Annotated in this window: 36 protein-coding genes and 2 pseudogenes (1 of these 38 running past the window's edge); 14 read left to right on the top strand and 24 right to left on the bottom strand. The window is 71.2% G+C overall.

Going from position 1 to position 57,671, the window contains the following annotated elements:
* A protein-coding gene (locus G3I60_RS11600; RefSeq protein WP_203672729.1) for a helix-turn-helix transcriptional regulator crosses the window boundary here: on the top strand, positions 1-913 show its 3' portion. Its footprint begins 140 nt before the window's first position; 913 of the gene's 1,053 nt are visible here — the last part of the coding sequence; its start codon lies beyond the left edge, outside the window; its stop codon occupies positions 911-913.
* Between the two features lie 125 nt (positions 914-1,038).
* Positions 1,039-1,470 (top strand): hypothetical protein, encoded by a 432-nt coding sequence (locus tag G3I60_RS11595; RefSeq protein WP_164293234.1) that lies wholly within the window; start codon positions 1,039-1,041, stop codon positions 1,468-1,470.
* A gap of 205 nt (positions 1,471-1,675) precedes the next feature.
* Here the strand turns inward: G3I60_RS11595 and G3I60_RS11590 are convergent, their stop codons facing one another.
* The 4 genes from G3I60_RS11590 to G3I60_RS11575 form a co-directional block, all read right to left on the bottom strand.
* Positions 1,676-2,404 carry a class F sortase gene (locus G3I60_RS11590; protein ID WP_343240882.1) on the bottom strand — a complete coding sequence of 243 codons (729 nt, stop codon included), beginning with the start codon at positions 2,402-2,404 and terminating at the stop codon, positions 1,676-1,678.
* Positions 2,401-3,222 (bottom strand): hypothetical protein, encoded by an 822-nt coding sequence (locus G3I60_RS11585; RefSeq protein ID WP_164293233.1) that lies wholly within the window; start codon positions 3,220-3,222, stop codon positions 2,401-2,403. The genes G3I60_RS11590 and G3I60_RS11585 overlap by 4 nt, the downstream gene beginning before the upstream one ends.
* A 303-nt stretch (positions 3,223-3,525) precedes the next feature.
* Positions 3,526-4,218: a metal-dependent transcriptional regulator gene (locus G3I60_RS11580; RefSeq protein ID WP_164293232.1), complete on the bottom strand. Its 693-nt coding sequence runs from the start codon at positions 4,216-4,218 to the stop codon at positions 3,526-3,528.
* Positions 4,219-4,226: 8 nt separating this feature from the next.
* A complete protein-coding gene (locus G3I60_RS11575) occupies positions 4,227-4,763 on the bottom strand; it encodes a YbhB/YbcL family Raf kinase inhibitor-like protein (RefSeq protein ID WP_164293231.1) in 537 nt (178 codons plus the stop codon).
* Positions 4,764-4,928: 165 nt separating this feature from the next.
* Between G3I60_RS11575 and G3I60_RS11570 the strand changes: the two genes are divergently transcribed.
* Positions 4,929-5,633 (top strand): GntR family transcriptional regulator, encoded by a 705-nt coding sequence (locus G3I60_RS11570; RefSeq protein ID WP_164293230.1) that lies wholly within the window; start codon positions 4,929-4,931, stop codon positions 5,631-5,633.
* Positions 5,634-5,810: 177 nt separating this feature from the next.
* Here the strand turns inward: G3I60_RS11570 and G3I60_RS11565 are convergent, their stop codons facing one another.
* Positions 5,811-6,359 carry a TetR/AcrR family transcriptional regulator gene (locus tag G3I60_RS11565; protein WP_239069735.1) on the bottom strand — a complete coding sequence of 183 codons (549 nt, stop codon included), beginning with the start codon at positions 6,357-6,359 and terminating at the stop codon, positions 5,811-5,813.
* Here G3I60_RS11565 and G3I60_RS45345 point away from each other — a divergent pair.
* Positions 6,349-6,585, top strand: a complete 237-nt coding sequence (locus G3I60_RS45345) for a hypothetical protein (protein ID WP_239069734.1) — start codon at positions 6,349-6,351, stop codon at positions 6,583-6,585. The genes G3I60_RS11565 and G3I60_RS45345 overlap by 11 nt on opposite strands.
* A gap of 44 nt (positions 6,586-6,629) precedes the next feature.
* Here G3I60_RS45345 and G3I60_RS11555 read toward each other — a convergent pair whose 3' ends face one another.
* The 6 genes from G3I60_RS11555 to G3I60_RS11525 form a co-directional block, all read right to left on the bottom strand.
* Positions 6,630-7,691, bottom strand: a complete 1,062-nt coding sequence (locus G3I60_RS11555) for a low specificity L-threonine aldolase (protein ID WP_164293229.1) — start codon at positions 7,689-7,691, stop codon at positions 6,630-6,632.
* Between the two features lie 135 nt (positions 7,692-7,826).
* Positions 7,827-8,402, bottom strand: a complete 576-nt coding sequence (locus G3I60_RS11550; RefSeq protein WP_164293228.1) for a helix-turn-helix domain-containing protein — start codon at positions 8,400-8,402, stop codon at positions 7,827-7,829.
* Positions 8,403-8,726: 324 nt separating this feature from the next.
* On the bottom strand, positions 8,727-10,589 hold the full coding sequence (locus G3I60_RS11545) for a serine/threonine-protein kinase (RefSeq protein ID WP_164293227.1): 1,863 nt from the start codon (positions 10,587-10,589) through the stop codon (positions 8,727-8,729).
* A 100-nt stretch (positions 10,590-10,689) separates the two neighbouring features.
* Positions 10,690-11,280: a vitamin K epoxide reductase family protein gene (locus G3I60_RS11540; protein WP_164293226.1), complete on the bottom strand. Its 591-nt coding sequence runs from the start codon at positions 11,278-11,280 to the stop codon at positions 10,690-10,692.
* Positions 11,281-11,744: 464 nt separating this feature from the next.
* The gene (locus G3I60_RS11530) at positions 11,745-13,685 is read right to left on the bottom strand and encodes an RICIN domain-containing protein (protein WP_164293225.1); all 1,941 of its coding nucleotides are present in this window, start codon (positions 13,683-13,685) and stop codon (positions 11,745-11,747) included.
* Positions 13,686-14,362: 677 nt separating this feature from the next.
* Positions 14,363-15,202, bottom strand: coding sequence for an SDR family oxidoreductase (locus G3I60_RS11525; RefSeq protein ID WP_164293224.1), 840 nt, complete (start codon positions 15,200-15,202; stop codon positions 14,363-14,365).
* A gap of 92 nt (positions 15,203-15,294) precedes the next feature.
* Between G3I60_RS11525 and G3I60_RS11520 the strand changes: the two genes are divergently transcribed.
* Both G3I60_RS11520 and G3I60_RS11515 read left to right on the top strand, forming a co-directional pair.
* Positions 15,295-15,666 (top strand): helix-turn-helix domain-containing protein, encoded by a 372-nt coding sequence (locus tag G3I60_RS11520; RefSeq protein ID WP_164293223.1) that lies wholly within the window; start codon positions 15,295-15,297, stop codon positions 15,664-15,666.
* A gap of 762 nt (positions 15,667-16,428) precedes the next feature.
* Positions 16,429-17,118 carry a M24 family metallopeptidase gene (locus G3I60_RS11515; RefSeq protein ID WP_164293222.1) on the top strand — a complete coding sequence of 230 codons (690 nt, stop codon included), beginning with the start codon at positions 16,429-16,431 and terminating at the stop codon, positions 17,116-17,118.
* Between the two features lie 140 nt (positions 17,119-17,258).
* Here the strand turns inward: G3I60_RS11515 and G3I60_RS11510 are convergent, their stop codons facing one another.
* Positions 17,259-17,609, bottom strand: coding sequence for a hypothetical protein (locus G3I60_RS11510; protein ID WP_164293221.1), 351 nt, complete (start codon positions 17,607-17,609; stop codon positions 17,259-17,261).
* Positions 17,610-17,790: 181 nt separating this feature from the next.
* Here G3I60_RS11510 and G3I60_RS11505 point away from each other — a divergent pair.
* The 6 genes and pseudogenes from G3I60_RS11505 to G3I60_RS11480 all read left to right on the top strand — a co-directional run.
* A pseudogene (locus G3I60_RS11505) lies at positions 17,791-17,913 on the top strand (tRNA (adenosine(37)-N6)-threonylcarbamoyltransferase complex transferase subunit TsaD); the annotation flags it as partial.
* Between the two features lie 122 nt (positions 17,914-18,035).
* Positions 18,036-18,313: pseudogene (locus G3I60_RS44540) on the top strand (isochorismatase family protein); the annotation flags it as partial.
* Between the two features lie 42 nt (positions 18,314-18,355).
* A complete protein-coding gene (gene argC, locus G3I60_RS11495) occupies positions 18,356-19,396 on the top strand; it encodes an N-acetyl-gamma-glutamyl-phosphate reductase (protein ID WP_164293220.1) in 1,041 nt (346 codons plus the stop codon).
* On the top strand, positions 19,393-20,544 hold the full coding sequence (argJ, locus tag G3I60_RS11490) for a bifunctional glutamate N-acetyltransferase/amino-acid acetyltransferase ArgJ (protein ID WP_164293219.1): 1,152 nt from the start codon (positions 19,393-19,395) through the stop codon (positions 20,542-20,544). Before argC ends, argJ begins: the two co-directional genes overlap by 4 nt.
* A 17-nt stretch (positions 20,545-20,561) precedes the next feature.
* Positions 20,562-21,473 (top strand): acetylglutamate kinase, encoded by a 912-nt coding sequence (gene argB, locus G3I60_RS11485; RefSeq protein ID WP_164293218.1) that lies wholly within the window; start codon positions 20,562-20,564, stop codon positions 21,471-21,473.
* 154 nt (positions 21,474-21,627) lie between these two features.
* Complete coding sequence (locus G3I60_RS11480; protein WP_164293217.1) at positions 21,628-21,780, top strand: hypothetical protein; 153 nt, start codon at positions 21,628-21,630, stop codon at positions 21,778-21,780.
* 100 nt (positions 21,781-21,880) lie between these two features.
* On the opposite strand, the gene G3I60_RS11475 is transcribed toward G3I60_RS11480, so the two are convergent.
* Positions 21,881-22,339 carry a GNAT family N-acetyltransferase gene (locus G3I60_RS11475; RefSeq protein ID WP_138351944.1) on the bottom strand — a complete coding sequence of 153 codons (459 nt, stop codon included), beginning with the start codon at positions 22,337-22,339 and terminating at the stop codon, positions 21,881-21,883.
* 278 nt (positions 22,340-22,617) lie between these two features.
* Complete coding sequence (locus tag G3I60_RS11470; protein ID WP_164293216.1) at positions 22,618-23,970, bottom strand: lysine N(6)-hydroxylase/L-ornithine N(5)-oxygenase family protein; 1,353 nt, start codon at positions 23,968-23,970, stop codon at positions 22,618-22,620.
* 246 nt (positions 23,971-24,216) lie between these two features.
* Between G3I60_RS11470 and G3I60_RS11465 the strand changes: the two genes are divergently transcribed.
* Entirely contained in the window at positions 24,217-25,164 is a 948-nt protein-coding gene (locus G3I60_RS11465) for a methionyl-tRNA formyltransferase (protein ID WP_164293215.1), read from the top strand.
* Between the two features lie 108 nt (positions 25,165-25,272).
* Here the strand turns inward: G3I60_RS11465 and G3I60_RS11460 are convergent, their stop codons facing one another.
* The 3 genes from G3I60_RS11460 to G3I60_RS45340 all read right to left on the bottom strand — a co-directional run bounded on the left by G3I60_RS11460 (position 25,273) and on the right by G3I60_RS45340 (position 26,844).
* Positions 25,273-26,061, bottom strand: coding sequence for a (2Fe-2S)-binding protein (locus G3I60_RS11460; protein ID WP_164607077.1), 789 nt, complete (start codon positions 26,059-26,061; stop codon positions 25,273-25,275).
* 36 nt (positions 26,062-26,097) lie between these two features.
* A complete protein-coding gene (gene panD / locus G3I60_RS11455; protein WP_164607075.1) occupies positions 26,098-26,520 on the bottom strand; it encodes an aspartate 1-decarboxylase in 423 nt (140 codons plus the stop codon).
* 126 nt (positions 26,521-26,646) lie between these two features.
* Positions 26,647-26,844 carry a hypothetical protein gene (locus G3I60_RS45340; protein ID WP_232486086.1) on the bottom strand — a complete coding sequence of 66 codons (198 nt, stop codon included), beginning with the start codon at positions 26,842-26,844 and terminating at the stop codon, positions 26,647-26,649.
* Between G3I60_RS45340 and G3I60_RS11450 the strand changes: the two genes are divergently transcribed.
* Positions 26,837-27,706: an ABC transporter substrate-binding protein gene (locus G3I60_RS11450; RefSeq protein ID WP_343240878.1), complete on the top strand. Its 870-nt coding sequence runs from the start codon at positions 26,837-26,839 to the stop codon at positions 27,704-27,706. The two genes, G3I60_RS45340 and G3I60_RS11450, sit on opposite strands and share 8 nt — an antisense overlap.
* Before the next feature lie 66 nt (positions 27,707-27,772).
* Here the strand turns inward: G3I60_RS11450 and G3I60_RS11445 are convergent, their stop codons facing one another.
* The 7 genes from G3I60_RS11445 to G3I60_RS11415 all read right to left on the bottom strand — a co-directional run bounded on the left by G3I60_RS11445 (position 27,773) and on the right by G3I60_RS11415 (position 57,619).
* Positions 27,773-50,620, bottom strand: a complete 22,848-nt coding sequence (locus tag G3I60_RS11445) for a non-ribosomal peptide synthase/polyketide synthase (RefSeq protein ID WP_164607073.1) — start codon at positions 50,618-50,620, stop codon at positions 27,773-27,775.
* Between the two features lie 41 nt (positions 50,621-50,661).
* Positions 50,662-52,530, bottom strand: a complete 1,869-nt coding sequence (locus G3I60_RS11440) for an ABC transporter ATP-binding protein (RefSeq protein ID WP_164293210.1) — start codon at positions 52,528-52,530, stop codon at positions 50,662-50,664.
* Positions 52,527-54,263 carry an ABC transporter ATP-binding protein gene (locus tag G3I60_RS11435; protein WP_164607071.1) on the bottom strand — a complete coding sequence of 579 codons (1,737 nt, stop codon included), beginning with the start codon at positions 54,261-54,263 and terminating at the stop codon, positions 52,527-52,529. Before G3I60_RS11435 ends, G3I60_RS11440 begins: the two co-directional genes overlap by 4 nt.
* A 2-nt stretch (positions 54,264-54,265) precedes the next feature.
* Positions 54,266-54,508 carry an MbtH family protein gene (locus tag G3I60_RS11430; RefSeq protein ID WP_164293208.1) on the bottom strand — a complete coding sequence of 81 codons (243 nt, stop codon included), beginning with the start codon at positions 54,506-54,508 and terminating at the stop codon, positions 54,266-54,268.
* A gap of 92 nt (positions 54,509-54,600) precedes the next feature.
* Positions 54,601-55,506, bottom strand: coding sequence for an ABC transporter ATP-binding protein (locus G3I60_RS11425; protein WP_164293207.1), 906 nt, complete (start codon positions 55,504-55,506; stop codon positions 54,601-54,603).
* On the bottom strand, positions 55,503-56,585 hold the full coding sequence (locus tag G3I60_RS11420; RefSeq protein WP_343240877.1) for an iron chelate uptake ABC transporter family permease subunit: 1,083 nt from the start codon (positions 56,583-56,585) through the stop codon (positions 55,503-55,505). Before G3I60_RS11420 ends, G3I60_RS11425 begins: the two co-directional genes overlap by 4 nt.
* Positions 56,582-57,619 (bottom strand): iron chelate uptake ABC transporter family permease subunit, encoded by a 1,038-nt coding sequence (locus G3I60_RS11415; protein WP_244809711.1) that lies wholly within the window; start codon positions 57,617-57,619, stop codon positions 56,582-56,584. Before G3I60_RS11415 ends, G3I60_RS11420 begins: the two co-directional genes overlap by 4 nt.
* Positions 57,620-57,671: the final 52 nt, after the last annotated feature.

The raw sequence follows: 57,671 nt of genomic DNA, 5'->3' as shown, positions 1-57,671 counted from the left end.
GGAATTGCTGAGGGAGAACCGGGACCTTCCTCACTTCCGCTCGTGGCGTTCGGCGGTCGCGGGCCGGCTGGGCGGGGACACGCGCCCGCTGACGTCCTTGATTCCGGTGCGCGGTCCCGGGCTCGACCTGCTGGCCCTGATGGGTGATACGCCGTCCCTGGAACACTCCTTGGACAACCTGCTGCACGCCCCCGTGTCGCGGCTGCGACGCGAGTTCGAGGGGCTCAACTTCCATCCCGGACACTTGTCATGGGCCAGGCGGGTGTCGGAAGGGGACCGCGAAGCGCGCCGGGAGCTCGCCGACGCCGTGCGCGCCTGCCATCGGCTGACGGTGGAGCCGTACTGGCAACGAGGACGGTCGGAACTGGTCGCGCTGTCCACCCGCTCCGCGAACCTGGTGCTCGAGGGAGGCATCGATCTGCTGCTGCGCTCGATCTGCGCACCACTGGTCCGCTGGCGTCCTCCCGTTCTCGAAGCTCCCTACCCCCGCCGGGTCGAGGTGCGCCTCCAGGGCAGGGGGCTGATCATCACGCCCACGGTCTTCTCGACACGGCCTGTGAGCTTTCTGTGGGACCCGCTCGACACCGCCCAGCCACCCCGGCTGACGGTACCGGCCCTCCGTCGGCCGCTGACCGGTGCTGGACCGGCCGAACCGGACAACTCGCCCGTGCGGAACCTGGAGTCTCTCCTCGGCCGAACGCGAGCCGCTGCCTTGCAGGTGACAGCGGAAGGCTGCACGACGACCGAACTGGCACGCCGCCTCAACGTCTCCGCTGCAGCCGCCAGTCAGCACGCGACGGTGCTGCGGGACACCGATCTCATCACCACCAGCCGCCGAGGCGGTTCCGTGCTGCACCTCATCACCCCGCTGGGGCTCGCCCTGTTGAGGACCGGCACCATGACGGAGTCGTGAGCCACGGGGTCGCCGAGGTATCGGCCGTCGCGTCCCCCTTTTAAGCCGTGACTTAAGAGCTGGTCCGCAGATGGATGGCTCGCGCAGGATGTGAGGCCGCAACCGGCTCACATCCTGGAGATCGCATGCGCACTCATCTCGCAGCTGCCCTCGGCACCGTCGTGCTGACCGCGGGCACCTTGCTGGGCGCTCCCGCCGCCGGCGCTCACACCGCCGCCTACCCCTCCACCGATTTCGAAGTCACTGTCGGGAACACATGGACGAAGGGGACTGTGACGTGGCTGAACCGGTCGGTCGTGGTGACGGGGACACACAAGTCGGTGAGCTCGGCCGGCCTGGCGTACTGCCGGCTCACCTGGGCGTACACCTACAACGCCGCCGACACCGTGCAGCTGGGCTCGAACGACTCCAAGCCCGTCGATACGGCGTGCGGTACGTCCAAGAACTTCACCTTCACCGTGCCGGCCAATGTCGTCGGCGGAGCCGGGCTCGTGCGGGTCTGCCTCGATGACGGCAATTACAAGGACCTGCTCTGCCACCCGTACCGGCGGCCCTGACCCTTCCGACCGGTCGGACGGTTACGTCGTCGCAACAACCCCATGCCGGGATCTGCTGCCTCGGTGAGCAGGCTCGGCCGCGGTCATGCTGATGCCGCCTCAGGCTCCGGCTCCAACGTGCTGTCCCGTGTTGTGCCGCCGGCCGGGCGGCACAACACGGGACGCGCGGAAGCTCAGCTCGCAGCACGCTGCTTCGCCCTCTTCGCTACGCGGCAGCCGTCATGCGGGCGAATACCACGACATTGCTGTCGTAGTACCTCTTCTTCGGGTCGAACTCACCGCCGCAGGTGACCAGGCGGAGTCCCGCGTAGTCGAGATTCTTGTAGACCTCGAGCGTGGGGAACTTGGCCTTCGGATACTCGGCGACCCGGTCGACCGTGAACGTGGCCTTTCTGCCGTCCTGCCGGGTCACCTCGATGGTGTCACCGGCCTTCATGGTCTTCAGTTTCGCGAACACCGCCGCCGCACCGTTCCAGGTGACATGGCCGGCGATCACGGCCGGTCCCACGGAGCCGGGTGTCGGACCGGGTTCGTACCAGCCCGCGAGATCGGGGTCCTTGGGGGCCTTCATGACTCCGTCCTTGTCCTGGCGCAGCGTCTCCAGGTTGCTGGAGACGCCGAGGGACGGGATGGTGATCGTCTGCGGCGCCGATCGGGCCAGGGCGGGCGCGGCGTTTCCCGTATTCGATCCGCCCTGCGCTCCGGCCTCCGGCGACGCGCTCTGGGAGCCGCCGGCGGGCGCCTGGCCCTGTACGGCTTTCTGAGCCTGGCGCGCCGGGGGCGCAGCGGCGTCCTGGCCCCCGCACCCGGTCAGCGTCAGTGCGGCGAGGGTGAGGACGGCGGCCAGGCCGGTGACTCCGCGGCCGCGGGGTCGCGCGGTAGCGGCGTCGGGCGCAGGAGGCGCGGTCGGTACGGAGAGGTGAGCGGGCTTCACGCGGCGCTCCTCAAGGACTCCGTCCGGACGCCGGCGAGCGCACGCCGACGCCTCACGACGACCGCCGCGCCGACCGCCGCCACGGACACGGCTGCCGCGCTGCCGGCCAACGCCGTCGGCACCATCGCGCTCTGCGGGTCACCGCCCCCGGTTTCGATACCGCCCACCGGAATGGACCCCACGGACGCGCCCATGACCATTCCGCAGTTGGTCGGAGCCGTGGCCTCCTGAGGGAGCTTCGGGTCGAGCTCGCTCACCCCGGCCCCTTCGAAGTCGTACTTGTCGTTCTTGTTGCGGTCGATGCCGTGCTGCACGATGTGCAGGTCCTTGATGTGGTCGACCACTTCCTTGGAGACGGTGAGCGTCCGCTTGTAGGAGAGCTTGCCCTGCTTGTCGGCGACGGGCATGCGGTCCACGGCGAGACCGCTGGTCGCCAGGGTGTCCCCGGACGTGGTGAGCGAGATGTTGATGTTGCCGTAGTCCACGGTGGCCTCGGTGTTGCTGAGGACCCCGTCGGCGTTGGTGTCGTCGCTGGCGTCCGGGCAGTGGAAGTCATGGCCATTGGTCGAGCCGTGCAGATGCTGGGCCGAGGGCTGTCCGGGCACCATGCCCTCGGACTCGATCTGCACAGTGAGTTTGTTGCCCTTGATGCTGAGCATGGCGGTACCCCGGGAACCGGAGTTGTTCAGCTGCGCCAGGTCGATCTGATAGGCGTTGCCGCCCTCCGCGAGAGCTGGCGAGGAGAGTCCCACGGTCAGGAACATGGCGGCAGGCAGGGCGGCGAGTACCACGAGGCGACCGGTGCGCTTGGCTATCACATTCGCTCCTGTTCCGCGGCCCCCGAGGGAGGAACCGCAGATCGTACGGGGGTGACGCGAGATCCCGGGGAGGGTCTCTCTGCTTCTTCGGAGCCCCAACGCCGTTGGATTGGTGGTTCTTTGAAAAACTTCTGAACGGGCCGTCGGGCAGGGCGCAACCTGCCCGGTGATCCCACTGCGGGGTCCCGCAGCCATCTGCCGTGACGTGTCAGGAGACCGTCGGGGGCCTCGGCCACGCTCGTGGTCGAGGCCCCCGACGGTCTGCGCCGGCCACGACAGCGGGCGCGCGTGCCGCAGTTGAGCTCAGCGCTCGGCCACCAGGACGTAGGCGGCCGTCTGCACGGAGAGTTCGACCGCCTCCGCGCCGCTGCCGACCGTCACGCCGCCGGGCGAGGACATCACGTTCACGACAGCGCCGGGCCGGATCCCGGCGTACCGCAGGGTGTGCATCAGGTGGGGGTCGGTCTGGATCGTCTCCCCGATGCGCCGTACGACGGCACTCGTTCCGTTCGGCCCGAGCTCAAGGTCGCTGATGCTGACCATTCTCTCGTCGGGGAAGGGATCCATGGTGCTCGTCCGGCCGAGTTCCTCCAGACCCGGGATCGGGATGCCATAGGGCGATTTCGTCGGGTACTGGAGCAGTTCCAGGATGCGGCGCTCGGCGGCTTCGCTCATCACGTGTTCCCAACGGCAGGCTTCGGCGTGGACCTGCTCCCATTCCAGCCCGATCACGTCGACGAGAAGGCACTCCGCGAGGCGGTGCTTACGCACCACGCGCATCGCCAGCCGCCGGCCGTGCTCGGTCAGTTCCAGGTGTCGGTCGGCGGCGACATGCAGCAGGTCGTTGCGCTCCATGCGGGCCACGGTCTGGCTGACGGTGGGGCCGCTCTGGTGCAGCCGCTCGGCGATACGGGCGCGCAGGGGGACCAGGCCGTCCTCCTCGAGCTCCAGGATGGTGCGGAGATACTTCTCGGTGGTGTCGATGAGGTGGGTCATGCCGTTGGTCAGGCGGGGGTTTCGGCGGTGGCGGTCAGCACCGCGCGGCCGAGGATGTGGCCGGCCATGGTGAAGCCGAGGACGGCCGGGGTGGCGTCGGCCGCGACGCCGATGGACTCGACGTCGAGGGCGTGCACCACGACGAAGTAGCGGTGCGGGCCGTGTCCGGCCGGCGGTGCGGCGCCGATGAAGCGTGCTGCGCGGGCGTCGTTGGGCAGTTGGAAGGCGCCTTCGGGCAGGCCCGATCCGGCGTCGCTGCCGACGCCCTCGGGCAGTTCGGTGACGGTTGCGGGGATGTCGGCGACCGCCCAGTGCCAGAACCCGGAGCCGGTGGGGGCGTCGGGGTCGTAGACGGTTACGGCGTAGCTCTTGGTGCCGTTCGGGGCGCCGTTCCAGGACAGCTGCGGGGAGACATCCTTCCCACCGGGGACGCCGGCGGAGAACTGCTCGGGCGACCAGGCGCCGCCGTCGGTGACGGCGGTGCTGGCAACAGTGAAGGAGGCCGCCTCAGGGAGGCGGGCGAAGGGGTTGTTGGCGGTTGTCACGTCGTTCCTTTCGGGCCGTTCGGGCCGTGCTGCGGAGTGGCGGCGATGCGGTGTCGACGGAGGGACGGCGGTGCCGCGCAGGAGCACTGCCGTCGGCTCTCATCGCCGATGAATCGACGATAACACTAATAATCGATTATTGAAGGGATCGTCTATGATGAGGCCATGACGCAGACGGCCCACACCTCGACTTCGCCGGGCAAGCAGATGCTCTCCGAGCAGGTCTACACACACCTGCGGGACTCGATCATGCGCGGGGATTACGCCCCGGGTGACGCCCTCAAACCGCAGAGCCTCGCCAAGGAACAGGGCGTCAGCCTGGCCGTCGTACGCGAGTCACTGGTGAGGGTGGTCGGCGAGGGCCTCGCCGACCGGCTGCCGAACCGCGGCTTCGCCGTCCCGGCCTTCTCCGACCGCCGCTGGCAGGAGATCGCGGAAGCCCGCCGGACCATCGAACCGGTCATGTTGCGCATGTCCATCGAGCGCGGCGATGTCGACTGGGAGGCTCGCGTACGAGCGGCCCACCACCGCCTGGCCCGCACCCCGGCATACGTGCCAGGAGAAGGCGAGTACTACAGCGACGCATGGGCCGCGGCCCACCGCGACTTCCACCGCACCCTCCTGGAGGGATGCGGCAACCCGGTCCTGTTGGAGACCTTCGACCGGATGTGGATTGCGAGCGAGCTGGCACGCCGCTGGTCGGCGCACCGTCGACCCGAGCGTGACGGAGCTCCCGAGCATCGCCGGTTGGAGGAGACCGCGCTGGCCCGCGACGCCGACGCCGCAGCCGAGGTACTGACCCAGCACCTCACCATGACGGCGGTCGCACTGACCGACTGCCCCCACCACGAACCCTCGGTTGACGCCTGATGTACTCGCCCACCCGCCGGACGCTCGCAGCCTACGAGCGCTGCTGGAAGAGGCTCGAACATTTCGACTCCGGCCAGTTCGTCGTGCCAGGGGGAACGTCTAGCGGGACGGGACAACCGCACCGTCACACGTAGATCACAGCCGCGTGGGACACACCCTCCGTCCTGTCCCCAGCTGTCATCTACGGACCAGGCAGCGGTACTCGCCCGCGCGGCCGTTGGCCCTGAGCCCGTTCATACGGCAGGGCCGGCCTGGGTCGTCACGCCGAGGAAGGTCGGGTGCGCAGGCCGTCGATGACGAGATCGAGGATGCGTGCGGCGCGTGCCTGGCTCTCCGGCCCCGGGGGATGCGCCACAGCACGCTGAGTTGCAGGAGCACGTCCTCCGGATCGGTTCCGGGTTTCAGGGTGCCGTCGGCGACGCCGGCGGCCAGCAGGACGGCGATGGCACCGAGGAAGGGCTCGTAGTTCTCGTCGTCGAGGCCGCCGTTGGTCGCGGCGTGGATCACTTCTGCCACGCCGTATTTGAGCTCTCCGTAGCGGGCGACTTCGTTGAACCAGCGCCGCAGGGCATCCAGCGGTGGGAGCGAGGCCGCAAGGGTGTGCGCCAGGTCGATGACCTTCTGGATCTCCTGGTGGTAGAGCTCGACGATGAGCGCCTCCCGGGTGGGGAAGTGCCGGTAGAGCGTGCCGACGCCGACGCCGGCCTGCTTGGCGATGGCGGTCATCGAAGCGCTGGACGACGCGGCGAACGCCTCGCCCGCGGCAGCGAGGATCCGCGCCCGGTTGGTGACGCGTCCGTACGAGCGGCTCGGGGTGGCGTTGGGTTCACGGGGCCGCCGAAACCGCCACAACACCGACAAGGCCCACCGGATGACGGGCTGGCAGCCCCGGCCCGCCCAGGAGACCGTACTGGACTGTGCCCGCAGCCTTCTGGCCCACGACGCCCTCTGACAGATACGCACCGTCGGCCTTGTGCGCAGCACCTGGGCCGTCGGTCAGCGGGTGTGGCGGCGGACTGCGTCGAGGAGTTGGTCGACGTCGTCGGCGCTGTGGGAGAAAGCGGTGACGAACCGGACGATTCCCGGTTCCCAGCGGTCGTGATAGAAGGCGTAGCCCTCGGCGAGGAGTCCTTCGGTGACCTGCTGGGGCAGACGGCAGAAGAGGATGTTGGCCTGCGGCGTGGCCAGCAGGCCGGTGCCGGGAATGGCTTTGAGGCCGTCGCCGAGCCGGGTGGCCATCGCGTTGGCCTGGCGGGCGTTGTGCAGCCAGAGGCCATCGGTGAGGTAGGCGTCGATCTGGGCCGCATGGAAGCGCATCTTGGAGGCGAGCTGGCCGGCCCGCTTGGCGCGGAAGGCGAGCTCGGCGGCGAGCGCGGGGTCGAAGCAGACGATGGCATCGGCCGTCATCGCACCGTTCTTCGTGGCGCCGAACGACAGGACGTCGATGCCGGCCTTCCACGTCATCTCGGCCGGGCCGACGCCGAGATGGTCCAGGGCGTTGGCGAAGCGCGCGCCGTCCATGTGGACGCGCAGTCCCGCGTCCTTGGCGATGGCGGACAGGCGGCGGATCTCCTCCACGGTATAGACGCTGCCGCTCTCGGTGGCCTGACTGATGCTCACCACGGACGGCTGCACGCTGTGCACGTCACCGGCCCGCCGGCCCACCGCCGCCCGCAGCGCTTCCGGGTCGATCTTGCTGTCAATGCCTGGGACACCGACGAGCTTGGCGCCGTTGGTGAAGAACTCCGGAGCGCCGCATTCGTCGGTGTTGATGTGGCTGCCGGGATGGGAGAGCACGCTGCCCCACGGTGGTGTGAGGGCGGCCAGGCTCAGGCCGTTGGCGGCGGACCCGGTGGAAACCGGGAAGACATCGACGTCCCGCTCGAAGATCTCGCCGAGCCTGCGGCGGGCGTTGTCGGTGAAGGGGTCGTTGCCGTACGGCAGGACCTGCCCGACGGCCGCGCCGGCGACGGCCCGGACTATCTGCTCGGATGCCCCGGCCATGTTGTCGCTGATGAACGCACGGCTGGAGGGCGTGATGGCGATGGTGGTGCTCATGAGGGGTGTTCCTTGCTCTCAGGCACTGATGGGGGGCGTCTTGGAATCAGGCCCTGATGGGGGGTGCGTCTTGGTATCAGGCGCTGATGGGGGGTGCGTCTTGGTATCAGGCGCTGATGGGGGGTGTGCCTGGTATCAGGTGCTGATGGGCGAGGCGAAGACGACGGTGATGTCTACTTCCTCGGCGCCAGTGCGGTAGAAGTGCGGTGCGTCCCCGGCGAAGGCGAGCATGTCGCCGGGACCCAGATCCTGCGGGGCGTCGACAGGGCCGGCGGTCACGTGCCCGGTGGCAACGAGCAGGTGCTCGATCGTGCCGGTGGCGTGCGGGACACCGGGCAGCTCCCTCTCGGGTGGAATGCGCAGCCGCCAGATCTCCAGGCTGTTGCCACTGCTGATGCGGCGCAGCAGTTCCCGGGAGACCTCGCCGGGCTCGGTGTCCGTGCCCGGCCGGAAGACCGGCCCGGTGTCGGCGTCACGTGCCAGCAGGTCGGCGATCGGGATACGCAGGGCGATCGCGATCGCGTCCAGGGTGTCGATCGTCGGATTGCCGTTGCCGGACTCCAGCTGCGACAGCGTGGCCTTGCTCAGCCCGGCGCGCCGGGCCATCTCCGCGGCGCTCATCCCACGCTGCTGGCGGCGCAGGCGGATCTTCGCGCCGACTGCGGCTGCGGTACTGCTCACCGGCTGGCGGCCGGCCGGCGGGGGTGTCATCAGCGGCTCCGTTGCGGTGCGGTGCAGGACACGCGGACGGTGCCATCGAGGTGGGCGCGGACCTGTGCGCCGACCCGAATGGCCTCGATTGAATGAACCATGCGTTCACTATACCGAACACTCGACGCAGTATTTAACCCATCGTTCGTTTTAGTGAACGCCCCTCACTGCGGGGAGCCGATCGTCCGGTCCGACGAATGGCGAACGCCGCGCGCCGCGGTACCAGCGGCGAGGCCGGCGCGCGCAGCCGGTGGCCGGCGCGACGTCACGGTAAAGGTTGTCGAAGCGGTGGTGCGCCTCCGGCCAGGCGCCGACGGCCCCCCGCTACGAGGACTTCCGCACGTACTCTCCCGGTTCGGCGTCCGCGTCCATGCTGTACAGCAGCAGATGGCCGTCGCGACCGACCATGAAGAAGATCGCGGAGGGCTCACGGCAGCCCTTGCCCGACTTCGCCGCGTAGGTCGGCGGGCTCAGCGCCAGCACCGGGGACACCGCGCCGATGGCGAGAGTGCTGTCGCAGAACTGCTCCGTGCCGTCCTCCATGCCCGCCATGCCCGAGATCCGCACCAGTCGGCCACCGACCGGGCCCTGCGTGATCGAGATCAACTCCTTCTCCCGATAGGCCGGGTTGGCCGGCACCCAGACGCCGACGTACTGGTCCGGCACCGCGGTCCCTCCGCCGGCCGACCGGTAGAAATCGGCCGTCAGGCCGCCGGACGTCCACACCAGCACGTCTCGCGACCGCACCTTGAGGGTCTGCTGGGACAGCGGCTTGCAGCGTCCCTGCGGAACTCCCGCGGTCACCTGGCCCGCGGCGACGACCACGGTGTCGGCATCGGTCGACACCAGCTTGCTCCGCCCTGTGCACTGCACATTCCGGTCGGTGTCGATGTACGCGGCGACCTTGTCGCCCGGCCGGCCCGGTGAGATCTCCAGCCGCAGTACCCGCTTCGGCAAATCGGAACTGCCCTCGACCACGCCTTCCCAGGCGCCGACGAACTCATTCGGAACTCCCGGCCCGGCGCTCGGTGATGCCGAATTCGACGCCGGCGCGGTCGCCGAGTGTGTGCTGCCCGCCGCGGGGTCCTTGTCACCACCGTCACGCAGGATCAGCGCCACGCCCGCGGCCACCGCGGCGAGCGTCACCACTGCGGCCAGCACCGGCCGCCACCGCCGCGTGAACCGCGTCGGCGCCGTCGAGCCCTGCGACGGTGTCTGAGCGGCGAGTACCAGCGGCGGTGCGTCCGCGGCGATTACCCTCGGCAATGCCTCCACAGGGGGTATCTGCGGCGGTGTCTCCGCGGTGAGGATCCGGGCGGCGAGCCGGCCGAGCTCAGTCAGCAGCTCCGCGGGCAGCCACGGCCCGTCCGCGTCGGCGTGGGTGCCCGCGGCGAGCTGTTCGGCTGTGGGCCGCCGCTGCGGGTCCTTGTCGAGACAGGCCGTCACCAGACCGGTCAGCGCCTGCGGCACCCCGGTGAGGTCCGGTTCCTCCTCGGCGGCACGGAACATCAGCGCGTGCGGCCCCAACTCGGCCGAGCCGAACGGCAGCCGCCCCGTCGCCGCGTACACCAGCACGGAGCCGAGGCTGAACACGTCCGCGGCAGCCGTCACCGGCTGTCCGCGCACCTGCTCCGGCGACATGAAGCCCGGCGAGCCGAGCACGACCCCGGTCGAGGTCCGCACGCTGCCCGCCGCGGTGTCGAGCGCCCGGGCGATACCGAAATCGATGATGCGCGGGCCGTCGACCGTCAGCAGGATGTTCGACGGTTTGAGATCGCGGTGCACCAGACCCGCGCCGTGGATCGCGCACAGCGCACGGGCCAGCCGCCCCGCCAAAGCATGCAGTGTCGCCTCGGGCAACGGCCCGTAGCCCGACCCGACGACCTGGTCCAGTGCCGGCCCCGGCACGTACTCGGTGGCCACCCACGGGGCCGCGGCCTCGGTATCGGCGCCCAGAACCGGCGCCGTCCCCTCACCGCCCACCCTGTGCAGCGCGGCAACCTCCTGACGGAACCTGGCCCGGAACTCCGGAACCTCCGCCAGCGCCGCCTTGACCACCTTCACCGCCACGGCCCGACCGCCCGCGGAACGCCCCAGGAACACCTGGCCCATACCGCCGGCACCCAGCCTGCCGACCAGCGTGAACTCCCCTATCCGCGGCGGATCCCCCGGCTCCAGGACGTGCATCCGTGCCCCACTCTCCCCCGTGTACGTCAACCCGCTCCGCGCAGCGGCGACACTACCGGCCCGAACAAGAACCCGCCCGCAGTGCCTGCACCCCAAGAGATCAGCTTCGTGGCGATGCCGTATCGGAGCGCAGGAACCATCCGGTCGCCAGGACGGCGGTGCGCATCCTTGCCGGGACCCGGATGAGGCCACGCTCGATGTTGTGCACACTCATGTACCAGAAGAGGGTGATGGAGACGGTCCACGTCAGACAGCACCACAGGCACAGGGAGTCGGCATTGCGGAGCGACTGGTACAGGAGCCAGGTCGCGAACCCGGCACCGAACAGGGAGCCTGCCTGCGCTCCGAGCCAGAACCAGCTCCTATGGCGGGCGCCCGCGAGCAGACTCATACCGATACAGACCACGATCGGATACGCGATCATGCCGATCATCGAGGTCGGGAAGCCGAACTCCTGCGCCTGTGAGCCCTGTGAGCTCTTGATGATGGTGCCGCAGGGGGTGACCCAGTTCTGACCGCAGCCCAGGTCCTCAAGAACGGTGAAGTCGTGCAGGGTCATCACGGATGCCGCGAGCGTCCCGAGCGCGCCGCAGATCACCAGCAGCCAGCCGAAGCGCCGTCCTGTTCCGATAGTGCCCGTGGTGGTCGCGCGGTCGCCATCGGTGATCCGATCGAGCGGGGACGTCGTCATATCGCCCTTCCATAGATCCGCAACCATTCAGAGCAACCTATAATCCGCCCGGGCCGTCATGTGCACGATCGTGGGCGGAATACCGACCCCACACGAGCAGGGCCGGCCGGGAGTTGGTCTCGGTGGTCCAGGCACGGAAGCGCTGGGCGTGGTCCAGATCCCAGGTCTGGCGCTGGGTATGGGTGAGGCTGCGGCGCGGCCGGCCGGCCGGCCGCGAAGCGGGGATCAGTTCGGCGAGGACCTCGGCGATGGAGGCCGCCCACTGCGCCAGGCTGATCCGTGTCGCGGCCGCCCGGCTCCCGACCGGTGCCCAGCGTGGAGAGCGACTTTCGTGCACCGGTCGCGCGACTTTCGTCGATGGCACCGGATGAGTTGGGGAGTGGGACCGCCGCACGCTGCGGCGGCCCCCCTCGTGCCGGAGCAGATGCCGGGTCGAGCGTGTGCTCGGACCCGGTCCCGGCGGACTACCCGATGGTCCAGTGCTGGAGCGCGGAGTTGGTGTCGGCTTGTTGTGTCAGCAGCGCGCCGTCGGCTGTGGAGGCCGTGGTCAGCAGCAGTCCGCTCTTGACCGACTTGACGGTGTAGCCGCCGCCCGCCAGTGGGGTCACGGTCCACTCCTGGTTCGTGGTGCCGGAGCAGGTCCACTGGATGATCTTGGCTCCGGCGGCCGTCGAGCCGCCGTTCACGTCGGCGCAGAGTCCCGAGGTGCCGTTGACGAGGGTGTAGGAGCCGTCGGACTGCTGTGTGAACGTCCACTGCTGGTTCGCGCCGCCGTGCAGGGCCCAGGTGATGAGCTGCGTGCCGGTGGTGGTCGAGCCGCCCGGGTCGTCGAGCGCCTTGCCGCCGGTGGTGAGCGTGTGCACGCCGTTGAGGTTGCCGGTGCCGGAGCCGGGCCAGAGCGGGTTGCGGCCGACGGCGTCCATGGTCGGGACGAAGGCGGCGTAGGTGGCGGCGAGTTTGGGGGTGCCCCAGGTCATCTGCGCCAGATCCCGCATGGGGTACTTGATCCCGGCCGCGGTCTGGTCCTGCGTCTCGGCGCTGGGGTTGTCGCACCAGACGTGGAGCAGGGAGCCCAGGTTCTTCGAAGCGCTGTTGATGGTGTTGCCGCCCTGGAACAGGTCCGGGTTCCAGGTCTCGTACATCCACGTCGTGTTCGGCTTCGAGCCGCCGTAGACGTAGTAGGTCGGGTCCCAGGACTCGTTGGCGACAGTGTGCCCGGCGTTGATCAACTGCTGCGGTGTGAGGCCGTAGTTGTACCAATACTCGACGACGATGTCGGCGTTCGGGGAGATGGTCCCGTCGCCGGCCTTGATGCCGTCGTTCCACATGCGGGTGGTCTTGGCTCCGGTCTTGACCAGGCTGTCGGCCCAGTTGATGAAGCCGTAGTAGGTGTCCTTGGCCGTGGCACTGGCACCGTAGTTGGCGCGGGCGTAGGTGAGCAGTTGTGGGTAGGCACTGTAGTTGGTCACGTACTCGTCCGCGCCGATGTGCCAATAGCGCGAGGAGGCGAACAACGGCAGGTACTCGTTGACCAGATCACTGATCAGGGTCCGCGCGCCGGGGATGGACAGGTCGATGAAGGCGCTGCTGACGCCTCCCGAGCTGTCCTTGAGCCGGTAGTCGTGCCCGATGTTGAGCTCGCCGGTGAGGATCGCGTCCATGTGCCCCGGCATGTCGATCTCCGGCACGATCGTGACGTGGTACTTGTTGCCGACCGCGATGATGTCGGCGATGTCCTGCTTGGAGTAGTGCTGGGTCGACGTGACCTCGGGGTGTGTACTGCTCTCCAGCCGGAACCCGAACGTGTCCGACAGGTGCAGGTGGAGGTAGTTCATCTTCAGGTAGGCCATGTCGCGGATCTGGTTCTCGACGAACGGCACGTCGAAGAACCGGCGCCCGGTGTCGATCATCAGGCCGCGCTCGGCCTTGGTCGGCGAGTCGGTCGCCGTGCCGGCGGTGATCGTCGAGCCTTGGTGCAGCATCTGCAGCACGGTCCGGGTGCCCCAGAACTCGCCGGTCGTGGTGGCGCCCTGGACGCTGATGCTGCTGCCGACGGTCATGGCGTAGCCCTCGGCGGGAAGCCCGTTGCCGCCGAGCGTGAGGGCGATGTCGCCGACGCCCGCGGCACCCTGCACGACGGCGACCGTACGGCCTTCGAGGGCGGAAAGGTCGGCGGCGAAGGTGTTCGCGTCTGCGGTGAGCTGTGCGGCATAGGCGGGGTCGACGACGACGCGGCTGGCGGAGGTGAAGCTGAACGAGCCGGTGCCGGCGGTCCAGGAGCGCAGGGACGGGACTGTCGTCGGGGTGCCAGTGGCGGCGTGGGTCGCCGGCGCCGCGGCGAGCAGGTAGACGGGGACGAGGCTGGCGGCGAGGGCGGCCGCGGCCAGGGTTCTGAGGGGTCGCATCGGGTGTCCGGTCTGTCGGAGGGACGGTGCGGCACGGTGCGGGGTTGTGCGCGATTCACTGCTCGATCTGCGCGGTATAGACCACGTGGAGCTTGTAGTGCGCAGTATTGGACAGAAATCCGGGGCGTGGCAAGGGTCTGATAGCGGGTAATTGCTGCCCACTGCCGCATGGGGCGGCCGATCCATCGGCACCACAACTCGAACGCGCCGCCCGCGAACACGCTCTGCCCTCTGACGGCCCGTCGGGTGAGCAGGCCGTCTGACCGCTCTGCGAGCCCTGGGCCTCCCCGACGACTTTCGCGGGCGTACTCCTGACCAGGGGCGCCGCTACGAAGGACGATCTTTGGTGCCGGGTTGCCCTCACCGGACCATCGCAGGTACTCCCAACGCATCCAGCGGGCTTGTCGTTGCCGACAAACCCGCTGGTCGCACTATCGGGACGACAGGATGTGAACCTGCGACCCTTCGACCCCATGCCGCGCACCGTCCGAAGGACACTCGGTCCTGGCCCTGGGACGACGACACAGCCGATCGGCTCCCGGCCAACTGCAAGGACAACGAGCCTTAGCGGCCTCGGATCCGGCCGACAGGGCCGCCCTCAGGGGCAGCGCACCGAACGCCGGCACGAGGAGGGGTACGGCCCCCAAAGGTGTCAGTTCCAGCGGCGCTGACCGGTCTCAGCGGAAGGCTGCGACATTGCGGGCGGCCCAGTCGGCGAACCGACGCGGGGCGCGGCCGAGGACCCGCTGGACGTCCGGGCTGACGCGCAGCTCGGCCGGGCTCGGCGAACCGAGGATGTCCAGCGTGTCGTCGGCGAGCTCCGCCGGCATGCTCTGGGTCATGGCGGCCTTGGCCTCGTCGCGGGTGAGTTCGTGGAACCTCACCGGCGAGCCCAGCGCGGCGGCGAGGGCCTCCGCCTGCCGGCGCGGAGTGATCACCTCCGGACCGGTGAGCTCGTACACACCGCCGGTGTGCCGGTCCTCCACCAGGCAGGCCGCCGAGACCGCGGCGATGTCCGCCGGGTCGATGATCGGCAGCCCGACGTCGCCGAAGGGCGCGGCGACGAGCTGTTGCGTGCGGACGGAATCGGCCCACCACAGGGCGTTGGAGGCGAAGCCGCCCGGTCGCAGGATGGCCCACTCCAGACCGGACTCCCGCAGCGTGTCCTCCAGTGCGCGCATCGCGATCCGCGTTTGGCCGGAGGGCCTGGTCGCCACGCCCTGCGTGGAGAGCAGGACGACTCGGCGGACCCCGCCGGCCGCAGCTTCGCCGATGATGTCGGCGGGGTTGGCTCCAGTGGCGTGCAGGTCGCCGGACAGCAGAAGGAACAGTGCCTTCGCCCCGGCCAGCGCGGGCTTGAGTGTGGCGGGCTCGGCCAGGTCGGCCACCATGTGGCGGACGCCGTTGGGCACCGCCGCCCCGTGTCGTGACACCGCCGTCACCTGATGGCCCGCCTCGGCCAGTGCCTGCGTCAACGGCCGGCCGATATTCCCGGTAGCCCCGGTTACCACGATCATGATCAGCTCCTTGTCGGATGTCCTCAGTGGTCTGCACGCTAGGAGCACGGGCTTACTTTTCGTAAGGACATACCCCGAGGTAAGCTCCTGACATGACGGAAGGCGTGCAGGACAGACAGGCCGAGGCGGGGAAACGGTATGACGTGTTTCACACCGACTGCCCCGCGCGCGATGTGGTCGACCACGTGACCAGCAGGTGGGGCGTGTGGGTGCTGATCTCCTTGCGGAGCAACAGCCTCCGGTTCTACGAACTGCGCGACAGCATCCGGGGCATCAGCGAGAAGATGCTCGCGCAGACCCTGCGCGGGCTGGTCCAGGACGGCCTGATCTGGCGGGAGGTCGAACCGACGACGCCGCCTCAGGTGACCTACGGGCTGACCGAGTTCGGCCGGGACGTCGGCGAGCCGCTGACGGAGCTGTTCGACCGGATCACGCTGCGGCTGTCGCCGCACAGCGCGGGATAAGTCGCCGCCGCGGTTGTGGCGACGGCACTGCCGTGCGCCCCTACGGAACCACTCCGATTCAACGTCGGCGGCTACGGCGAAGACATGGGCCGATCCCGCTTCGACGGAAGAATCGCGGCGCCCCGCTGGCGACCGGTGAAGGGGGCGGGGCGCCGAAGGAGACGTGATGATACGTCAGCTCACGGCGCGCCCGACGCGCTCCTCGACACCTACGAGGCCGAGCGGCGGCCGGTCGCGCGGCATGTGCTCGCCCTCACCACCCTAGTCTTCGAGCAGGACCGCGTGGACAAGGACCGCGGCTTCTCCCAGCGCGGCGGCGCGACCTTCCAACTGGGCCTCGGCCACCGCGAGAGCCCCCTACCCGCGAGTACCGAGAGGGCCTGGGCGACGACGCGCTGCGCGCCGGAGACGCGCCCCCGACGCCCCCTGTGGGCCCATCCGTCTCTTCGACCTCGTCCGCGGCCCGCACGCCACTCTCCTCGCCTTCGGCGGGACCGATGCCCCAGCCTCGGAACGCTCCAAGCCGGTCCGGGTCGGCCGGCCCGGCGAGCAGGGCGACGTCATCGACGTGGACGGGCACGCACACAAGGCGTACGGGGACCGTTGGCTCTTCTCGTACGGCCCGATGGGTGTGTGGCACTCGCGACGGAGGACCCGGCGGACCTGGCCTCGTACGAGGTCCACCAGCCAATCGTTCGTAGCGATCGTAGCTGTGGATACGTCGTCTGGTCGCGATGCGGGCGGATCCGTAGGCTCGGCCGCATGCATGATGAATCCGAACGCGTGGAGAGCCTGTTAGACGCCCAGGCCAAGGCCGTTGCCCTCTTCTCCGAGGTGCAGAGTCGGCGGCTGGTCACCACGGGCGAGAGTGAGCAGGGGATCAGTGAGCGGATTCGCGATCTCGCGCAGGAGTTGTTCGGCGTGCGGCGCGGTGAGGACGAGCGGATCGTCCGGTCGGGCACGAACACCCTTCAGCCGTATCAGGTGCGCCCGGAGGATCGGCTCGTCGACGCCGACGAGGTCGTTGTCTGTGACCTGGGCGGTGTCTTTGAACAGAGGGAAGCCCACTTCCGACGTACTGCGGTTCTCGGCGGGTCTCCTGTCAAGCTGCGGCTTCGGGACGATCTGCAACTGATCTTCGAAGCGGGCAGGCGCGCGTTCGAGAGCGATCCTGGCATAACCGGCGAAGAGCTCTTCACGGTCATCGCTGAGCTGACAACCGAGGCGGGGTGGGAGTTCGGCAGCCCGCACGCTGGGCATCTGGTGGGCGAGGTCCCCCCGGAGACGGTCGCCCAGGACGAGGTCATGTCCTTCATCGCACCTGGCAATACGCAGCAACTGCGGCGCGAGGACAAGGCCGGGCGTCCCTGCCACTGGGTGCTGGAGGTGCACCTCGTCGATCGGGATCGCGGGTTCGGTGGTTTCCACGATCAGCTGCTCGACCTCGGCTGATCGTGGCCGTGGCCGTGGCTGCACCGGGCGGATCACATCGGCCCGACGGGTGCCCTGGTCGCCCGGCCATGATGCGGTCTCACCCGGACGCTTCCGGGGCAGCGGTGCACCGGGGCGGTCGGCGCTGGTTACCAACGCATTCATCGTGTGGCGGTGACGGTGCGAATGTCGGCCAGCCCGCAGAGCAGGCGACCGGCATCTACTGCCGCGACGAGGACAGCGTCCTCGATGCCTTCGTCTGCCGCATGTGACTGAGCCCATGTCCCGGGTTCGACCAATGAGACGAGCACATGCCCATGGACCGCCGCGGCGTGCCATCCCGGACTGAGTGCCAGGGAGGAGGTGCAGGCCAGCTTCAGGCGGCCGGTGTCCAGTTGCGTGATCCGGTCTGCTTCGACGGTCACCGTGCAGTGCGTCATCGGCCACAGGCCGCCGTCCCACTCGCGGCGGGTCGGCCGACGCATTCCCGCGGACTTCAGCCGTACCGCCAAATCGGCGTACCTGACCGCGTCAGGCGGCTGGACCGTTATGGCTGAACGGCGTTCACCGTCCCGCAGGACCACGGTGGCCAGGCCCCAAGAAGTCCGATTCATGGCTCTGGACGGTAGCGGCGTACCCGCGCTCAGGTGTCCCGTATGCCCAAAGTCCACCGGATCGGGCGACCCCCACCCCGTCGGCGACCTACTGGTGCGGGCCGGCGCGCAGCCGGCCCCGCTGGAGGTGTCGATCGACCCGTACGCACCGCTGGACTTCGCGGCGCTTCACCCGGTCGCGCGCACCGCGCGAGCCTCCTGACGACTGCCCGCACCCTCCGCATCCGGTCGGGCTCATCGAGGATGCTTGGACGAGATCATTCGACATTAGGTTAGGCTAAGCTAAGTCACATCGCAGTGTGTGCCGGGCCGTCAAGGGGAGGAGCAGCCATGGGGATGCCGGTGGTCTTCAGCGCCGAGCCGGCTGCCCAACAGCCTGGCAGCCGCGGTCTCGTGGCGTCTGTGGGGTGTATGCGCACCTCGGCGTCCTCCTGAAGGCCGCAGACGCCTTCATGAACGACATTCAGCCTTTCGTCGTCGCGGGCGCCGTGGCCGACTTCTCCGCCGAGGAGCACGCCATGGCCCTGCGGTGGGCCGCGCACAACGGCAAGGTCCGCACCACCAACGCCCTGCTGCTCCACAGGACCCCTCGGGACGCCTGACGCGTCTTCGCATGCTCCCACTGACAGAAAAGACGGAAGAACATGACCGTACGGGTCGCGGTGGCCGGGGCCAGTGGCTACGCCGGCGGCGAGATCCTGCGCCTGCTCGACTCACATCCCGGCGTGGAGATCGGTTCGGTGACGGCACACAGCCGCGCCGGCCAGGTGCTCGGTGAGGTGCAGCCGCACTTGTCCGCTCTCGCCGACCGAATGCTCAAGGAGACTTCGGCGGGCACCTTGCGCGGGCACGACGTGGTGTTCCTCGCCCTCCCGCACGGCGAGTCGGCGTCCCTGGCCCGTCTGCTGGGGGAAGACACCCTGATCGTGGACTGCGGCGCGGACTTCCGTCTGCGCGACGCCGGCGACTGGGAACGCTTCTACCACTCCGAGCACGCCGGGACGTGGCCGTACGGACTGCCCGAACTACCGGGCGCCCGAGTCGAACTGAAGGGCGCGAACCGGATCGCCGTACCGGGATGCTTCCCGACCGCCGTCAGCCTGGCGCTTTTCCCGGCCTACGCGGCCGGGCTCGTGGAGCCCGAAACCGTGATCGTGGCGGCCAGCGGAACCTCGGGCGCGGGCCGGGCGGCCAGAGCGCACCTTCTGGGCTCCGAGGTGATGGGCTCGATGACCCCGTACGGCGTCGGTGGCGTCCACCGGCACACCCCGGAGCTGGCGCAGAACCTGTCGCGGGTGGCAGGCGAGCAGGTCACCGTGTCCTTCACCCCGATGCTGGCACCCATGCCACGCGGCATTCTGGCCACCTGCTCGGCCCGTCTGCGCCCCGGCATGGGGGTCGACAGCGGCACGGACGAGGTGCGCGCGGTCTTCGAAGCCGCGTACGCCGACGAGCCGTTCGTCCGGCTGTTGCCGCCCGGCCAATGGCCCTCCACCGGATCGGTCCTGGGTTCCAATACCGTGCACGTGCAGGTGGCTGTGGATGCGGCCGCCGGTCGTCTGGTCTGCGTGAGCGCCATCGACAACCTGGTGAAGGGCACCGCGGGTGGCGCGGTGCAGAGCATGAATGTCGCCCTCGGCCTGCCGGAGTGGCTGGGCCTGCCCACGAATGGAGTGGCTCCGTGACCGTGACCGCTGCCCGCGGGTTCCTTGCGAGCGGTGTGGCCGCCGGCATCAAGGAATCCGGCGATCCCGACCTGGCCCTGGTCGTGAACCAGGGGCCGTCGCGTGCCGCCGCCGGGGTCTTCACCTCGAACCGGATACAGGCCGCGCCGGTGCGCTGGTCCCGCCGGATGCTGGCGAACCATCGGCTCTCCGCGGTGGTCCTCAATTCCGGGGGCGCCAATGCGTGTACCGGCCCGGCCGGAACCGAGGACGCGCGTCTGATGGCCGAGCGCACGGCCATGGCGGTCGGCGCGGAAGTGAACGACGTGGCGGTGTGCTCGACCGGGCTCATCGGCGTACCACTGCCGATGGACCGGGTCACGGCGGGCATCGACACCGCGGCCGACCGGCTGTCGGCCGTCGGCGGCGAGGACGCGGCCGTGGCGATCAAGACGACGGACTCGGTGCACAAGACCGCGGTGGCGCCCCGGTCCGGGTGGACCGTCGGCGGTATGGCGAAGGGTGCGGGGATGCTCGCGCCCGGGCTGGCCACCATGCTGGTGGTCCTCACCACGGACGCCGAGATCGACGGCCCGGCTCTCGACTCCGCGCTGCGCGCCGCCGTACGCACCACCTTCGACCGGGTGGACTCGGACGGCTGTATGTCCACCAATGACAGCGTGCTCCTGCTCTCGTCGGGCGCCTCCGGCGTGACCCCGGACGACGGGGAGTTCACCGACGCCGTGCACGCGGTGTGCCTCGACCTGGCGCGTCAGTTGGTGGCGGACGCCGAGGGCGCGTCGAAGGAGATCGAAGTGGCCGTCGTCGGCGCGGCGTCCGAGGAGGACGCCGTGACGGTGGGCCGGTCGGTGGCCCGGAACAACCTCCTCAAGTGCGCGCTGCACGGGGAGGATCCGAACTGGGGCCGGGTGCTGTCGGCTATCGGCACAACGGGCGCCGCCTTCGACCCGGACCGCCTGGACGTGGCGATCAACGGCGTCTGGGTCTGCCGGGACGGCGCGGCCGGGGAGGCCCGCGACGAGGTCGATCTGTCGGGCCGCCAGGTCACCGTCACCGTCGATCTGCGCTCCGGCAACGCCTCGGCGGCCATCTGGACCAACGACCTCACCGCCGAGTACGTCCACGAGAACAGCGCCTACAGCTCATGAACGGGACGGGGACAGGGATGAAGGCTCCCGTCGAACAGCACGTGGCCGCGGCGGACCTGCCACCGGGGGACCTTCCCTGGCAGGAGGAACTCCAGGGCCGGACGGTCGTCATCAAGTTCGGCGGCAACGCCATGGTGGATCCCGCGCTTCACCGGACGTTCGCTCAGGACGTGGTGGAGCTGTGGCACGCGGGGCTGCGTCCCGTCGTCGTGCACGGCGGCGGACCGCAGATCAGCGCGATGCTTGCCCGGCTCGACCTGGAGGTCCGCTTCGAGGCGGGCCTGAGAGTGACGACTCCGGAGACCATGGACGTGGTCCGTATGGTGCTGACGGGTCAGGTCCAGCGTGAGCTCGTCGGTGCCATCAACGCCCACGGGCCGTTCGCCGTGGGCATGTCGGGCGAGGACGCGCACACGATGACCGCGGTACGACGCGCCGCCCTGGTGGACGGCCGGCCGGTGGACATCGGCCTGGTCGGCGACGTCGTGGCGGTGGACCCCGGTACCGTACAGGTGCTGCTGGAGCAGGGCCGCATCCCGGTGATCTCGCCGGTCGCGCGCGGCACGGACGGGCGGGTCTACAACATCAACGCCGATCTCGCGGCGTCCGCGCTGGCCGTCGCGCTCGGCGCGGAGCGCCTGGTGATGCTGACGGACGTGGAGGGGCTGTACGCGGACTGGCCGCACAGCACCGAGGTGATCGAGCATCTGACTGCCGGTGAGCTGGACGTGCTGCTGCCGGGCCTCGCCGGCGGGATGCTCCCGAAGATGGAGGGCTGTCTGCGAGCGGTCCGCTCAGGAGTCGGCCGGGCGCACGTGCTCGACGGACGGGTACCGCACGCGGTGTTGCGCGGCGTCTTCACCGGGAGGAGCCCCGGCACCACGGTCGTACCCGACAGCACACCCGACAGCGGAGGAACGAGCTCATGACCGCCGCCGGCGCCGCACCGCTGACCGACCGCTGGCGAGCGGTGATGATGGACACCTATGGCACTCCCCCGCTGGCTCTGGTCCGCGAAGACGGCCGCACCGTGTGGGACGAATCGGGCCGCGCCCACACGGACTTCACTGGCGGGATCGCCCGGTGGCGGCCCGGATTCAGCGGGCGGCGCAGGAGGCCGGGTTCCTGGTGAACGCCGCCGGCGACCGGACCGTGCGGTTGGCTCCCGCTCTGACGGTCACGGAGGCGGAGATCGCCCAGTTGGTGGGAGCGTTGCCGGCCATCCTCGGCACGTGACGTCAGCGCGAGTGACGTCCACTCGGTGCGAAAGAGGGCGGGACCCAGCCCTTACGGCTCGGATTCCGCCCTCTCGTCGTGACGGCTCACCAGGTGGCGCTCACAGGACCCGGGCGAGTACGCGGGCGCCCCGCCGGGGGTCCAGAGACCGTGCCCAGGACAGAGGGGCCAGGCTCGGGCACGTAGGAGCGAATCCGTGCCGCAGGAAGAGGCGGCCACTGCCCGTCGTCGCCGTGAACAGCGCGTCCAGCGACTGCGCCCGCCCACGGGCCAGGGCGGCGCCCAGAAGCCGTGCCCCCACACCACTCCCCTGCATGTGCTGCGCGACGCAGAAGTTGTACAGGACCCCGAGGGCCCGGCCGTCGCGCGTCGGGTCCGGGTCGTCGACGCGCAGCGCGAGGCAGCCGTCCAAGGTGCCGTCAGGCGCCTCGGCGACCAGGAAGTCGGTCGCTTGCGACGCGTAGACATGGAACGGCCGCTCACGTAGTACGCCCGCGCGGATGAACGGACGTGAGAGAGCGGCGAGAGCGGCGGCGTCCCGGGAACCGGCCGAGCGCACGGACGACGTGGGGGTGTGGGGTGGGCAAAGCGATTGGTGCGCGCGGGACGACAGCCTCACAGCTTGTGCCCCTCCCCCACGTCCCGCCCGTCCACGAACGTCGCCACGACCTCGATGTCCCCGATCCTGGACCGGATGTACGCGTTCGTCAGCCTCGTACAGAGCATGATTCCGTCCCTGGGGTGTGTCGGGGCCGGGGCCGACTGCATCCCTCCAAGCGGCGCCTGGGTTCCACCGACAGGGACAGCCCCCGGCGCGGGTGCTCGTCGAGTGCTGGACTAGCGGGCCGTACCGATGCCGTCAGCGAGCGGCTGGGCCGTGGCCGGGGCGGCCTTCAGGTCGCGGTCGATGATCGATTGCAGGATCTCGCCGACTCTGATCGCCGTGTTGGACAGCAGGGACGACGTAATCCCGTGGGTGTGCTCGGTGCCGCCCTGGAGGTAGATGCCGCAGCGCAGTTCGGGGTGGGTCGCGACACGGTAGTCGCGCTCGACCCGGATGCGTCCCTGGTCGTCGCGGTGGCAGCGGTCCCCGACCTCGCCGAGGAGGCCGACGGGGTCTGCCTGGCTGTAGCCGGTGGCGTAGACGACGACGTCGGCGTCCAGCGTCGTCTCCTCGCCGGTGATGAGGGACTTGACGGTGGCCCGGACGTTGTCCTGTGTCTCCTCCACGCCGGTGAGCCGCGAGACGTTGATGAAGCGCAGCCGCTCGGTACCGAGGACACGCTCCTGATACGCCTGCCGGTACAGGTCGTCGATCAGGTCGATGTCCACCACGGAGTAGTTGGTGTTCCCGTGGTAGTCCATCAGCTTCTGCTTGATGTCGTCGGGGGCCGTGAAGTACTCGTCGACCGCGGCCGGGTCGAAGATGCGGTTGGCGAAGCTGCTGTCGTCGGCGGGGCTGTAGCCGTAGCGGGAGAAGACGGCGCAGACCTCGGCCCCGGGGAAGCGGCGGTGCAGGTAGGCCACGTTCTCGGCGGCGCTCTGGCCGGCGCCGACGACAACGAAGCGGGAGGGGTTGGTGCCCTCCAGTCCGTCGACCTTCTTCAGCAGCTCGGAGTTGTGCCAGACGCGGTCCGTCCGGTCGACGCCCTCCGGCATGACGGGACGCAGTCCGGTGCTGATGACGAGGTTGCGGGCCCGGTGGACCACGACCTCGGATCCCGAACGGGCTGTCACGTCCAGGTACTCCACCACACCGTCGCGTACGACGGGCTCGACGGCGATGACCTCGTGGCCGTAGGAGACCATGTCGTCGACCTTCGCCGCGGCCCACTCGAAGTAGTCGTGGAACTCGACGCGGAGCGGGAACAGGTTCTTGGCGTTGACGAAGTCGATGAGGCGGCCCTTGCTCTGCAGGTAGCAGAGGAAGCTGTATTCACTGGCCGGATTCCGCAGCGACACCAGGTCCTTGAGGTAGGACACCTGCATGGTCGCGTCGTCGATCAGCATGCCGCGGTGCCAGCCGAACTTCGGCTGCTGCTCGAAGAAGTGAGCGGTGACCGCCTCCTGCCTGCCGACGCGAGCGTTGTGCTCGCTGAGCGCTATCGCCATGGCCACGTTGGACGGCCCGAAGCCGATGCCAATGAGGTCGTGGACCAGAGGTGCGTCGCCAGGAAGAACCTGAGACATGTCACTCCCATCGTGCGGGACAGCCGCGTGTGAGGTGTGGGTGAGGACGAGGCGTCGGGCACACCGGAAGCGGCGGCCGAGCGGAACTTAGGTAAAGCTAACCTGATCTGGCCAACCTGTCACGCGGGCAAAACAGGCAAACCGTCAATCATGCCGTCAAACGCCCAAGAATCCCGGGCTGTTGTACCCTTAGGTAAGCCTTGCTTTACTTAGCGCCGGTCATTCGCTCTTTCGAGGAGGAACCCCATGCGGGTCGTCATGTTCGGTTATCAGACCTGGGGGCACCGCACCCTGCAAGCGCTCCTCGACTCCGAGCACGACGTGGTGATGGTCGTGACGCATCCCAAGAGCGAGCACGCTTACGAGAAGATCTGGAGCGACTCGGTGGCCGAGCTGGCCGAGAAGCACGGAGTCCCCGTGGTCATCCGCAACCGGCCCGACGACGAGGAGTTGTTCGACCGTCTCAAGGAGGCCGACCCGGACATCATCGTGGCCAACAACTGGCGTACGTGGATCCCGCCGCGCATCTTCAACCTCCCCCGGCACGGAACACTGAACGTCCACGACTCGCTGCTGCCCAAGTACGCCGGCTTCTCGCCACTGATCTGGGCCCTCATCAACGGCGAGCCCGAGGTCGGCGTCACGGCCCACATGATGGACGACGAGCTCGACGCGGGCGACATCGTCCAGCAGCGTGCAGTCCCCGTCGAGCCGACCGACACGGCCACCGATCTGTTCCACAAGACGGTCGACCTCATCGCCCCGGTGACGACCGGCGCCCTCGCTCTGATCGCCGCCGGGCGGACCGAGTTCACCCAGCAGGACCGCTCCCAGGCCACCTTCTTCCACAAGCGGTCCGAGGAGGACATCCGCATCGACTGGAGCTGGCCGGCCGAGGACCTCGCGCGCCTGGTCCGCGCCCAGTCCGCCCCCTACCCCAGCGCCTTCGCCTTCCACAACGGCAAGCGCCTCGAAGTGCTCTCCGCCGTCGTGTCCCAGGGCCGGTACGGCGGCACCCCGGGCCGCGTCTTCTACCGCGAAGGTGACGGCGTGGTGATCGTCGCCGGGGCCGACGCCCGCACGGGCCGCAACCACGGCCTGGCCATCAGCCGCGTACGGACCGAGGACGGCCAGGAGATGCCGGCCCTCGAGTACTTCACCTCCATGGGCGGCTACCTCACCAGCCGTCCCTGACCCGTCGGCTGAGCACCAGGGGCCCAGGCGATCCTGGGCCCTCGGCACCGCCTTACGCGCAGGAGGTTGGGCCGACCCGACTCAGAGGAACGGTATAACCCATCCGCGTCACAGCCGGAGGTGAGCGTCCGGGGCCGCACGCTCGGCTCGCACAGCTTCGAGCCATCGCTCCTGACGGCTCCCGGGAGCGAGCAGGACGCAGTCGTCACAGTTGCCCGCATCGGGGATGCGGTAGTTGAGGCAGCAGGTGGTTCTGGTGAAGAACGGGTGCCCGGCCACAGGTTCCGTCTGGTGGCCGGTGCCGGGGCCGTCGCCGAGGCCGAGGAGCCGGTCGCCCAGGGCGATCGCTTCGCGTGCGTGGGACGGCCGTTCGTGGGCGATGACGCCGACGACGCCGGTCAGTGACGAGGCGGCGTTGCCCCAGAGCAGCCGCGGGGAGACCTTGACGACTGCGCGGGTGAGGTCGGCCAGCGGCTGCAGGATTCGGGCCATCGCCCGGTAGAGCGGTTCGGCTGTGTCCTCAGGGCAGTTGGTCTCCATGCCCCTGGGCTCGGACAGGCGGAGTGGGAGCGGGCCGGCGGCCGAGGCCCGCCAGGACAGCCGGGTCGGCGTCCAGTCCAGGACGGTGCGGTGCAGGACGGCCGCGCCGAGGACGGGGAACCACAGGCGAGCTGCCAGGTCCTGGTAGACGCTGGACGCCGCGACGCGCAGCTCGGTGGTCCGGTAGGCCTCTGCGGTGGCGAGGATGCGTGCTTCGAGGGCGTCGCGGTCGCTGAGCAGTTCGCTCAGCGACCGCCAGCCGGGCCCGTCGTGGGCGGTGAAGAGGTGGAAGTGGTCACCGAGTTCGGAGACTTCGGCGATGATCTGGCCGAGCCGGGCCGGTTCCATCGGTTCCATCGCTGGACTGCCTGCCTGTCCTGCCGGAGGGGCGGGTCAGCGTGTCTCGACGAGGGCGCCGGAGAGCTGGTCGGCCGCGCCGGGGATGGGGGCGGCCGGGTCGGTGCCGAGGTCCACGATGCGGTTGTCCTGGTCGACATGGACGACGTGCGACCGGTGGCGGCGGGCTTCGCTCTCCTCCACCTGCTGGAACGACATGATGATGACCAGATCGCCCGGCTGGACCAGATGAGCCGCAGCGCCATTGATGCCGATGACACCGGAACCTGCGGGTCCCTCGATGGCGTAAGTGGTGAGCCGGGCTCCGTTGGTGATGTCGACGACGTGGACCTGTTCGCCCTCCAGGAGATCGGCGGCCTCCAACAGGTTCTTGTCGATGGTGATCGAACCCACGTAGTGCAGGTCGGCCTGGGTGACGGTGGCCCGGTGGATCTTGCCGCCCAGCAGAGTGCGCTGCATGTCATGCCCTCCGTATGACGAAATGACGAGTCGGCCGCGCGGACCGGAGCCCGAGCGGATTTAGGTAATGCTAACCTAAGTTAAATTTTGGAACCCCCGCCAGAGCCCGCGTGAATGTGCCAGACGTCACCGGGTGGAAAGGAGCACGATGGCTCGCCCCAGTTCGATCCGCATCTCTCCCAGAACACGGTTGCGTTCGCGGTTCGCCGCGACGATAACGGCCTTCGTGGTCGGCGCCGCCTTGCTGTCGGCGTGCTCGTCGTCCGAGGACACCACGGCACCGGCCGCCGCGGCGTCGTCCGGCTCGGCCTTTCCCGTGACCATCAAGCACAAGTTCGGCTCCACGGCCATCCCGAGCAAGCCGAAGCGGGTGGTCACCGTGGGCTGGGACGACCAGGACTTCGCGCTGGCCCTGGGCGTGGTGCCGGTCAGTACCCGCGAGTGGTTCACGCAGTACCCGACCTACCCCTGGGTCAAGAAGGAGTTGGGCGGCACGAAGCTGCCCACCTTCTCCGCCGAGCTGAACTTCGAGGCCATCGCCAAGCAACGTCCCGATGTGATCCTCGCGATCAACGAGACGGTCACCAAGGAGAGCTACCGGAAGCTCTCGGCGATCGCGCCGACCGTCGTCCAGTCCAGCGCATACCTCGACGAGAAGACCCCCTGGAACGTGCAGACGCTGACGACCGGCCAGGCGCTGGGCAAGAGCGCCGAGGCCCAGGCACTGGTCGACAAGGTCGAATCGAAGATCGCCGCCGCGAAGAAGGCCCATCCCGAGTTCGCCGGCAAGGTGCTCGCCATGGACTACGGCCCCGACAAGGGCCAGCACTGGATCGCTCCGGCCCACGACCCGCGCCGGGTCCTCTTCGACGAGCTCGGTTTCGCCACGCAGACCGTCAAGGAAGACCTCAGCGAGGAGCGGCTCGACCTGATCGACAAGGACGTGCTGGTCGTTGTCGGCGCGACCAAGCCGGCGATGCTGGCCTCGCCGGTCTTCGCCCGCCTGAACGTCGTCAAGAGCGACCGTACGCTCTACACCAGCTTCGACACCCCGCTGGCGGGCGCGCTGTCCTACAGCGGCCCCAACGCCCTGTTGTACGCGCTGGACGTACTGGTCCCGCAGTTGGCCAACGCGGTCGACGGCAGGGCCGACACCAAGGTGGCCGACCTGTCCAACCAGTCCTGACGCAGTGGACGCCCGAGGGCGGCACCGGCGGATTCCGCCGGTGCCGCCCTCGGGCGTTTCCCAGGCTCACTCGGCCAAGTAGCCCTCGACCAGCGGCCCGAGGATGTCGAGCGTCCGGGCGTCGAGCAGTTCCGAGTGCCCGCACGCGACGGCGTGCACCCGCAGGGCCCCACCGATGTGCGCGGCCCACTGCTCCGACGCCGTGCCGTGGAAGCCGGGCTCCGCGACGGTGGCGTCGACGAACACCGCGTCGCCGGGGAAGACCCCGAACTCCGCGTGCTCGGCCAGGTGGTCGCTCTCCAGGTAGTTCTCGACCACCCGGGCGATCTGCCCGTCCGCCAGCATCGACACCTCGCCACCGGAGTGGCGCAGCAGCACCACCGCGTCCGCCACGGACATCGAGGCCACCTGCTCCGCCGGGGCCGGGTACCCCAGCTCGGTGAGCAGCCGGACCACGGCCGCCGGACCGTCCCACGCCGCGTCGTCCCGCTGCGTCCCGTCGTCCTCCGTCGCGTCCTGCGATGCCGGGACCCTGGCCCGCGAGTCGAGCATGCCCAGGAAGGACACCTCCCGGCCCGCGGCGGTCAGCAGCGTCGCCACCGCGTGGGCCACCGCTCCGCCGAACGACCAGCCCAGCAGCCGGACAGGGCCGGCCGGGGCGGTCCGACCGATCAGCTCGGCGTACTCGGCCGCCAACTCCCCGAAAGTGGTGGGCAGATCGTCGGTGCGGCTGAGCCGCGGCGACTGCAGGCCGTACAGCGGTATCCCGTCCGGCAGGTGACGCTTCAGCCCGGCGAACTGCCAGCTCAGACCGCTGGCCGGGGGCAGGCAGAACAGCGGCGCCCGGTCGCCCCCGGTGCGCAGCGGCAGAAGCGGCGCCAGTGCGTCGCCCACCGGGGCGGCCGCGCCGCTGAGCCTGCGGGCCAGCGCCGCCGGGGTCGGCAGCGCGAACAGCTCCGCGACCGGCAGCTCCACCCCGAACTCGCGGCGCAGCGCGGCGGCCAGCCGGACCAGCAGCAGCGAATGGCCGCCGAGGACGAAGAAGTCGTCGTCCACCCCGACCGACTCGACACCCAGCACCGAGGCGACGGCCTGGCAGACGGCGGCCTCGGTACGCGAGCGCGGTCCGGTGTGCGACGTCAGGTCCGCGAAGTCGACCTCGGGCAGTGCCGCCCGGTCCACCTTGCCGTTGGGGGTGAGCGGAAGCTCGTCCAGTACGGTCGTCGCCGCAGGGATCATGTACGAGGGCAGCTGAGTGGCGAGGTGTGCCGCGAGCGTCCGGGGCACGTCAGGGGTGCCGTCGGCCGTGGTCAGGTAGGCGAAGACCCGCCCGTTGCCCTGCCCGTCGGGACGGGCCACGGCCGCCGCGCGCGCCACGCCCGGATGCGCCGCCATGACGGACTCGATCTCGCCCAACTCGATCCGGAAGCCCCGGACCTTGACCTGGTGGTCGCCGCGGCCGAGGAACTCCAGCCCGCCGCCGGAGTTCCAGCGCGCCAGGTCGCCGGTGCGGTACATCCGAGTGCCCGGACCGCCCCACGGGTCGGCGACGAACCGTTCCGCGGCGAGCGCGGGCCGTCCCCGATAGCCGCGGACGACCTGCGGCCCGGCGACGTACAGCTCCCCCACGATGCCCGGCGGCACCGGGCGCAGCGCCGCGTCCAGGACCCGGACGGTGGTGCCGGGCAGCGGGCGTCCGATGTGCGGCCCCTCGCACCAGGCCTCGTCGACCGGTGCCGAGGTGACCCATACGGTCGCCTCGGTGGGGCCGTAGAGATTGGTCACCGTACGCGCCCGCCGGACCAGTTCACGTGCCAGCGGCACCGGCAGCGCCTCACCGCCGACGAGCGCGTGCACACCGGTCAGGTCGGCCTCGGCCGTCTCGGTGAGCGCTCCCCACAGCGACGGCGTCGCCTGCAGATGGGTGATCCGCTCGGCGCGGAGCAGCCCGGCCAGCAGCAGCGGGTCACGGACCTCCTGCTCGGAGGCCAGGACCACGCAGGCCCCCGCGCGCAGCGGGGCCATCAGTTCCAGTACGGCGATGTCGAACGACAGGGTCGTCACCGCGAGCAGCCGGTCCCCGGCCGTGAGGGGTGCCGCGGTGGGAATCGCGGACAGGAAGACGTCCACGTTCCGCCGGGTCACGGTCACGCCCTTGGGACGTCCGGTGGAACCGGAGGTGTAGATGACGTACGCCGCCGAGTCCGGGTCGGCCGGGCGGTGCGGGGCGGGGTCGGTCCGGAACGGTGTGCCGCCGTCAAGGAGGGCGTCGACCGCCTGGCCGAAGTCGTCCGCGTCCAGGTCCAGGATGTGCGTGCCCTCGGGCGGGTCAGGGAACAGCGCCCGGGTGCGGGCGTCGACCACCAGCAGCGCGGGGCGGGCGTCGTCCACCATGTGGCGCAGCCGGTCCTGCGGGAAGGCCGGGTCCAGCGGCACGTATGCCGCTCCCGCGCGGGCCACGCCCGCCAGGACGGCCGGCAGGCGTCGTGAGCGCGGCAGCGCGACCCCGATGAGACGGTCCTGGCCCCGGTCGGCGGCCGAGGCGTGCCCCGCGAACATGGCGGCGAAGGCGTCGGCGGCCCGGTCGAGTGAACGGTAGGAGGCCGTCCGGCCGTCGAAGACACAGGCGTCGGCGTCGGGTGTCAGCCGGGCGTGTTCTGCCAGCAGTGCGTGCCAGGGAGGTCCGTCGGCCGCCGGCGGGCCGCCGGGCTGCCAGTCGGCGAGGTCGGCCAGGTCGTCGGCGCAGCGGACTTCGGCGGCGTCCACCCGCCGGTCCGGCCGGGCGACGAGGTCGCCCAGCAGCACCGAGAGACGCCGGACCAGGCGGTCCGCGGTGCGCGCGTCGAAACGGGCGGCGTCGAACTCCAGCGTCAGCCCGACCGGCGCGGACGGGCCCGCGTCGACGAAGGTGAAGTTCAGGTCCACCTTGGGACCGGCCAGGAAGTCCGGGGCGTCGCCGGTCGGCAGCCCGAGCACCCTCCGGACACCGCCGTCGGGGTTCGGCTGGTGCAGGAAGCCCAGCATCACCTGGAACAGCGGGTTCCTGCCCGGTACCCGGACCGGGTTCAGGGCCTCAACGACCTGCTGGAACGGCAGGGTTGCCTGTTCGAACGCGGCCAGGTCGGTCTCCCGGACCCGGCCGAGCAGCTCGGTGAACGTCGGCGATCCGGACAGATCGGCGCGCAGCACCACGGTGTTGACGAAGAATCCGACCAGGTCGTGCAGCGCCGGGTCGGCCCGGCCCGAGGTCGGCGCGCCGATCACCACGTCATCGCCGGCGCCCAGCCGCGACAGCAGGGTGGCCAGCGCGGCGTGCAGCGCCATGAAGAGGCTGGCCGACCGGGAGCGGGCGAGGTCCCGCAGCGGGTCGATCAGCTGGGCCGGGAGCTGCAGGGTGACCAGGCCCTCGCCGCGCGAGCCGCGCAGCGGCCGGTCGGCGGGCAGTGCCATCTCCTCGGGCAGGCCGTGCAACTGCCGCTGCCAGTAGGCCCGTTCGGAGGCGTGCCTGCTGTCCGGGTCGGTGGGATCGCCGAGCAGGTCGGCCTGCCAGCGGGCGTAGTCGGCGTACTGCACCGGCAGTGGCTCCCAGTGCGGCGGGTGGCCGGCGACGCGGGCCGTGTAGGCGGTGTCCAGGTCGTCGAGGAGCGGCCGGTCGGACCACTCGTCCATCGCGATGTGGTGCAGCACCAGGGTCAGTACGGTGTCGCCGGTGTCGTGCTCCTGCAGGACGAGTGCCCGCAGCGGAAGATCCGCCGACAGGTCGAAGGGCAGCGCCACCGCTTCGGCGACCAGGGACGCCGTCCGTGCGGCCGGGCCGCCGACCACGGTCACCGGGACGGGCGCCGGGTCGGTGATCCGCTGCACCGGCTCGTCGTCGACGACCGTGTACAGCGTGCGCAGGATCTCGTGGCGGGCGACGACGTCGGCCAGCGCGGCGCGCAGCGCCGGGACGTCGACCGCCCCGCGCAGCCGTACCAGCAGCGGGTAGTTGTACGCGGTGGAGCCCGGCTCCAGCTGCTGCAGCAGCCAGAGCCGCTGCTGCGCGGCAGACAGCGGCGGGTGTTCCGGCCGGACCCCCGCCACCAGGGCGGCCGGTTCGCGGCCGGGCCGCGCGGCCGCGATCCGCTCGGCGAGCCGCAGCGGGGTCCGGGTGTCGAACAGGTCCCGCAGCGACAGGTCGGTACCCAGTTCGGCACGGATCGCGCCGAGCAGCCGCATCGCGATCAGGGAGTGCCCGCCGGAGTCGAAGAAGTCGTCCTCGACGCCCACCGTCCCGACGCCGAGCACATCGGCGAAGAGCCCGCACAGGACCCGCTCGGCGTCGTTCTCCGGGCGGCGGGACACGGTGGTGACCGGGACCGGCCGGGGCAGTGCCGCCACGTCGAGTTTGCCGTTGCCGGTCAGCGGCAGGCCGTCCACCACGGCGTACGCGGTGGGCACCATGTAGCCGGGCAGCAGCGTGCGCAGTTCACGCTGCACGGTGGCGGCGAGAGCGTCGGGGTCGAAGGCGGCGTCGGGAACGAGGAAGGCCGCGAGGCGCCGCCCGCCGGAGGCGTCGGGGGTCGCCAGTACGGCGCACTGGTGCACACCCGGCAGGCCCGCGACCGCGTTCTCGACCTCGCCCAGCTCGACCCGGTAACCGCGGATCTTCACCTGGTCGTCGGTGCGGCCGAGGAAGTCCAGGTTGCCGTCGGACCTGGCCCGTACCAGGTCGCCGGTGCGGTACATCCGCCCGCCGGGCACATACGGGTCGGCGACGAACCGCTGCGCGCTGAGTCCGGGTCGGCCGAGGTAGCCGCGGGCCAGGCCCGCGCCGCTGATGTACAGCTCGCCGGGCACTCCCGGCGGCACCGGCCGCAGCCAGCCGTCCAGGACGTAGCCGCGGGTGTTCCAGATCGGGCTGCCCACGGTGGTGGCGTCGCTGTCGGTGGTGCCGCCGCCCAGGGTGTTGATGGTGTACTCGGTCGGGCCGTACAGGTTGTAGCCGAGGACGCCGTCGGTGTCGCGCAGCGCCGACCACAGGGTCTGCGGCACCGCCTCGCCGCCGAGCAGCACCAGGGCGGGACGGTGCGCACCCGGCCGGCCGCCGTACTCCTCGCCGTCGAGCAGGCCCTCGTCGATGAGGTGCTGGGCGTAGGTCGGGGTCACGTTCACCACGTCGACGCGGTGCCGGTCGCAGTAGGCCACCAGGGCGCGGGCGTCACGGCGCAACTGCTCGTCGCAGATGTGCACATGGTGCCCTTCGACCAGCCACAGCAGCTCCTCCCAGGACATGTCGAAGGAGAACGAGACGGTGTGCGCGATGGTGAGGATCCGGTCTCCGGCGGCGGTGACCGTCGGGTCGAAGATCGCTTCGCGGTGGTTGAACTGCATGTTGGTCAGTCCGCTGTAGGGCGTCACGACGCCCTTGGGGCGGCCGGTGGAACCCGAGGTGTAGATCACGTACGCCGGGTGGTCGAGCCGTCCCGGACTGCCGGGCGCGAAGGCCCCCAACTCCTCGTCGGTGAGCGGCTCGTCGTGCACCGCCAGTGCGCCCGGGGCGTCCAGGAGCAGCACCGGCACCGGGTGCGCGGCCAGCCGGGGCGCGACCGGTCCGGTGGTCACCAGCAGCACCGGTGTGGCGTCGGCGAGCATCCCGAGCAGCCGTTCGTCAGGGTTGTCCAGCTCCAGCGGCAGATACGCGGAACCGGTGCGCAGCACGGCGAACAGCGCCACCACCATGTCGATGGACCGGGGTACCGCCAGCGCGATGATCTGCTCGGGACCGGCACCGCGGGCCAGCAGCGACCGGGCCACCCGGTTGACGCGGGCATCCAACTCGGCGTAGGTGAGGGTGGCGTCGCCGAAGGTCAGTGCCGGGACGTCCGGGGTGCGGACGGCCTGGCCGGCCATCAGCTCGGCGATGGTCGCCTCGCCGAACGACCGCTGCGGGCCGTCCCACATCCGGGTCAGTGCGGGCAGTTCGGCGTCGGTCATCACCGGGACGTCACCGACGGCCGCCGACGGGTCCTCGGCCAGCCGCAGCAGGACCTGCTTCAGCCGGGCAAGAAGTGCTTCCGCCTGCTCGCGGGGTACCACGTCGTCGCGGAACTCCAGCCGCATCCGCAACTGCCTGCCGGGTGTCGCCACCCAGGTCAGCGGGTAGTGGGTGGCGTCGACGGCGTCCACGCCGACGATGCCGTGGGCGTCCTCCAGATCGGTGAAGGTGTCGTCGTCGAGGAAGTTCTGCAGCACATAGAGGCTGTCGAAGAGCTGCCCGCGTCCCGCGGCGCGCTGGATGTCGCCCAGGCCGAGGTACTCGTGGGCCATCATCCTGACCCGGTCGTCCTGGACCCGGCGCATCACATCGCGAGCGGGCTCGTTCGCGTCCAGCCGGACAAGTGCGGGCACCGTGTTGAGGAAGACACCGATGACGGTGTCGATGCCGTCGAGTTCGGTCGGGCGGCCGGCCACGGTCGTGCCGAAGACCGCCTGGTTCCGGCCGCAGGCATGGGCCAGCACGATGCCGAGCGCGGTGCTGAGGACCGCGTTGAGCGTCACCCCGCTGCGCCGGGCCGACCCGGTAACGCTGTTCGTCTCGTCCGGTGACAGCTGGAACGACAGGCTCGTGGCCAGGACCGGCGCGGTGCCCATCGCCGCAGGGAAGAGCAGGGTCGGTTCCTCCAGCGGGGCGAGCAGTTCGCCCCAGGCCCGCGCCGAGCCCTCGGCGTCCTGCTCCGAGAGATGGCTGAGGTAGTCGGCGAAGGTCGCCGACGGGGTCTCGTAGGCGGCGATCCCGCCGGTACGGGCCTGGGCATAAGCGCTGAACAGTTCGCGCAGGACCAGTTCGCGCGACCAGCCGTCCCAGAGCAGCAGGTGGTATGTGAGCAGCAGCCGGTCCCGTCCGCCGGGGAGCGACACCACGGTCAGCCGCATCAGCGGTGGCCGGGCCAGGTCGAAGGGGCTGCGCCGGTCCGCGGCCGTCACCTCCGCCAGCTGCCGCGCCGCGGACTTCTCGTTCAGGCCGGAGAGGTCGACCACGTCGACCTGTCCGGTCAGGTCCGTGCCGACCAGGGCGACCGGGCGGTCCGCCTGGTCGGAGGTGAAGCCGAGACGCATCGCGGCGTGCCGCTCCAGCACGGCGGCGCAGGCCCGGCGCAGGGCGTCGGCGTCCAGGCGTTCGGCGAAGTCGAAAGCGTTCTGCGCCACGTACACGTCGGCGTCGCCGGCCAGCCGGGCCTGGAAGAACAGGCCCTCCTGGAGCGGCGACAGCGGCCAGATCGCCTCCACGGGCACCGGGGCCGCATCAGCCAGGGCGGTGACCTCAGCAGGGCTCAGCGCGAGCCCGCCGATGACGGGCAGTACTGCCGCGTCTCCCCCGGTGTCGGCGAACTCGCGCAGCGCTTCGGCCCAGGCGTCGGCGAGCGCGGCCACCTCGTCGGCGGGGATCCCGCCATCGGCGAAGGTCAGGACCGCGTGCAGTTCCGGTCCGGCCGGGGTGTCGTGGCAGGCCGCGTTGATCTCCACCAGGTACGGCGTGCCGAGGTCCGGATCGGGGGCCGTCCGCAGCGCCTCAGGTGCGCTCGCCCAGTCGTGCTCGGCGCCCACCGGGAACCTGCCCAGGTAGTTGAAGAGGAGCTGGGGGGTGCCGAGCCGGGCCAGCACCGGCGCGGTGCGCGGATTGCAGTAGCGCAGCAGCCCGTAGCCGAGCCCGCCGTCGGGCGCCGCCCGCAGACTGTCGCGGACGTCCCGCAGCGTCGGAGCCAGGTCGCCGGTGATGCCCGGCAGACGTACCGGGGCGATGGCGGTGAACCAGCCGACGGTGCGCGACAGATCGGTGTCGTCACCGACCGGCTCACGGCCGTGCCGTTCCAGGTCGAGCAGGAGCGGCGCGGACGCGTCGCCGCCACGGGCGGCACGCCAGCGGGCCACCGCCACGTGCAACGTCGCCACCAGCGTCTCGGTGACGTCGGCATCGGCGGCGGCCGGCACCGAGGTGAGCAGCGGTGCGGTGACCTCGGCCGGGAGGCGCAGTACGTGGTCGCGGGTGGCGCCCACGGTCAGCCCGAAGGTGAGCGCCGTGGGATCGAGGTCGGCCCCGGGGGCCAGCACCTCGGTCCAATGGCCGAACTCACCGAGGCGGTTCGCCTGCCCGGCGTTCTCGGTCAGCGTGCGGGCGTAGGTCCGCAGCGAAGTGCCGACCGGGTCGAGGCGCGGAGTGCGCCCGTCGGCCAGCTGTTCCCAGGCCTGGCGCAGGTCGTCGACGAGGATGTGCCAGGACACCCCGTCGGTCACCAGGTGGTGCGCCACCAGTAGCAGTCTGCCCTGCTCCTCGCCCCGGTCGAACAGGACGGCCCGCAGCATCTGCCCGGTGTCGGGGTCCAGTCGGTCGGCGGTGGCGTCGGACGTCACGGCGATCAGTTCGGCGAACGCGTCGTCGTCGAGACCGGTGGCGTCCACCACCTCCACCGGGTCCGCCGGTGTCTCCGCGACGGCCTCCAGCGACCAGAGCAGCGGCGACGGGCGGTGCAGCCGGAGCCTGAGCGCGTCGTGCCTGCCGACCAGGGCGGTGAGCATGGCAATCAGCTGATCCAGCGTCAGGGACGGCGGGGTGCGGAGCAGTTCGGCCTGGTTGAGCCGCTTGATCGCCCCGCCCAGTTCGGCCAGTCGCTGCACGATCGGCATGAGCATGACCTCGCCGATGCCATCGGACGGGGCTTCTTCGGTTGCGGCGGCCGGGGCCGGCGCGGTCGGTGCGATCACCTCGGCGAGAGCCGCCGGGGTCCGGTGTACGAACACCTCGCGCGGCGACAGCCGCAGCGACCGGCGGCGCGCCAGGTTGACCAGCTGGATGGCGATGATGCTGTCACCGCCGAGGGTGAAGAAGTCCTCGCCGGGGCCGACCTCGTCGAGCCGCAGCACCTCGGCGAACAGCTCCTGGAGGGCGCCGACGGCCGACGGCGCGGTGACGGCGGGCGCGACGGCCACCGACGGCGCAGCGGCCGAGGATCGGGCGGCGGGTGCGGGCAGTGCGTCACGGTCGAGCTTGCCGTTGACGGTCAGCGGCAGCGCGTCGAGCGTCACGAAGGACTGCGGGACCAGATAGCCGGGCAGCTGCTCGCCCAGCCGGGCCCGGACCTCGTCGGCGTCCATCTGGGAACCGGACCTGGCGACCAGATACGCCACCAGGCGCCGTCGTCCCGGCTCGTCCTCGCGGACCGTCACCGCCGCATTGGCGACCCCCTCGACGGCGAGCAGTGCCGACTCGATCTCGCCCAGCTCGATCCGGTAGCCCCGGATCTTCACCTGCCTGTCGGACCTGCCCAGGTAGACCAGGTCGCCTTCGGGCGTCCAGCGGGCCAGGTCGCCGCTGCGGTACATCCGGCCCCCCGGCGTACCGGAGAACGGGTCGGCCACGAACCGGCTCGCGGACAGGCCCGGCCGGTCCAGGTAGCCGGCGGCGAGCTGGTCGCCGGCGACGTACATCTCACCGGCGACGCCGGGCGGTACCGGCCGCAGCGCGTGGTCCAGGACGTGCACGCGCAGCCCCGGCAGCGGCCCGCCGATGACGCTGGCGGCGTCGCCGGGCCCGAGCGGCCGGAACGACACATGCACGCAGGTCTCGGTGATGCCGTACATGTTCACCAGGAGCGGTGCGCCGCCCGGGTGGCGGCGGTGCCAGTCCGTCAGGCGGAGCGGGTCCAGTGCCTCGCCCCCGAAGACGACGTAGCGCAGCGCCAGGCCGTCGGGTGCCGTCCGGTCGGTCTCGGTGAGCGGGTAGAAGGCCGACGGGGTCTGGTTGAGGACGGTCACCCGCTCGCGCCGCAGCAGCTCGTGGAAGCGCTGCGGGTCGCGGGCGACATCGCCCGCGACGACGACCAGCCCGCCGCCGTGCAGCAGCGCGCCCCACAGCTCCCACACCGAGAAGTCGAAGGCGGGCGAGTGGAACATCGTCCACACGTCGGCCTCACTGAAGTCGAACACCTCCCGTGACCCGGCGAACAGCGACAGCACGCTGCGGTGCGGGACCACCACTCCCTTGGGGCGGCCGGTCGAACCCGAGGTGTAGATGACGTACGCGGCGTGGTCGGCCAGCAGCGGCGCGGCCCGGTCGGCGTCGGTCGGCGGGTCCGTGCGCCGCCGCGATACCGACGCGGCGAACTCCGGTTCGTCCAGGGCCAGTACCGGCGCGGCGCTGCCGGAGAAGGCGGGCGAGGTGGCGCGGTCGGTCAGCACGCACAGCGGCGCGGAGTCGTCCAGGATGTAGCCGAGCCTGCTCGGCGGAGCGTCGGTGTCCAGCGGTACGTAGCAGCCGCCCGCCTTGACGACGGCGAGCAGCGCGACGATCAGGCCGGTGGAGCGGGGCAGCGCCACGGCCACCCGCGACCCAGGTGCGATGCCCCGGGCGATCAGCTCGCGGGCCAGCCGGTTGGCGCGCTCGTCCAACTCGGCGTAGCTGAGCCGGTCCTCACCGAAGGCGACGGCGGTCGCCCCGGGACGTGATGGCGCGTCCTCGTAGGCCCGTGCCAGCGTGGCGGTGTCGGCGACCCGTTCCGGGTCGGCGGCCGGGACGGCCTGGACCACGGCCCGCTCCCGTTCGGTGAGCAGGTCCAGTGCGGACACCGGCCGTGCCGGGTCGGCGGTGAAGGCGGCCAGCAACAGTTCGACCCGCTCCAGGAGGGCTGCCGCCTGTTCGTGGCCGACCAGTTCCACGTCGTACTTGAGCTCCAGCGCCAACTGCTCCCCGGGGAACGCGACCAGCGACACCGGGTAGTGCGGCGAGTCGGTGCCGGTGAAACCGCGGACCTGGAGGGTGCCGGGGGTGTCGCCGCCGGGCATCGACGGGAAGTTCTCGACCACCACCATGGTGTCGAAGAACCCCCGGACCCCGGCGATCCTGGCCAGCTCGCCCAGGCCGATGTGCTGCGCGTCGAGCAGGTCGGTCTGCTGCTCCTGCAGCGCGGTCAGGACCTCGCCCAGCGACTGCCCCGGGTGCCAGGACATCGGCACCGGGACGGTGTTGATGAGCAGGCCCACGATGGTCTCGACGCCGGGCAGCTCTCCACCCCGGCCCGACACGGTCGAGCCGAACACGACGTTCTCGCGGCCGAGCAGCTGCCCGAGCAGCAGGCCCCAGGCGGCGTGCACCGCCGTGGACAGTGTCACGCCCAGGTCGCGGGCGGCGGTCGCCAGTGCGGAGGTGGACCCGGGCGACAGCCGCCGCACCACGTTCTCGTGGTGCGACACCCGCTGTCCCGGTTCGACGTCGATCAGCCGGGTCGTGTCCCCGACCCCGGAAAGCGCCGCCCGCCACACCTCGCGGGTGGCGACCCGGTCGCGGCCCGCCACCGCCTCGACGTGGTCGCGGAAGGTCACCGCGGGTGCGGGCAGCTCGAACCCGCCGCCGGCGAGGCCGCCGCGGTAGGAGTCGATCATGTCGCCGAAGACCAGCGGGTAGGACCAGCCGTCGGCGAGGATGTGGTGCATCGTCTCGACCAGCCGGTGCTCGTCCGCGCTCAGCGATACGAGCGCGTAGCGCAGCAGCGGCGGCCGTTCGAGGTCGAAGGGGTCGGCCAGCTCGGCGGCGGTGAACTCGGCAAGCCGGGCCAGCGCGGTGTCCCGGTCGAGTCCGCCGAGGTCCAGCTCGCGCCAGGGCACCTCGACGGTCCCGGCGAGGACCTGGACGACCCGGCCGTCACCGGTCTCGGCGAAACAGGCGCGCAGCGCGTCATGGCGGTGCACCGTCGCGGTGACCGCCTGCCGCAGCGCCGCCGGGTCGACCGGCCCGGTCAGCTCGGCGATCTGCTGCACCAGATAGGTGTCCGCGCCGTCGTCGGCGTCGGCGATCCTGGCGTGGAAGTACATGCCTTCCTGCAGCGGCAGCAGCGGCAGGACGTCCCGGACGTCCGGGGCCAGCCGGTCCACGTCGTCCTGGGCCAGCTCGACCAGCGGGAAGTCCGACGGGGTGTGCCCGGCCAGGTCGCAGCGGGTGAGGCCGGTCAGAGCGGCCGTCCACAGGTCGGCCAGCTCCGCCAGGTCCGTCCGGTCGAACACGCCCGACGGCCAGGACAGCGTGGCACTGAGGACGGTCCCGTCCGGCCCGTCCTCCGCCAGGGCGTTCACCTCGAGGGTCATCGCCGGGTTGGTCGGGGCGACGCCTTCGCGCAGCGGCCCGGCCGCCGACCAGTCCGCGTCGGTACCCGCGCCGAACCGGCCCAGGTAGTTGAAGAGAATCTGCGGCGGCGCGGGCCAGGAGGTGGCCGCCCGGTCCGTGAGATAGCGGAGTACGCCGTAGCCCAGGCCGCGGCGGGGCACCGCACGCAGCTGTTCCTTGACCGCCTTGGCGGCACGGGCCAGGGCGGGTCCGCCCGCGACGACCTCGTCCCAGTCCAGCGGACCGGGGTCGACGGCGACCGGGTGGATGGCGGTGAACCAGCCGACCGTACGGGACAGATCGGCCTCGGACTCGACGACGTCGCCGTCCCGGCCGTGGCCCTCCAGGCTCAGCAGCACCGCTGAACCCGCCCCGCGCCAGCGGCCCAGCGCGGCGGCGAACCCGGTGAGCAGCACATCGTTGACGCCGCCGTGCATCGCGGCGGGCACCCGCGACAGCAGGGCCGTACTGACGTCGGCGGGGAGCGACACGGTCAGCGACCGCACGGTGGCCGCGGTGTCGGTCACGGGGTCCACCGGGCGGCTGCCGAGTACCGGGTCGGACACAGCGAGGACCTCCTGCCAGTGCCCGGCCTCCGCTGCGAAGACGCCCTGCGCCGCGGCGTCCGAGATCAGCTGCGACCAGGTACGGAACGAGGTTGGCACCTCGTCCAGGACGGGTTCACGCCCGGCGCGTACCTCGGTCCAGGCCCGGGCCAGGTCGTCACCGATGATCCTCCACGAGACACCGTCCACGACGAGGTGGTGGACGACCAGCAGCAGCCGCCCCTGCCCTGCCGGATCGGCGGCGGGGTACCAGACGGCCTGCACCATGACACCGTCGTCGGGCCGCAGCCGGGCCGCGGCGGCTGCAGCGGCGTCGTCCGCGTCGTCACCGGGGCCGTCCGTGTCGGCCACCGACAGCAGAGCCGCTGCGTCCACCGGTTCCGGCGGGACAACCAACGACCAGCTGCCGCCGCCGTGTTCGGTCCGCGCCCGCAGCAGATCGTGCCGGTCGAGCAGCGCCCGCAGCACCCGAACCAGGCCCGCGGCGTCCAGACCGGCCGGGGTGCGAAGCAGCATCGACTGGTAGAAGTGGCTCAGCGGGGTGTCCGCCGCGACCGTTTCGGCGAGCATCGGAGTCGGCGCGACCGGCCCCACCCCGATGTCCCGGACGGCGCTCACCCGCCGGACGTCCTGCGGCAGCGCGGCGGCCAGCGCCTGCACGTTGCGGCGGCGGAAGATGTCACGCGGCGTCAGATGCAGCCCGGCCTTGCGGGCCCGGCCCGATACCGCGATGGAGGAGATGCTGTCGCCGCCCAGGGCGAAGAAGTCGTCGTCGATGCCGATCGCCGGCAGCGCCAGTATGTCCGCGAAGATCCCGGCCAGTATGCGTTCGCGCTCGTCACGGGGCGCGCGGTGGCTGCCGCCGCCGGCCGTGACGGGCTCGGACAGCGCGGCTACGTCCAGCTTGCCGTTGACGGTCAGTGGGAGTTTACCGACGACGCCGTACAGCGCGGGGACCATGTAGTCCGGGAGCCGCTCGGCCAGCGCCTCGCGCAGCCCGGAGATCAGCTGCCCGGTGTCGGCCTGCGGATCGGCCGGGATGACGTAGGCGATCAGCCGCTTCAGGCCGGTCACCGTCGACTCGGTGCGGGCGACGACCGCCGCCTGCCGGACCTGCGGAAGTGCGGTCAGCGCCGACTCGATCTCGCCCGGTTCGACCCGGTAGCCCCGGATCTTGAGCTGGTCGTCGGCCCGCCCCAGGTAGTCGATGTTGCCGTCCCTACGGCGGCGCACCAGGTCGCCGGTACGGTACATGCGCCCGCCCGGCGTGAACGGGTCGGCCGTGAACCGGGACGCGGTCAGCCCGGTCGCGTGCAGATAGCCCTGGGCCAGCCCGGCACCCGCGATGTACAGCTCGCCCACGACGCCGTCGGGGACCGGCCGCAGCCAGGGGTCGAGGATGTGCGCGCGGGTGTTGAGGATGGGGCGTCCCACCGTCGGGGTCGCGCTGTCGGGGGTGCCCGCGCCGAGCGTGTTGATGGTGTACTCGGTCGGCCCGTAGAGGTTGTAGCCGACGGCTCCGCCGGGCTCGCTCAGCCGCGACCAGACGGCATCGCTGACCGCCTCGCCGCCGAGCAGCACCAGGCACGGCGGATGTCCTGCGGGGTCGAGCAGGCCTTCCTCGAAGAGGTGGTGGGCGTAGGTCGGCGTCACATTGATCACGTCGACGCCGTTGTCACGGCAGTAGCCGACCAGGGCGGTGGCGTCGCGGCGCAGCTCCTCGTCACAGACGTGCACCTCGTGGCCCTCGACCAGCCACAGCAACTCCTCCCAGGACATGTCGAAGGCGAACGACACGGTGTGCGCGATACGCAGCCGCGACCGGCCCTGCCCGGCGGCGCGGGCCACCGCCGGTTCGAAGATCTCGGCCCGGTGGTTGATCTGCATGTTGGTCAGGCCCCGGTACGGGGTGACAACGCCCTTCGGGCGGCCGGTCGAGCCCGAGGTGTAGATGACATAGGCCGGGTGCTCCAGTCGGCCCGGGACGCCCGGTGCGAAGGCGCCCAGTTCGACGTCGGCAAGGGGCGCGCCGGACAGGCCGTCCAGTTCGGCGCGGAGCGCCGGGTCGTCGAGCAGCAGGCAGCCGCCGCCGAGCCCGCGCTGGTGATCGGCGAGTGCGACGCCGGTGGTGGACGCCAGCAGCAGCCGCGGCGCGGCGTCGTCCAGCATGGTGGCGAGCCGGTCCACCGGGTGGTCGAGGTCCAGCGGGAGGTAGGCGGCGCCGGTGCGCAGCACCGCGAACAGCGCCACGACGGTGTCGGTGGAACGCGGCAGGCCCAGCGCGACGATCTCGCCGGGTCCCGCGCCCCGCGAAAGCAGCAGCCGCGCGCAGCGGTTGACCTGGGCGTCGAGTTCGGCGTACGTCAGCCGGGTGGGCCCGAAGACCAGGGCGGTCTCGTCCGGGCAGGCGGTGGCGCGCTGGGCGAGCAGGTCGGCGATGCTCTCCTCGCCGATCGGCTGTGCGACGGCCGCCCATTGCCCGAACCGCGCGGTCCGCTCCTCGTCGAGCGACAGGTCCAGCGCGGCGAGCGGCGTGGACAGCCCGTCGCCGAACTGCCGGAGCACCTGGACCAGCCGGCGCACCAGCCGGTCCGCGTCGGCCTCGGCGATCACATCGGGCCGGTACTCCAGCTTGATCCGCAGGTTGGCGCCGGGGGTGAGTACCCAGGTGTACGGGTAGTGCGTGGTGTCGACGTACTCGACCCCGGTGATGCCCTGCTCCCGCTCCAGTTCGGTGAAAGTGGCGTCGCCGAGGAAGTTCTGCAGCACGAACAGGGAGTCGAAGAGCTGGTCGCGGCCGGCCGCGCGCTGGATGTCGCCGAGCCCGAGGTACTCGTGCGGTGCCAGCTCCAGCCGGTCCTCCTGGACCCTCCCTGCCAGGTCGAGGACGGTCTGCGACGGCGTCGGCGTGATCCGGGCCGGGACGGTGTTCAGGAAGAGGCCGATGACGTCCTCGATGCCGGGCAGCGCGGTGGGCCGTCCTGCCACGGTGGTGCCGAGTACGACGTCGGTACGTCCGGTCTCATAGCCGATCAGGACGCCCAGCGCGGCGGTGAGCAGGGAGTTGAGGGTGACGCCGCCGCGGCGGGCGTGCTCGTCCAACCGGGCGGTCAGCTCGGCGGGCAGCACCGCGAAGACCCGCTCGGAGGGGATCGGTTCGAGTCCCGCCGCCTGCGGCACCAGGATGGTGGGCTCCGCCAGCCCGGACAGCGCACGCGTCCAGGCGTCGGCCGCGGCCGTACGGTCGCGGTCGGCGACCCACGCCAGATAGTCGGGGAACGTCGAGCGCGGCGGCTCCAGCGCGCCACGGGCGCCCCCGGAGCCGTACAGGGCGAACAGCTCACGCAGCACCAGCTCGCGGGACCAGCCGTCCCACAGCAGGAAGTGAGAGGTCAGCAGCAGCCGGTCGCACCCATCGGGCAGCCGCACCACCGTCAGCCGCATGAGCGGCGGGCGGCCCAGGTCGAACGGCAACTCCCGGTCGGCCCGCATCAGTTCGTCCAGCTCGGCCTGTCGGCCGGCGAGCGTGCCCGCCGACAGGTCGGCCACGGTCACCTCCGCGGGCACCCGGGAGCCGATGACCTGCACGACGCCGGACGACACCTCGGCGAACGAGACCCGGAGCGTCGGATGCCGCTGGAGCAGCGCCTCGAACGCCGTGGTCATCGCCGGGACGTCGATCCTGCGGTCGAGGTCGAAGGAGTTCTGGGCGATGTAGGTGGTGACCCCGTCGGAGTAGACGGCCTGGTAGTAGACACCGGCCTGCAGCGGCGACAGCGCCCAGATGTCTTCGACGGGTACCGGTCCGGCGGCACAGATCCGGTCGATCTCCTCCTGGTCGAGCGTTACGGTGACCAGTTGGTCGGGCGTCAGCGCGGCAGGCCGTACGGTCGTCGGCACCACCGGGCCCACGTCGTGCGCGGCACCCAGCCGGGCGTCGATCGCGGCCGGGGTGCGGAGCCGGAACAGCTCCTCGGTGGTCAGGTCGACACCCTCGCGGGACAGCCGGTTCACCGCCCGGATCGCGGTGATGCTGTCGCCGCCCAGGGCGAAGAAGTCGTCCTCGACGTCGAACTCGGCGATGCCGAGGAGTTCGGCGAACCGGTCGCGCAGCAGCGCCGCCCGGGCGGTGAGCGGCGCGGTCCTGACGGCGCGCCGGGGGGCCCGCGCGGGGTCGGGCAGCGCGGCGCGGTCGCGCTTGCCATTGGGCAGCAGTGGCAACTCGTCGAGGACGGTCACCGTCGCCGGGACCAGGTACGGCGGGAGTTCGGTGCGCAGCGCGGCCAGCACCGCGCCCGCCTCGATCCGCTCGCCGTCGACGGCGACCACGTAACCGTGCAGGGCGGGAACGCCCGCCGCGGTGGGCCGTACGGCCGCGACCGCCTCGGCCACGCCGGACCTGCGCCGCAACGCGGCCTCGACCTCGGCCGGTTCGACCCGGTGGCCGTTGATCTTCACCTGGTCGTCGGCGCGGCCCAGGAACTCCACCTGTCCGTCCACCGTCCAGCGCCCCAGGTCGCCGGTCCGGTAGAGCCGGGCACCCGAGCCGAAGGGATCGGCCACGAAGCGGGCCGCGGTGGCAGCGCCCTGGCCCAGGTAGCCCCGGGCCAACTGGGCGCCGCCGACATAGATCTCGCCGACCGTGCCGGGAGTGGCCAGGCCGAGCGCGGAGTCGAGCAGGTATACGCGGACGCCGGGCACCGGTGCGCCCAGGGTCACCGGACGGTCCGGCGACACCTCGGTGGTCAGCACGTCCCCGGCGACCTCGGCGGAACCGTAGGAGTTGACGACCACCGCGTCGGGCGATGCCTGCGCCAGAGCCCGCAGGCAGGCCTCGTCCAGGGCCTCGCCGCTGAGGATCCAGCGGCCGATCCCGGCCAGGTGCTGCGGCGCGGTCTCGGCCAGCGCCGAGGCCAGGCTCGGCACGGCCAGCAGTTGGGTGGCGCCGCACCGGTCGACGAGGCGGGCCAGCGCCGCGCCGTCGGCGGCGACGGTGTCGTCGGCGATGACCGTGGTGGCTCCGGCGACCAGCCCGCCGAGCAGTTCGGTGGTGCCGTCGATGAAACTCAGCGAACTCTTGGCCACCCGGACATCACGGCCGGTGTTCGACCACTGCTCCCGTGCCCAGGCCAGTCGGCCGGCCAGCCCGTCGTGGGTACCCACGACGGCCTTGGGCCGCCCGGTGGAGCCGGAGGTGTAGACGACGGACACCGCGTCGGAACCGTCAGGAACGGGCAGTTCAACAGCGGTGGCGATGGTTGCGGCGGCGGCCCGGACGGTGAGCGTCGGCAGGCTGTGCGGGGGCAGCGAACGGGCGGTGGCGTCGTCGGTGAGGACGGCGACCGGCCGCGCGTCGGCCAGCATGAACTCGACACGGGACGCCGGATAACCGGGATCGACCGGCAGATAGGCCGCGCCGCTGCGGATGACCGCGAGCAGGGCCACCGCCAGGTCCGTGGAGCGTGCGGTCGACACCGCGACGATGTCGCCGCGCCGTACCCCGGAGGCCACCAGCGCGCGGGCCACCCGGTCCACGCGGGCGTCCAGCTCGCCGTAGGTCAGGAAGGAGTCGCCACAGCTCACCGCCGTACGGGTGGGGTGCTCGGCGACACGGTCGGCGAACATCGCCGGCACGCTCGCGCCGGTCGTCCGGACCGCGCCGGTGCCCGCCGCGAGGACCAGGTCCCGCTGCCCGCCGGTGACCGTTTCGAGTGCGCCACAGGCCCGGTCGGGGGCTTCGGTGATCGCGGCGAGCACGGTCTCGTACCTGGCCAGCAGGTCCGCTGCGGCCTGCGCGCCGATCAGCGTCCGGTCGTGGGTCAGTACGACCTCGGTCCGCTCGCCGGGCTTGGCCATCAGCGTCACCGGGTAGTGCGGGGGCTCCACGGTGCGCAGCGCGGTCACGGTGAGCCCGCCCACCGAGGTGTCGGGCGCCGGGTAGTTCTCGATGACCACGAGGGTGTCGAAGAGTTCGGGCACGCCGATCCGCCGTTGCAGCTCGGCCAGCGGCACCTGCTCGTGCTCCAGCAGCCCCGACTGGACGTCGGCGAACTGCCGCAGCACGTCCGTGACGCGTTCGGTGGGGGCGCAACGCACCCGGACCGGCACCGTGTTGATCAGCAGGCCGATGATCCGGTCCAGGCCCGGCAGGTCGCCGCCGCGCCCCGAGACGGTCAGTCCGAAGGTGACATCGGCGGAGCCGGTGAGCCGTCCGAGCAGGATGCCCCACGCCCCGGTGAGCACCGCGCCGAGCGTGAGCCCGTGGCCGGCGGCGTACTCGCGCAGCCGTCGGCTCAGCTCCGCGGGCAGTTCGCCGCCGACCCGGCCGAAGCCCGTGCCCGGCCGCGACGGCGCGGCGAGCGTCCCGGCCAGCCGGGTCGGCGCGGTGACACCGGCGAGGGAGCGGGCCCAGGCCCCGACCGCGTCCTCCGTACCGGTTCCGGCGAGCGTCCGCAGGAAGTCGGTGTAGGGGACCGGTGCGGGGAGTTCGGTTCCGGCGTGCAGCCCGAGGAGTTCGCGCAGCATCAGCGGCACCGACCAGCCGTCGGCGAGGATGTGGTGCACGGTGTGGATCAGTACGTGCCGGTCCGGGCCGAGCCGCACCAGCGCGTAGCGCATCGCGGGCGGTTCCGTCAGGTCGAACGGCACCTCACGCTGCGCGCGGGCCAGTTCGTCGAGACGTTCCTCGACGTTGTCGGAGCCGAGGTCGTCGAATCGCCACGGCACCCTGGTGCGTCCGGCGGTCACGGCCACCACCTCGCCGTCGCCGATCGTCCGGAACGCCGAACCCAGGTGCGGGTGCCGGTCGAGGACGCGTTCGGCGGCCAGCCTGAGCCGGTCGGCGTCGAGCGGCCCGTCCAGTTCGATGATCTGCTGGACGACGTACGGATCGGAGTCGCGGGCGAACGTGGCGTGGAAGTAAAGGCCGGTCTGCAGCGGGCTGAGCGGCAGCACCTCGCGCAGGCCGTCCGGTCCCGCCGCGGCCTCGAGCGCGGTGACGTCGGCGGCGTCCAGGGCCAGCAGCGGAAAGTCCGACGGGGTGTGCCCGGTGACGGCGTCGCTGCCCGCCACGGCATCGAGCAGTTCGGTCCACAGCCGGGCCAGCCGCCCCACCTCGGCGGCGTCCAGGATCCCGTTCGGCCAGCTGAACCGGGTCTGCAGTACCGGTCCGCCTGCCGTCTCCACCGCCACCGCGTTGATCTCGAGCGCCCGAGGCAGGGGCATCTTCGGGTCGCGCCGTTCGACGACGATCTCCTTGCCGCCGACGGCCGTCCACGGCCGGTCGGTGTCGGCCTCGAACCGGCCCAGGTAGTGGAAGAGCACCTGGGGCGACACGGCCAGATCAGGTCGGGGCGCGGTGCCCAGGTAGCGCAGCGCGCCGTAGCTGAGCCCTCGCCGGGGCACCTCGCGGAGTTGTTCCTTGACGGCCTTCACCGCCGCGCCGAGCTCCGTGCCGCCGGCCAGCAGCCGTTCCCAGGGGGCGGATCCGGGGTCGAGGACGGCGGGGAAGAGCGTGGTGAACCAGCCGAAGGTGCGCGACAGGTCGGCGTCCCCAGGGGCATCCTCCTCGCGGCCGTGGCCCTCCAGCTCCAGGAGTACGGCGGAGTCCGCCGCCCGCCAGTGACCCAGCGCGAGCGCCGCCGCGGCGACCAGGGCGTCGTTGACGCCGCCATGGATCGCGGCGGGGACCGGGCCGAGCAGCCTGGCCGTCACTGCGGCGGACAGCTCGACGGTCAGCGACTCCTCGTTCGCGACCACGTCGCACTGCGGGTCGAGGGGGCGTACGCCCAGCAGCGGATCGGCCGCAGCGGCGAGACGGTGCCAGTGGTCCTCGTCGGCGGCGAAGACGCCCGTCCGGGTCGCCTCGGTCAGCTGGGTCGCCCACTGCCGCAGCGAGGTGGGGGCGGGCGGGAGTGCCACGTCGTGGCCCGCTACCGCGGCGTCCCAGGCCGCTGCCAGGTCCTCGAGGAGCACCCGCAGCGATACGCCGTCGACGACCACATGGTGGATCACCAGGACGAGACGGCCCTGGCGGTCCGGGCCCGCGTCCAGCCAGACCAGCTCGATCATCCGGCCGGCCGCGGTGTCGAGCCGGGCGGCGGCCGCGGTGGTGGCGTCTTCGACGGCCGAAGCCAACGCCGCCTGGTCCAGGCCGGCCGCGTCCACCCTGGTGATCACGTCGGCGGCCGGCCGCGCCCCGGCTGGGGCGATGGTCAGCGTCCACGACGAGGTGCCCTCGGTGCGGGCGCGCAGCACGTCGTGCACGTCCAGCACCGCGGTGACGATCTCGTCGAGCCGCCCGGCGGTGAGCCCGGCGGGTGTGCGCACGGTCATGGACTGGAAGAAACCGTCCAGGCTCGGACCGGCCTCCTGCAGCCAGCAGATGATCGGGGTGGACGGCACTGGACCGGTGGCGGCCACCGTGTGCGCGGCGGCGGTGTCGAGGGGGCGCACCACCGTGGCGAGCGCTGCCGGGGTACGCCCGGTGAAGAGGTCGCGGGCACGCAGCACGAGCCCGGCCCGCTGGGCCTGGCGCACCGCGGAGATGGCGATGATGCTGTCACCGCCGAGGGCGAAGAAGTCGTCTTCCGCGTCGACCCGGTCGAGGCCGAGAACCGAGGCGAAGATGGAGCAGAGCGTGCTTTCCAGGGGGGTGCGCGCGGGCCTGGTCCGGGGCGCGGTGGTCACCGCGGGCGCTGGGAGAGCCTGCCGGTCCACCTTGCCGTTGGCCGTCACCGGGAGCCTGTCCAGTACGGTCAGGACGCCGGGCACCATGTACTCGGGGAGCCGCCCGGCGCACCACACGCGCAGCGTGTCGTCGGCGCTGCCGCTGCCGGCCTCAAGGGGTTCGTCGACGGTGACGTAGCCCGCCAGTTGCTTGGCCCCGGCGGCGTTGGTGAGGACGACGACGGCGGCCTGCCGGACGGACGGGTGCGCGGCGAGGGCGGCCTCGACCTCCTCCAGTTCCAGGCGCATGCCGCGGATCTTCACCTGGTTGTCGGCCCGGCCGACGAACTCCAGGGTGCCGTCGGTGTTCCAGCGGGCCAGGTCGCCGGTGCGGTACATCCGGCTGCCGTCGCCCTCGAACGGGTCGGCGACAAACCGCGACCCGGTCAGCGACGGCGCGTTCACATAGCCGCGGCCGAGCAGGAACCCGGCCGCGTACAGTTCGCCGGTCTCCCCGGCGGGCAGCTGTTCCAGCTGCTCGTCCAGGACATACAGGCGGGTGTGCGGGTTGGGCCTGCCGATCGAGGTGGCGATCCGCTCGGCGGTGTCCCGGTAGATCACGTGCGAGACACCGATGGTCGCCTCGGCCGGACCGTACCCGTGGTACAGCGTGGTGCCCAGCCGGCTGCGGAACCGTTCGAACAGTTCCGGAGTGAGGACCTCGCCACCGCACCACACGTGCTTCAGGCCGGAGAGCAGCGAGGTGCCGCGTGCCATCTCCAGCAGAACGTCGAGCATGGACGAGACGAGGTAGACGAAGGTGACCCCCTCGCGGGCGATCAGGTCGAGCAGGTACTGCGGGTCGCGTTCGCCGCCGGGCTCGGCCACGACGACGTAGCCGCCGCAGACCAGCGGCAGCAGGATCTCGTTGACGGAGATGTCGAACGACAGCGGCGCCTTGAAGAGAGAGGCGTCGCCGGGGCCGAAGCCCAGGATGTGCTCCACCTGCCACAACAGCCGTTCGCAGATCGCCTCATGGCGGATCATCGCGCCCTTCGGCTTCCCGGTGGAACCGGAGGTGAAGATCACGTATGCGAGCTGGGGGCCCTGGATCGGCGGATGCGGCGCGTCAGTGCTGTGGTGGCCGTGGCTCCAGTCCCCGAGGTCCACCTCGACCAGGGTGTTCGCCTCGACGTCCAACTCCCCGCCGCGGGCGGCGATGACCAACCGGGCCTGCGCGTCGGCGCGGACCTGACGGCGGCGCTCCTGCGGCCAGGCCGGATCGACCGGGACGAAGGCGCCGCCCGCGACCATCACCGCCAGCACACCGACCACCATCTCCGGCGAACGCGGCGTCGAGATCGCCACGACCTCCTCGGACCGCAGGCCCAACTCCCCCAGCCGGTGCGCGAGCTGGTGGACGCGGTCTCCGAGCTCCCGGTAGGTCAGGCGCACGTCCCCGGCCACCAGGGCGACGGCTTCCGGTGTGCGGCTCACCTGGGCGATGAACAGGTCCGCGACGGTGGTGATGGTGGTGGGCGCCGTCATGTTCTCTTGTTCCGCCTATCAGGTGAGGGTCAGCCGAATACTTAGGCTAGCCTAACCTTATTATCAGGGGAAGTCGGGGTCCGGGACTCCCATGCCGACCACAACTGGGCATAACGGCCCCCGGCCCCGACCAGCGTCTCGTGCGACCCCTCTTCGACGATGCGGCCGTGTTCGAGCACGACGATCCGGTCGGCCGACGCCGCCTGGGTCAGACGGTGCGCCACTATCAGCGTGGTCCGCCCGCGCGTCGCCGCGGCGGCGGACTCCTCGAGCAACCGGGCGCCGAGGCTGCCCGCCTCGGCCGTGGCCTCGTCGAGCACCGCCACCGCCGGGTCGGCCAGTACGAGCCGGGCCAGTGCGAGTTGCTGGGCCTGGGCGGCGGTCAGCTCGTGCCCACCCTCGCCGACCACGGTGTCCAACCCCTCGGGCAGCGCCTCGGCCCACTCCAGAGCGCCCACCGTGGTCAGCGCCTCCGTGGCCCGCTGAACAGTGGCGCCGGGGCTGGCCAGCCTCAGGTCCTCGATGAGCGGTCCGGCGAAGACATGGATCTCCTGGGTGATGAGAGCGACCCGGCCGCGGAACCCGTCGGTTCCGAGCGCGGCGGGCGACACTCCGCCCAACTGCACGGTGCCGCGCCGCGGACGCAGCGATCCGGCGACGATGGCGGCCAGCGTGGACTTGCCCGCGCCGGTAGAGCCGACCAACGCCACCCGGGACCGTGCGGGTACCCGCATGCTGATCCCCCGCAGTACATCGGCCCCGCCGGCGTAGGCGAAGTGCACATCGGTCAGGTCGAGCGAGGCGTCCGCGGGAACCTGTCCGGGGGCCCCGGACACTTGCCCCGGCCCCGGCCCCTGCTCCTGCTCCTGCTCCTGCTCCGGGGGCATCTTGACCACACCCACCAGCCGGGCGAGGCTCGCCCCCGCGGCCAGTACCTCGTCGAAGACGAAGAGCAGCATGCCGATCGGTTCGAACAGCCGGTGGAACAGCACCGCGGCGGCCGCGGCCTGACCAACCGTCACGGTGCCCTCGCGGACCAGCAGGAACCCGGTGACGAGAATGACGGACAGACCACCGAACTCGGCGCGGTTGACCCGGCCCACGAAGCGGGTGAACAGGTCGAACACCCAGACCGACACATCCCGTGAACTCCGGGACGCCATGCCGATGTTCTCCAGATGGCGATCCTGCAACCCATAGGCGTGCACCGTACGCCGGCCCTGCATGCTCTCCACCAGGCGCTGCGACGACCGCGCGACGGTCTTGCGCTGCTTGGCGTACCGGGGCATGGCCAGGGGCAGATACCAGCGCAGCGCCAGCACGTAGAGGGGTACGGCCACGGCGCCGGCCAGCCCGAGCCGCCAGTCCAGGCTCGACATGGCGGCCAGCGTGAGGGCGCCGAGCAGCGTCGAGGAGATGACGACGGGGATCCGTTCGACGAGCGCGTTGCTCACCTCGGCGACATCGGCGCTGACCCGCGACAGCAGGTCGCCCCGGCCGGCCCGTTCGAGGGTGGTGACCGGCAGGGTCAGAGCCCTGGACACGGTGCGCTCACGCAGCACGGCCAGGATCTGTCCGCCGAGCCGGGCCACCAGATACGAGGTCAGGCCGGTGGCGGCGCCACCGACGAGCGCCGCCGCGGCGATCGTGACCGCGATCCCTAGGATCGCCGACGAGCCTGCCCCGTCGCGCACCCGGTCGACGAGGATGCCGAGCGCGTACGCCGGGCCGACGGCCGCGGCCGCGCCCAGCAGCCCCACCAGCAGGGTGAGGGCGAGGGCGGCGGGGCGTTCACGGAGCCGGCCGCCCAGCCAGCGCCAGGTGGTACGGGAGTTCGCGATCGGCAGCAGGTGTTCGTCCGGCTGTTCGCTCTGCTCGCTCTGATGACTCTGTTCGCTCTGTTGGCTCATCGGAGCACCGCCCGTCGGTAGTCGTCATCGGTGGCACCGAGTTCGGCGTGGATCCCTTCGGTGACCACCCGACCGCCGTCGAGGACGACGACACGGTCGGTGGCCGCCAGCATCGCCGGGCTGTTGGTCACCAGCACGGTGGTGAACGCCGCCGTCCCCGCGAGATGGCGCAGGTCGCGTACGCCCTGGGCGATGGCCTGTTCGGTGACGGTGTCCACCGCGGTCGTCGGGTCGTGCAACACCAGGATCGGCGGGCGGGCCAGCAACGCCCTCGCCAGGGCGACCCGTTGACGCTGTCCGCCGGACAGGCCGGACCCGCGCTCCACCACCTCGTACGCCAGGCCCTCGGGATGGGCCGAGACGACATCGCCGGCCGCGGCGGCGGCCAGTGCGCCGGACACCGCCGCCGGGTCGGCGTCGCCGTCCGCCCCCGCCGTCAGGTTGGCGGCGAGCGTCCCCTCGAACAGGTCGGTGCGGTGCGGTTCCACCAGCATCGTGCGCCGGGCGTCGGCCAGGCTGATCCCGCCGAGCGGCTCCCCACCGAGGAGCACCTGGCCGTCGTACTCGTGCGGCACCACCCGCCCGGACAGGACCCGGACGAGGGCGTCGGCGTCGGCGCCCCGGTGGGCCACGATCCCGACGAACTCACCGGGCCGGGCGTCCAGATCGATCGTGTCGAGGGTGCCGTAGCGCAGTCCGCGCACCGCGAGTCCGGGCGAGGCGGCGACGGCCGGGCCGGCAGGAGCGCCGCCGTCGGTGTGCAGCACGGGGGCCGAGACCACCCGCGCGATACGGTCTGCCGACGCGCGGGCCTCGGCGATCCAGCCGGGGATGACGGCGAGCAGGCCGACCGGTGCCATCAGGAACTGCGCCACCCCGATGATGGTCAGGAACTCGCCGATGGTTATCCGCCCGCGCAGCGCGAACCAGCCCGCGGCGACGGCGATTCCGCAGGCGAGCAGCGAACCGCTCGCGTTCGAGACCGCGTTGTAGACGCCCTGGGTGCGCGCCGCCCGCAGGGCGGCGGCCAGGGATTTCTGGCTGACCTCCGCATAGCGCCGGGACGCGGCGGCTTCGGCGCCGATGCCCTGCAACGGCCGGACCCCGCTGACCAGGTCGGTCGCCAAGGACGCGGCGGTGCCCATCATCTCCTGTTGCTCGGCGACCCGGCGGGTGATGCGCGGGGTCGCCAGGTGCAGTGCCAGCAGCGCCAGCGGTGTCGCGACCAGCACGGCGATGCCGAGCGGGACGTCGATGAACAGCAGGGTCACCGAGCAGACCGCCGTGGCCACCACCGCGCCGGTCGCCCGGGGTATGTAGTCGATGATGTACGACGCCTTCTCGGCGTCGCTGGAGGAGATCGTCAGCAGGTCGCCGGCGCGCAGTTCGGTCTCCATGCCGCGCGGATCCATGATGCGGCCGGCGACCTCCAGCCTCAGCAGGTGCGCCTCTTCGGCAAGGGCCCGCATGAGAGTGCGGGCCCCGTACCGGTAGACGATCGTCAGCACCGTGAACAGCCCTGCCAGCCCGGCGAGCCACCACAGGAGTGACGTCCCGTCACCCGGCCCGATCGCGCGGTCCACGATCACGCCGATGAGCACCGGAACGAGTGCCTCGCACACCTGGTGCAGGCTGATCAGTACGGTTCCGGCGGTCAGCCGCCGGGCGTTGCGGGTCGTCGTCCGGCGCAGGACGCGCCCGCCGGTGGCCGGTGGTGTCGTGGGCCCGGCCACGGTCAGTGCGCGACGGAGTCGGCGTCGGCGGTCATCCGCTCGCGCAGGCTCCGGGGACGCAGGTCCGTCCAGGTGCGGTCGATGTAGTCCAGGCACTCCTGGCGCGGGGCTCCCGGTCCCTGGCCGAGGGCTATCGCCCAGCCCTGCGGGACTTCCTTGAAGGTCGGCCACAGCGAGTACTGCTCCTCGTCGTTGACCAGCACGTAGAAGCTGCCGCTGTCGTCGTCGAAGGGGTTGTCGGACACGGGGTCTCCTCAAAATGGCCGCTGGGCGCCCCGGAACAGGCGCGATCCGCACGATGTAAGTGATGCGCGAGATGCGCAGAGGTTAGCCTAACCTAACTATGGACCGTGGTCGCGGTCCGGGGTGCGGTCACGATTCCGGACCGGGGGATGATCAGCGGGGTGTGCGTCTCGGGGTCGTCGATGATGCGGCAGCGCAGCCCGAAGACCTCCTCGACCAGCTCCGCGGTGACGATCTCCCGGGGGTCGCCCTGCGCCACGATCCGCCCGGCCTTCATCGCGATGAGGTGATCGGCGTAGCGGCAGGCGTGGTTGAGGTCGTGCAGCACCGCCACCATCGTGGCGCGCTGCTCCCGGTTGAGCCGTACGCACAGCTCCAGCACCTCGACCTGGTGGGCGATGTCCAAGAAGGTCGTCGGCTCGTCGAGAAGCATGATCGAGGTCTGCTGGGCCAGGACCATCGCCAGCCACACTCGTTGGCGCTGCCCGCCGGACAAGGTGTCGACCAGCCGACCGGACAGGTCGGTGACCCCGGTGGCCTCCATCGCCTCGAGTACCGCGGCCTCGTCGTGGGCCGACCACTGCCGGATCAGCTTCTGGTGCGGGAAACGTCCGCGGGCGACCAGGTCGGCCACCGAGATTCCCTCGGGTGCGGTCGACGACTGGGCGAGCAGACCCAGTCGCCGGGCGACCTCCTTGGCCGGATAGCCGTGAATATCCCGGCCGTCCAGCACGACCCGCCCGCGCCTCGGGCGCAGCAGCCGGGACAGCGCCCGCAGCAGCGTCGACTTCCCGCAGGCGTTCGGGCCGACGATGACCGTGAACCGCCCGTCGGGCACCTCCACACTGAGGTCCTCGCAGATGGCCCGCTGGTCGTAGCCGATGGTCACGCCCTGGGCGTGCAGTCGTGCGGGCGTAAGGCCGGCCTCAGTCTGTGCGGACCCAGTAATCTCAAGGGCATCGCTCTGCGCCGTTTCGCTCGGTGCGGGGGTGGCATTCATTTCCGGCCCCTCGTGTTCCTGGCGAGCAACCAGGCGAAGTAAGCGCCGCCCAGGCTCACGGTCACCACTCCCACCGGCAGTTGAGTGGGAGCGAACAGCCGCACCGCGAGGAAGTCCCCGACCAGGAGCAGCAGCGCTCCGGTCACCGCGGAGGGCACCAGCGCGATCCCCGGGGCCCGGGTGAGCCGCGCCGCGATCTGCGGGGCCGCCAGCGCGACGAAGGAGATCGGCCCGGCGGCGGCCGTCGCCACCGCGGTCAGCGCCACCCCGACCGCCAGATACGCCAGCCGCACCGGCTCGCGCCGGACCCCGAGCGCGGAGGCCGCGTCGTCACCGAGTTCCAGCAGCCGCAGCGACGGGCCCATCGCCACCAGGAGCAGACTGAGCGCCCCGACCGCGTACGCCACCGGTGGCACCTGGTCCCAGCTCAGGTCATTGAGGCTGCCCTGGCCCCACAACGCTGCCGCGTAGGCCGTCTGCAGATCCGCCTTGATGATGAACCACTGGTTGACCGAGCCGAGGACAGCGCTGACCGCTATCCCGACGATGATCAGACGGAACCCCTGCACCCCCTGCCGGTAGGCCAGCAGATAGACCACCGCGGCGGTGAGCAGCCCGCCGACCAGCGCGCCCACCGAGGTCTGCGCGTAGTCATGGCCGACGTAGGCCGTGGCCACCAGGACGCCTGTGTACGCACCGGTGTTGAAACCGATCACGTCGGGGCTGCCCAGCGGGTTGCGCATCAGGGACTGGAACACCGCGCCGCTGAGTCCCAGCGCGGCCCCGATGAGCAGCGCCAGGACCACCCGTGGCAGCCGCCACTCCACCACCACCAGCCGGGCCCAGCCGGATTCCTGGCCGGTGAGGGCGCGTACGACCTGGTCCGGAGGGAGGGAGAATTCGCCGGTGCCCAGCGCCAGCACACCGACCACCAGCGTCAGCAGCAGGAGGATCGCGCAGACCACCGTCGTCCGGACGCTCAGCCGCACCGAGACAGCCGCCGACGGCCGGAGCACCAATACCCGGTGGCCGAAGTCGACCCGGGGAGCGCCGTCCTGGCGGCGCGTCAGGGCCTTCACAGCGCGCTGACGTTCGAACGACGGACCATCCAGATCAGCACCGGCGCTCCGACGAACGCCGTGACGATCCCGGCCTGCAGTTCCGCCGGCCTGATCACCAGCCGCCCTATGACGTCGGCGCTCAGCATCAGGACGGGCGCGCAGACGACCGTGAAGGCGAGGATCCAGCGCTGGTCGGGGCCGACCAGCCAGCGCACCGCGTGCGGCACCATCAGCCCGACGAACCCGATCGGCCCGACCGCAGCCGTCGACGCGCCCGCCAACAGCATCACCGCCAGCACCGCTAGTACCCGGGTACGGGTGATGTCCGCGCCCAGCGAGCGCGCGATGTCGTCACCCATCGCGACGGCGTTCAGCGACCGCGCGACCGTCAGCGCCAGCAGCAGCCCCACCCCGATGAACGGTGCCACCGCCAGCGCGATGCTCATCGGACGCCCCCCGAGCGTCCCCACGTCCCAGAACCGCAGATAGTCGAAGGCCCGCGGCCGTACGAGACGGATGCCGGCGGAGAGTCCGTCCATCACCGCTCCGAGCGCGACCCCCGCCAGGGTGAGCCGCACCGGCGTGGCACCGCCGCGCCCGATGGACCCCAGGGCGTACACCGCCACCATCGCCACAGCCACCCCGGCGAAGGCGAACCAGACGTACGACCAGATGCTGGTCAGCCCGAGCACGCCGACGGCGAACACCACGAACAGCGCCGCGCCCGCGTTGACCCCGAGGATCTGGGTGTCGGCCAGCGGGTTGCGCGTCACCGCCTGGATCAGCGCGCCGCACACCCCCAGCGCCACCCCGGTCAGCAGTCCCAGCACCAACCGCGGAACCCGCAGTTCCCGCACGATCGTCTGCTCATCGGTGCCGGTGTAGTGGGCGAACGCGTCCCAGGTGGTGTGCACTCCGATCGTCCGTGTCCCCACCGCGATGCTCAACAGGCACGCCACCGCGAGGAGCGCCACACACGCCAGCAGCCACCCCGCGCGGCGCGCGTCCGACGCGGCTATACCGGTCGTCCCCGCTGAACGCTGCGCCTTCACCGCCCGAGGCGGCCGATCAGACACCCGAGCACGCATTCCCGTACATCCTCAC

This window comes from Streptomyces sp. SID13666 (assembly GCF_010548325.1).
Lineage (GTDB): Bacteria > Actinomycetota > Actinomycetes > Streptomycetales > Streptomycetaceae > Actinacidiphila > Actinacidiphila fildesensis.
This window is presented reverse-complemented; position numbering and strand designations above follow the sequence as displayed.

Bases quoted from the DNA above. Each gene is read 5' to 3' on its own strand.
- G3I60_RS11595 (WP_164293234.1), top strand. From the start codon at position 1,039: ATGCGCACTCATCTCGCAGCTGCCCTCGGCACCGTCGTGCTGACCGCG.
- G3I60_RS11580 (WP_164293232.1), bottom strand. From the start codon at position 4,218: ATGACCCACCTCATCGACACCACCGAGAAGTATCTCCGCACCATCCTG.
- G3I60_RS11570 (WP_164293230.1), top strand. From the start codon at position 4,929: ATGACGCAGACGGCCCACACCTCGACTTCGCCGGGCAAGCAGATGCTC.
- G3I60_RS45345 (WP_239069734.1), top strand. From the start codon at position 6,349: ATGGCGGTCATCGAAGCGCTGGACGACGCGGCGAACGCCTCGCCCGCG.
- G3I60_RS11565 (WP_239069735.1), bottom strand. From the start codon at position 6,359: ATGACCGCCATCGCCAAGCAGGCCGGCGTCGGCGTCGGCACGCTCTAC.
- G3I60_RS11555 (WP_164293229.1), bottom strand. From the start codon at position 7,691: ATGAGCACCACCATCGCCATCACGCCCTCCAGCCGTGCGTTCATCAGC.
- G3I60_RS11550 (WP_164293228.1), bottom strand. From the start codon at position 8,402: ATGACACCCCCGCCGGCCGGCCGCCAGCCGGTGAGCAGTACCGCAGCC.
- G3I60_RS11545 (WP_164293227.1), bottom strand. From the start codon at position 10,589: ATGCACGTCCTGGAGCCGGGGGATCCGCCGCGGATAGGGGAGTTCACG.
- G3I60_RS11540 (WP_164293226.1), bottom strand. From the start codon at position 11,280: ATGACGACGTCCCCGCTCGATCGGATCACCGATGGCGACCGCGCGACC.
- G3I60_RS11530 (WP_164293225.1), bottom strand. From the start codon at position 13,685: ATGCGACCCCTCAGAACCCTGGCCGCGGCCGCCCTCGCCGCCAGCCTC.
- G3I60_RS11525 (WP_164293224.1), bottom strand. From the start codon at position 15,202: ATGATCGTGGTAACCGGGGCTACCGGGAATATCGGCCGGCCGTTGACG.
- G3I60_RS11520 (WP_164293223.1), top strand. From the start codon at position 15,295: ATGACGGAAGGCGTGCAGGACAGACAGGCCGAGGCGGGGAAACGGTAT.
- G3I60_RS11515 (WP_164293222.1), top strand. From the start codon at position 16,429: ATGCATGATGAATCCGAACGCGTGGAGAGCCTGTTAGACGCCCAGGCC.
- argC (WP_164293220.1), top strand. From the start codon at position 18,356: ATGACCGTACGGGTCGCGGTGGCCGGGGCCAGTGGCTACGCCGGCGGC.
- argB (WP_164293218.1), top strand. From the start codon at position 20,562: ATGAAGGCTCCCGTCGAACAGCACGTGGCCGCGGCGGACCTGCCACCG.
- G3I60_RS11470 (WP_164293216.1), bottom strand. From the start codon at position 23,970: ATGTCTCAGGTTCTTCCTGGCGACGCACCTCTGGTCCACGACCTCATT.
- G3I60_RS11465 (WP_164293215.1), top strand. From the start codon at position 24,217: ATGCGGGTCGTCATGTTCGGTTATCAGACCTGGGGGCACCGCACCCTG.
- G3I60_RS11460 (WP_164607077.1), bottom strand. From the start codon at position 26,061: ATGGAACCGATGGAACCGGCCCGGCTCGGCCAGATCATCGCCGAAGTC.
- panD (WP_164607075.1), bottom strand. From the start codon at position 26,520: ATGCAGCGCACTCTGCTGGGCGGCAAGATCCACCGGGCCACCGTCACC.
- G3I60_RS45340 (WP_232486086.1), bottom strand. From the start codon at position 26,844: ATGGTCACGGGAAAGGCCGAGCCGGACGACGCCGCGGCGGCCGGTGCC.
- G3I60_RS11445 (WP_164607073.1), bottom strand. From the start codon at position 50,620: ATGACGGCGCCCACCACCATCACCACCGTCGCGGACCTGTTCATCGCC.
- G3I60_RS11440 (WP_164293210.1), bottom strand. From the start codon at position 52,530: ATGAGCCAACAGAGCGAACAGAGTCATCAGAGCGAGCAGAGCGAACAG.
- G3I60_RS11425 (WP_164293207.1), bottom strand. From the start codon at position 55,506: ATGAATGCCACCCCCGCACCGAGCGAAACGGCGCAGAGCGATGCCCTT.